We start from the raw sequence: 53,941 nt of genomic DNA on the forward strand, positions 1-53,941 counted from the left end.
CGTCGAGGATCTGCTGCATCGCCTCCTCGCTGATGTTGGGGGCCCGGGCCCTCACGACGGCAGCGAGCTCCTCGTTGGCCCTGTCGGCCTCTCTGGCGGCCTGCATGGCCTCGTAGTCCTCGAGGGTCATGCTGCCGTCGTAGACGTAGGGGTTGACCTCGTCCTCGGCGCCGTCGGCCAGCCGGTCGCTGAAGGGGAGTCCGGCCTCGGCGGCCCTGAGCCGGGCCTCCTCGATGCCGTCCACGATGTCGCTGATGACCTCGGTGGTGGCGAGCTGGTTGTAGCCGTTCTCGTAGTGCCATCTGATGCCGGCGGCGATCTGGTCGATGGTCATGTCCTCGGCGAAGTGGCCGCAGTAGTAGCCGTTCAGCAGCACGGCCTTCGGGTCGACCTTGAGCACGTCGAGGGCCTCGTTGATGTCGTCGGTCTCCCACTCGTCTGACGCCACGTCGCTCCAGACGGTGACGCCGTGCCACGAGCGGCCGGTGCGGTAGACGATGACCCAGCCGATGCCGTCGCGGATCTCGGCGGCGAAGCTGCGGGCGATGTCTCTCAGGGCTGCCATGTGTCTGCCTCCTCTCGGTTGATGTGGACGACGGTGACGATGTCGTCGACCTCGTGTCGGGTGATGTAGGTGTCGGCCGCGCTGGCGCCGAGGTGGTGCAGCACGCTCTCGGGGCCGTCGATGTCGTAGCAGGCGACGGCCGTGGCGTTGAGCCGGTAGACCGTGACCTCGACGATGGCGGGCTTGTCCCCCTCCAGCAGCCGGGCGGGGAAGGCCGCCCGGCAGAGGAGGGTCAGGTCGTAGGGTCTGAAGCTGTCAGGCATTGGGCCCGCCCCCTTTGCAGGGCGGCCGGCCAGTCTCCAGCCATGCCCGCCAGCAGTTTCGGCAGCTCACGTCGTCGCAGTTGACGGCCTCGCTGTACTGGTAGGGCGGGCAGCATCCTGACAGCAGGCCGGCGAGATCGTCGGCGGTGATGTCCGGCTGCTTGATGATCTGGATGCCGGGCGCCGTCTGGTGGATGTCCTCAGAGGGCCCGATGACCTCCTCGATGACGCGCTCCATCGCTCGGACGAAGGCTTTGCGCGGGATGGAGTTGCGGTAGCGGTCGAGCTCTGCGCTCATGATCCGCATGACGTCGTCGACCTTGCTCATGCCGTCGCCCCCTTTCCGCTGAGCCACGCCGCGAAGTCGCGGCGCAGCTCCCTCTTGTTGTAGTAGGTTCTCGGGTTGAAGTAGCCGCCGGAGAAGATCGTGACCGCGTAGTTGGTGTCCAGCAGGTCGAGGGCCTGCTCAGCCGCCTCGCGGATGCTGTTGCACTCGTAGTAGGCGACGAGGATGCTGCCGTAGGGGCCGCCGTGGAGATCCTCGTCGACCTTGCAGCCGTAGCCGGTGTGGATGCCGTTGTAGGTTTTCGCTGCCATGTTGCGCCCTCCTCTCAGCAGGCGTCCCCGTGGGGGCCGACCGTCATCACGCGCTTCTCGTTGCCGTCTTTGTCCGTCCAGATTTCCTCGACGCTGTTGTCTGCATAGTAGATCGTGTCCGTGTGGCGCCACTCGCGGGCCTCGTCCGCGGCCTTTTCTGCGGCCCGGGCCTGCTGCTGGAGCTCTCTGAGCCGGTTGAACTCTTTGCGCGTCAGGCTGGCGACGGGCTCGCTGAGGGCGTAGTCGCTGAGGTAGAAGTCGGTGAACTTCATGCGCCAGCCGGCGCTATACCAGCCGCTCGTCACTTTCTCGGCGAAGGCGAGGAGGTCAGCGTCGTCCTCGATGGGGCCGCGGCCCCTCTTGGCGAAGATGAACTCGTCGCGGCTGTATGTGGGCTTGCCGTTGACGTAGCCGTACACATTGGGATCGTGGGTCATGGTGATGCTCTCCTTTCATTTCTTGGCCCGGCAGGTGCCGGGGCTCTTGGTGGTGGGGCGGCCAGCGATCAGAACGAAAAACACGACCGACGACTCAGCAGGCCCGGGCGGGGATCCGCTCGGCCGTGTAGCTTGTCGTGGTCGTGTCGTGTCTGGTCATTGGTGCCGCCTCCTTTCTTGGGCCCGGCCTTGCCGGGTGTTCTTGGCTCGCTGGCTCAGCCGTCCAGCTTTTTGCCCCTGCGCTTGAAACTGGCCCGCAGCCGCCTCTCGGCGAGCTCGGCGCTATATCCCGGGCGCAGGTTGTGGTCTGTCTCGCCTGTCGCCCCCCGCTGAAGCTCGCGGTAGATGGTCGACCGATGGACGCCGAGCACCTCGGCGATCTGCGTGGCGTCGTTGTCGGCGAGGTAGAGGGCCTCGATGGTACGGCGGGCCGTCAGGTCGAGGTACTTGTAGGCCATTGGTGCCGCCTCCCTCTCTGTCTGTGCGATAAAAAAATAACTGCGAAGCACCTCTGAGGTGCTGTCGCAGTTAATCTTACTCTCAACGGAAAAAAACCAAATTTTTATTTTCCGTCTGCCGGGATGAGCTGTGAGAACCACCAAAGGATTTAGACTGCTGACAGTCAGGGAAAATTTTCATGGAAGCTGTCAGAAGCAGAGGCTTATCAAAGACGAAGCGGTCAAAATAAAAGGAAGGGAAAGTACGCCACTCATGAAACGAAGAGCCTACCGCAGAAGCGCTCCATTCCATGGCTGGCAAAAAACTGAGAAAAAACGAAGGATACATATTGACAATCAAAAAAGGACCTGCTATACTAATCAATGTTCTTGACTTGGGGGTATAGCTCAGCTGGGAGAGCGCTTGACTGGCAGTCAAGAGGTCAGCGGTTCGATCCCGCTTATCTCCACCATATCAAGGAAAAGTGCATTTCCTCGCTTCTGAAAAGAAGCGAGGTTTTGTTTTTTATGCGGCAATCGTCACAACGTCCAGCCCCATGCTGAACTGCACAAAGTCGATATTGAAATCAATGTGCAGCTTATAGTCCCGGTAGACCTCCACCCACTTGATCAGGCAGCCCACGATCATTTTCTTCGCTTCCATGCTGGCCGTGTCGTACATATCAGCCCACGAAATAATATCGTCATATTGTGCGTTCAGCGAAGCGAGAACAGCCTTTCCTTCGTCGCAGGCGGCCTGGGCCGCTTCAAATTGCTCTTGAAGTTCGAGACACTTTGTCTCAGACTCGGCTACCATAGCGCCCAAAAGGTCTTTGGGAAATGCGCTTTCGCCGCGCAGGGATTTGATGACTTCACTTTTCAGCATATCAAGATCAGCGGCAGCTTTCGCATAGTCCGCCCGGATGCCTTGTAGCAGGCTTTTCCGTTCCTCCATCTTTTCACGGTACCGTATGTTGACGATCTCACTCTTCGGGACAGATTTCATGCGTTCAAAAATCTGCCGTACCAGCTTGTCAATGATACCGTCGAGAATATGAGCTGTATACCCGGTCTGCCCGTCACATTCGGTCTGCTTGCGGGTCTTGCCATAACAGATATACCGCACCCGTTTGACAGTGCGATTGGAATCTTCCTTGCAGGGGTATGCCTTGCCGTTTGTGGTGAGGTTGAGCCGCGAACCGCAATGCCCGCAAAAGACATTGCCGGACAGGAGCGAATTGCCTGCTATGTTGCGGGGAACTGTGCGCTCCGCTTCGGCAGAATTGGCGCGGGAAGTGCGGATGTGCTGAGCGGCCTCGAATAGTTCCAGGGATATGATCTGCAAGTGGGGCAGCAGTTTAGATCGGCTTTCACCGCTCCGTAGAACGCCGGTATAGGTGAGGTTGCAAATGATCCCTCGGATCGTGGCGTGGTGCCACATCTTGCCGCTCCGGGTCCGATAGCCCAGCTTATTCAGGTGGGTAGCGATCCGCTGGGCCCCGTAGCCCTCCTGGACATACTTTTCAAAGATGATCCGTACCACAGCGGCCTCTGTTTCGTTTAAGGACAGCTCAAAGAGTTCATGCTTCTTTTTATTGAACCGCCCGCTTTTCACAAGGTCATATCCATACGGAGCCATGCCGCCCTTAAAGCCGCCTTCCTCGACGAGCTGTCCGAGGGCGGTTTTTGTGCGGATCGAGGTCTTTTCGCTTTCGCCGTCAGCTTGCCAAAACCGTATGTAGTTGGTGAGTTTGTCCGTGTGATTATCAAACCGCTGCTCTCCCTCCTGGGTACTCCAGACGCGGATGCCGTTCTTGACAAACCATTCAACAACAAAGGGAGTCTCGTCCGCGATGCGCCCGATCCGGTCAAACATGAATACCAAGAAAATATCGAACTTACCCTGCTTTGCGTGTTCCTGGATGATTTGCAGCTTGTCCCGGTTTTCGGCCCGTACCTTATGGCCGGAAACGCCATCCTCCTGCTCTTCGTGAATGATCGTCCAGCCTTTTTTGTCACAGAAACGGTGACAGGCTTTCCGCTGCATAGGGATGTCGGCCTGGCTCCTATCGTTATAGTCCACCTGCTTGTCGGTGGACACTCTGTACAAACAGTAAACTCGGTTTTCCATATATTGATACCGTCCTTTCAAACTGCTCGGGGTTGAAAGGACGCTTTCAATACACAGGAGATATGCAATTTTCAAGGTACATGAGGATTACCCCCACCATTATTATCCCTCTGTTCCGAGGATATTGCAAGGATGCCTTTGAAGCCGGAGGTACTGGCAACAAAAGCAGAAAGTAAGATCTATTTTGCGTGGCTGATAGCCGTTCGGTTTCCAGCGCCGGCAAAAGTGGCGGAAACCTCGTAGCCGTCAATAGAGAAGTTGGCGCTGTGTCTTTCGTGTGGCATGAGAAACCTCCTCACAAGTGATTGGATTGGCTTCTCCTCCCATAGTCCATTGGGGAGAAATGGTGGCCCACAGGCCACATTTTGTTCTTCCGTTTGCTTTGGGACAAAGTGTCTCAAAGTTGATTGCATGAGAAAAGGGAGCGCCGCGCTGTATGCTCGACCTGTCATAAGACAGAAAGTGATTGCGTGACGCCCCCGCAGGGGATGCAGCGGCTCAGAGGGACAGCTCGTCTGCCCATGCGGATCGTGGCCGCAGGGGTGGCGCCCCTTTTGCGGCTTGGCGCTATCAGCGCCCTCCGTTGGCTCCCCGCAACAGCTCGGAGCCGCTGCTATTTAGTTGTCGAGAAGATCAGAAAAGACCTCTCATATACCAAGGACAAAAAACGTTCAAATGGAGACGGCAATCAGGGATTTTTCTTCAAATATTTTTTCATCTGTGCGATACCGCTCAGGACGGAGCGCCGTACCGCGCTCTTATCTACACCTTCGGCCCTGGTAATCTCTCGATAGCTCATGCCAAGGATAAGATGAGCGTCTACCCACGGTCCTGCGTTTCGGGCAGAGAGTTGAGGGCGTTCCACAGGCGATGGAAAAGCTCCATACGCTCCAACAGTTCCTCCGGCGTGGGCTCGCATACAGGCCGAATATTCGATCCCATCGTCGCAGTCCAGAGAGCACTGCGCCTTGTTGCGGGTAAGCTGCCGCTGGTGGGCGGCCTCTGCCTTGCGGCTGGCCCGAAGCTCCTCCGCCACGGCGTCAGATACTTCGATAAATTGATCCTCTATGTACCACGGGTAAAAATCCTTCAGATTGATGGTTGTCATTTGTAATTCCTCCGTTTCGTTTTTTAGGGATAGGTCGAAACGGAGGACAAGGCGGCCCCCGGCACCGGGGATCGCCAGCTTCGGGACACTTTGTCTCGAAGCAATATAAAAAAGCGCCCGCACAGCATGAAGCTGTACGAGCGCAGGAAACAACATATTCGCTTGATTTTCGAGTTATTTCGCAATCGTTGTTATAACATTTCTGTCCGGTGCCCGGTCTTTTTTGATGAGTCAGGTGGCCGGACAGCGAATAAAAGCACTACAAGCTTCCTTTTCTGCCTGATAAATATATTGGATATTACTTTACCATATCCCGATAGAGGAAGGTAACAATCTGACCACGGGTGCAGGTGGTATCGGGGGAGAAGGTGGTCTGGCTGGTGCCGCTGGTGACGCCGTTCTTGACGGCCCAGGCCACGGCCTGGGCGTAGTCCGCCCCGGCGGGCACGTCGGTGAAGGCGCTGCCGGAGGCCGCGGGACGCCCCGCCAGCTTCCAGAGATAGGTGACCGTGGCGCTGCGGGTGCAGGGGGTGTCGCCGTTGAAGGTATCGCCCGATACTAACCCCTTCTCCTTGGCCCACAGCGCGGCCTTGTAGAAGTAATCGCTGGAGGAAATGTCGCTAAACGAGTCGCCGGCCTTGGGCTCGGGAGAGCCCTTGGCCCGCCAGAGGAAGGTCAGGATCTGGGCCGTGGTGCAGGTCCTGTCAGGGGAGAAGGTGGTGGCGCTGGTGCCGGCGGTGATGTTATTCTCCACCGCCCAGTCCACCGCCTCGGCATAGTAGGCGCTGGCGGGAACGTCGGTGAAACCCTCCGTGGGGGTGGGGGTAGTGGGCTGGATGTCAGGGGCGGTGAGGTCGGGGACGGAAGCGCCCACGGTGTACTGGAGCGGGCCCCCCAGGATGCCGCCGGTGTGGGGAAGGGCGTATTCGACGTCTCGGTACGTGGCGTATATGGTCCCGTCCTCGCCCTGGCGATAGTCGGACAGCATGGTGACCGTCTCCCCAGCCCTCATCTTCCGTGGGGAGGCGTAGGGCTTGCCCAGCGGGAAGCTGTCCGCCACCTCCTTTACGTAGTAGGTGGAGCCCTGGCTATCCTTCACATAATCATAGTCCGCCGGGGGCGTGCTGTAGGCTGTCATGGTGGCCGGCTGGTCATAATCTCCCCAGGTCCAGTAGTTTCCCTCCCTGTCCAGGGCGTAGATCGCGTCGCTGTCCCAGACCTCCTCCACGTTGTCCAGGATAGGGGTCATATCATTGACAACGAGGGTGTAGGGGAGGGGGATGTCTGTGGGTATAGATCCCCACCATTCAAACTGCTTGCTGTCAAAGCTGCCACCGTTTCCCACGGTCCCCCAGGTGTTATTCCCCCAGCCATAGAGCTTGCCGTTTGTATCGATGGCAAAGGCGGTGCGTATCCCGTAGGTGGCGGATCTCCGATCTCCTATCACTACAGTCTTGATCTTAGAGCTGCCCTTGATGGACTGGGAGCCGGAATGGATGGTGTTGTCCGCCGTCACGTAGCCCTCCGCACTGTTGAAGCTGATGACGTTGGAGGCGATCAGCTTTGTCTTGAAGCCGGCCTCCCGCTCTCTCCGGCTGCCCTCCTCCGTCATGATGTAGGCCCCGCCGGTGTCCCAGTAATACATGTACAGCTCGCCCTGTCCGGTGAGGTAGTAAGTCCCACGGACGGAGACCACCCCTGTGACGCCGGGATAGAACTTCTCCTCATCCCCAACGCGGTAAAAGACAAAGGTCCCATCGGTCTTCAGGATGCCGATGCCGTGCTCAGTTTCGCCGATCTGGGCCACATGGTCGGCCACCCAGGTTCTCTGGAATCCCGCGGAAGGGACGTCCAGGGCGTGTTTTTCGTTCCTATACTGCCAGAGGACCCCCTGCCGGTCGATGACAAAGAAGTAGTCGATATAGGTAAAAAGGGAAGCACCCGATGAGTCGGCCTCTGTCAAGGGTTGAGAGACGTGGGCCAGGGAGGTCTCCACCCTGGAGGCTGTGGGGAGAGCCTGGGCAGCCGACGCCGGGACAGCCAACCCCAGGCAGAGGACCAGGGCCAGTGCAAGGGATAAAAGCCGTTTTTTCATGTGATTCTTCCTCTCGTTTTGATTTTGGATGGAAAAGAGCGCCCGCACAGCGGTAAGCTGCGCGGGCGCAGGACGTAACCGCTTCGCTGAAATAACAGGTTATTTTTTCAAATCCCGATACAGGAAGGTGACGATCTGCCCCCGGGTGCAGGTGGTGTCGGGAGAGAATGTGGTCTGGCTGGTGCCGCTGGTGACGCCGTTCTTGACGGCCCAGGCTACGGCTTGGGCGTAGTCCGCCCCGGCGGGCACATCGGTGAAGGCGCTGCCGGAGGCCGCGGGGCTGCCCGCCAGCTTCCAGAGATAGGAAACAGCCATAGCGCGGGTACAGGGGATATCCGCTTCAAACTCATCGACAATTCCCTGTTCAACGGCCCATGCGGCGGCCTGTGCGTAGTACTGAGTGGAGGAAACAGGCTTGCCGGGTGCGGGGGAGCCCTTGGCTCGCCAGAGGAACGTCAATATCTGGGCCTCAGTGCAGGTTGCATTGGGGGAAAAGGTGGTGGCGCTGGTGCCTGCGGTAATGTTTTCCTCGATGGCCCACATCACGGCATCAGCGTAGTAGGCATCTGCTGGGACATCGGAAAAATGGGGCGTGGTTGTTGAAGGATCTGTAATATTGGGCTTGGGGGCGGGGGTGGGGTCTGCGCCGCCGTCCTGAACGATCAGGAGATAATTCCAGAAGCAATGCCCCTGATCCTCGGAGTCCACCATGACCTCAATCATATAGGTGCCGGGCTCCTTTACAGTATCCGTCTCTATCTGTCCGGTTATATTTCCCGCCGTTTGGAAATTGTCGATAGTGACCTCGTCGGGATTTTCATAGGTCATTACATACAGTCTGCTCTTGTCGTTTGCGGAGAGCCCACGGGCGCTGAAGGTCACAGGCACCACACAGGTGAAAGCAATATCGCCCTCTTTTTTTTCCACTTTTACCACATTGGTGATTGCGATGGATTCATCCTCATAGGTGTACGGCTCCGCCGCCATTACGGGGACGGTCAGCCCCAGGCAGAGGGCCAGGGCCAGCGCAAGGGATAAAAGCCTCTTCTTCATGTGATTCTTCCTCTCCTTTTGATTTTGGATGTAAAAAAGCGCGTTCTATCCTGCCTTTGGCAGGATAGAACGCGCCTGATCCCAAACAGTATCGGTTTTAGGGCATAACCAAACTACATAGCTATCGCTATGCTTGCTTGCTTTAGCGGTGGCACAAAACTTCATGTTTGTCAAGCCCTTTTCCAAAAAGTTTATTTCATTATAACAGATAAGGCTCCGCTTGACAAGGCTTTTGGTGTATGCTCCGCATTTTTTAGGGCCGTTTCAGGCCGCGCACGAAACGGCAAGCAGGGCAAGTGTGGACACACTTGCTATTTTTGCGCCCCGTTGGGGCCGCAAAAATGCTTGTTGGGGAGCCTCCCCAAACCCGGCACTTTGGGACTCGTCGGCACAAACTTCACTCCGCTCACTTCGGGACAAAATGTCCCAAAGTGAGCCCCGTTCCGTTGCGCCTCCTCGCCCCACAAAATCTACGATTTTGCGGGGGCCCCATCGCCCAAAGTATTGTCTGCGTCACAGGCCGCTAACGCGCCTGTTCCTTATCGTCCCGCCCAACCGTCACGCCGAGCAGGTGATCCACGTTCCCCTTGACGGTGACGAGCTCCCGCATATCCCGCTGAGCCTGCCGGTACTCGGCATGGACGGCCTTTTTCTTTTCCGCCAGTTCACGGCGGGAGCGTTTCAATTCCTCCATCCGGGGCAGCTTAGCGCCGTCCAAAAGTTCATTGATAGAAGCCTTCGCCGCCCGGTAGGTATCAAGCTCCTCCTCATGCGCCGCCAGATACTTTTTGCTGTACCGGGCGGCCTTATAGCCGTCGAACACGGGCCGGGTCTTGGCGTAGTCCACCACGGCCCCCATGAGCGCGGAAGTCCTGGCCAGCCGCTCCTCCACGTCCCGGAGCTCCCCAGCCAGCGTGTGCGCCCGGTCAACTGCCTCGCCGGTTTTCTCCGCCAGCGCGTCATAGTCGGTCAGGCCGTTCTCTTGAAGAAATTGCAGGGCGGCGGCCATCTGTTTCAGATTGTAGAGCTTGGCCCAATGCTCATAGCCTGGGCCCTTACCCTGGGCCATGCGCTGCTGAATGTCAATGACAAGGTTGATCTTCTGCCGTGGAGCCGGGCCGCCGCCTGCGGGCGCAGGCCGGGCCGGGGCCTTGCGGTCAATGACGGCCTCCACATCCTCCGGGCCATACCCGGCCCCCAGCGTGGAGCTCCGCCAGCGGGCGGGCCGATCATAGCCGGGGAGCTTGAATGAGAGGACGCCGCCCCGCCCGTGAAGTATCTGAACGCCAGCGGCCTCCAGCAACGAGAGAAAGGCGGGGAGATCGGCGGGCCGCTGGGCAAGAGCGGTATCTATGGCTGCCCGTAGCTGTTCCTTTTGGGAGGGCCGACGATCCGCCCCCAGCCATTGACCGTAATGCAGAAACTTTCCCTTGCTGTGCAGCCTGGGATTTTGAATGATAGACAGGTCGTGCTCCAGACACACCCTGTCGGAGAGCCGGCGCAGAGCGCGGGCAGAACCTATAAAATCCCGGTATTTACGGGTACAATCCAGCGTTGTGGAATTGTAGTAAATGTGGACGTGGGGATGGGGCCGGTCTGCGTGGGACACCACGAAAAAAGCGTGATTGCCCTTCGTCCAGCGCATAGCCAGCTCATAACCGATCTCCAGCGCCGCCTCCGGGTCAAGCTCCCCCGGCGGGAAGGACTGGCGGATCTGATAGCACAGCACATCCGCATCCCGTTTCTGTTCCCGGCCCGTGATAGCCTTGTACTTGGCCTTGCTCAAAAGAAACTCCGCGTCGGCTGTCATGGGATCGCACTCATAGGAGCGGATCAGAGCCCCATCCAACGTCTTTTCAGGATTTTTCCCATAGTCGAAACGGTCTTGCATGGACTCCAAAATGCTTTTGCCGCCGCTGATATGATGGGCTTTCAAATAAGTTGTGGCCGTGGGCCTCACCTCCTCCATACAGAAAGGGCCGGGCGGTAGCTGCCGCCCGGCCCGTCCACTTCGGGACAAAGTGTCCCAAAGCTCCAATACTTATTTCACGCCATGATGTAGCCCCACATGGAGCCGCACAGCCCACCCAGGCCGTCCAGCAGGAGCTCCGCCAGAAGCGGCAGGCCAACGGGGGAAATGCAGAACGCCGTCACAAGGCCCCGTATGCCCCATGCGGTATCACCCTGCACGAACAGGGAGAACAGAGCGCACAGCACGAACAGGCTGCACAGGATATTCAGGATTGTGCCCGCTATCCCGTTCAGAAATGACAGCACCGCCACAGCCAGCGAGAGCGCCGCCGCAACAGGAAAAGCAAGGATTTTTAGAATGATACGCATAGAAACACCTCCCAAAAGTATTGAAAACGCAGGACTTTCCCTACCTATATTATACCTCTGCCGGGAGGGACAGACAAGGATGCCTCCGGCCTTTGCCGCTTCGGGACTCGTCGGCACAAACTTCACTCCGCTCACTTCGGGACAAAATGTCCCAAAGCTCGCCCCGTTCCGTTGCGCCTCCTCGCCCCACAAAGTCTACCGACTTTGCGGGGGCCCCATGTCCCGAAGTCGCAAAGGCCGGGGAGCGGCGTACCGCTCCCCGGCAGGTCAGAGGGCCACGATCTCGGACAGCTTTTTCAGCAGGTCGGAGAGCGGCCCCCACAGGTCAGCATAATCTTTTTGCAGGGTCTTGATGTCATTGGGGTAAATCCCGCCGTAGGTGTTGGCCTGGATTGCCACCTGATTGAGATTGTTGGAGCACCGCCTTTGCAGGGAGACAAGCTCCCGGACGGGCGAGAGGTCAACGTGGAGCACATACCCATTGAGGGCCATTTTTCGCATATAGGCCCCCATGTTGCGGACGCCCGCCTCGGCCATGCGCTCCCGGATCAGGGCTTGCTCCTCCTCGGACACCATGACGTGCAGATGGATCGGGCGGCGGCGTTTCTTTCCGTCCATACCTATCTGTTGTCCTTGTCGGGAGCTTCCCTGCCGGGGGCAGCCCGGCCCTGGTGCTTCTGGGCCAGCCTTTGGGCCTCCTTCATCTGCTCGGAAATGGGAGCAGGCTTCACCCGGCCCCGCTGACGTTTGGCAGCTATGGACACTTCCACGCTTTCCGCAGCGGCGGCCAGCTTCTCCGGGGAAACATACTCTTTCAGCACATAACAACCAAAGTCAGGATAAAACCACGTCAACCGTTTTTGATCGGGAATGTGCCGGGCTTCCTCCCATTGACCTACGGTTTGCGTCTGCTCTTCCATGATCCGCCGCAGGTCGGGATTATCACGGGAGGGACGGAGCTCGTAATCCTGCATCTCCTTATCCGCTAAAGGCTTGGTGTAGGTGAGATGGCCCCACGCCAGCCTTGTTTCATTTTCCACAGGGATGCGTTTGTCATAGTTCACGATTTCGTCTGGGGCATTGTGCGGGAGCTTTGGGAACGTGCCGATGTCCACGGGCCGCTGGGTGGAGTAATACTTATAAAGGCCGGGGGCTTCGGTTTGCACCACCTGAGCCTTATAGGGAAAATCGTGCTGATACTCGTACACACGCTTGTCAAAATCCTTTTGGGCGGCGTCCCCATCGGGGCCATAATGCCCCCACTCATAATCCCGTCTGCCATCCTCGCGCTGGGTAAACATCCATGTCACATAGGGATCAGGGGCCGTGGGACTGTGGCCCAGCGCCACGCCCCGGCCATTATCGAACAGGACAGCCCTCTCGATGACGTATCCTTGATTTTTGTCCATATACCCTCCTTTATCTGTCGCCCTTGTCGGGGCCGGAACGTTCCTGTCGGCGGTTATACGGCTGGAGTGCGGAAATGCTCCCGCCGCCCTCCGGCCTGATAAAGCTGATCCGATCCGCCACATAGATGGCGTTTTTCGTAAGCTGCCGCTGCCACGCACCCTGGGACGGGGCCCAGCGGAAACCGCCGCTTTTCAGTTCCCGGCGCTGCTCCACGGTGGGCTTTTCGTCAAAGAACAGTTGCAGCCGGTTCTCTCCCTCGTTCACCTCGGCCCTGCCGCCCGGAAACTCCCAGCCCACAAACTCGGCCCGGTTTTTCAGGTCGGAAATGCGCTGCTCTATTCGGTGAATGTTGGCGTTGTTGTTGGAGAGCAGATAGGACGGATAGGGCACCGGGTCTTTCCGCCAGTCACGGGCCATAGACGCCTGGAGCTCCCCGACAGCATCCGGGGGCAGGCCGGGGAAGCCCTCCAGCGTCTTGTGCTTGCGGTAATAGGCGTTTACAGCCTTCATATGCTCTTGATCGGCCTTCAGCCCCGCCAGCTTTGCCTCCAGTTTCTCAACGGCGTGAATATCATCGGCGCTGATCCCGCCCATACCCACAGACTTGATCTTATCCAAAAGCCCCTGAATTTCCATATACTCGCCCATGTTGCGGTCACGGGCGGCGTTCTGCTTGTGCTTTTTCTGAACGGGGAAATTAGAGCCCCCGGCAATCAGGATAGAGGGTACGCGGGCGTCAATGACGTTGGCCTCGTTCAGATTGGCGGCCAGCTTGCGGGCATAGCGGTCAACCAGCGCGTCGATCTTCTCATGGTACATGGGATCGACACGGGCCTTCTGACGCTCGGCCAGAGCATACGCCTCGTCCACCATCGCCTGATACCCCGCCGTGGCGGAGCCGGGGGCGTAGTCGGAAAAGCTGTTCATATCCTTGGCCTGCTTCGCCGCCGCCTCGTCGATTTCATAATATTTCAGAATAATACCTCCTTGCAAAGATGGGCCGCCGCTTCGGGACACTTTGTCCCAAAGCGGCGGCCTAAAATGTGGAACGTATCAGGGCAAAAACCGGGCAGGACGATAAATCATACGGCACACCCGGTTTTGCGTCTTGAAAAACCTTGTAATATCAGGGGTTTCCGGGGCCTAATTTTCCACAGTCCAGCCCCGCTTTTTCCTCATGTGCGCCCGCTTCTGCTCCCGAAGCGCCGCCTTGCGACAGGCCGGGGAACAGTACCGCTGCCGCCCATTTCGAGGGACGGGCCGCCCGCAGACCGGGCAGGGCCGGGAAGATACCGGCCCCTGGGTAAGCAGGGCGGCCTCCAGCGCCGGATCAAGGGGCAGCACCGACTCCCGGAAATAGCGGCAATAAGCCCCCGTCCAGCATTTCCCCAGCATATAACACTCACAGTCCAGCGGCAGGCAGCCATACTCCCGGTCATAGTTGGCGCACCAGCGCGTCACCAGCGCCCGGATCGCCGCCCTTTCCTCACGGGTCAATTCACGGGACTCCTCCAAAGCGTCACCTCCCACGGGGAAAGTCTTTCAGCAGTTCCCGGTAACAGGACACACAGCGGATGCCCCGCCAGTAGGGACAGCCGGAGCAGCGGGAGCCCCTGGGGGCCCCCGTCTGCTCCGGCGCTTCTTTGCTGGGCGGTTTTTTCATTTCACGCTCATAAAGGCTGGCGGTAAAATTCATTCACCGTCCCCCTCGTCCCAAGGCGGGGTATCGTCGTACCCGTCCTCAAAGCTGGGCTCCGGCCCGTCGGGGTAATCATCCTCCTCCAGATCGGCGGCCCGCTGCTGCTTGGGCCGGTAAATCTTGAAGTACCAGCCAGCCCCGCCGCCGATCACCACCACAGCCAGCGCCAGCAGGAGCGTACCCATGCCGCCGTTGCTTTTTTCCGGCTCAGGCTCCGGCTCCACATCGGGGGTGGGGGCCGGTTCCGGCTCCGGCGTGACGGCAGGGGCCGGGGCCTCCTCCTTGCCGGGCTCGGCAAGAGCCATCAGGTCGTCCACGGTAACGGTATTGAGGAAATACACGTTTTCACCGCTTTTCTGGCGGTCAATGACGAGATAGAACACAGACTCGTCCGCCGTGGTAATGGTGAAAAACTCCTTGCCCTCTTCGCCGGTGGCATTGTCCAACAGCGTGCCCTGGCCATCCGGGGTCAGGGGATTAACCGGGGTCAGGCCCTCCCGCGTCGGCTCCACCGTGGGGGCCGGGGTGGGCTCGGTAGTCTGCACCGGCTCCTTCGTCACGGTTTCCACGTCCTCCCATGCCTCGCCGCCGCTGGCGTAGGCCGGGAACGTAAAGCCGCATAAAAGAACGACGGCGCACAGCGCCGCCGTCAGATACCGCAGTTTTCTCATTCAGGCATATCCTCCTTTTCCGGGGCCTCGGACTTCGGGACACTTTGTCCCAAAGCTCCGGCCTTCATGGTCTGGAGCAGGCCGGGGAGCTCGTCAAGGGAGATATTCATGCCCCGCACGATGTCAACGATCTCTTCATTTTGCGCCTCCCGGTGCTTTTGCTCCAATTCCTTCAGCTTGGTCTGCTGGTCGCTGATCTTGGCCTTGACCTTTTCCATCTCAGCCTGGATCTTCGCGCTTTTGCTGATTGCCATAGGTTGTCAGTCCTCCTTTACGGGAGCCGCCCAAAGGCGGCGAAATGTGCTTGCCAGTAGCTGGTGTTGATATTTGCGTACTGGATGGGATCGCCACAGTGGATCATCATACCGCCTCCGACGTAGATACCCACATGGCTCATGCCGTCCGTGTCATAGGGGCCCTGGAAGAAAATCAGATCGCCGGGCTTGGCGTTGGCGCTGGAAACAGGGGTGCAGATGTGATACAGTCCTGTTGCCCCCAGCCGTCCCACGTCCCAGCCCACGCCACAGTGATTAACTACCCACGACACAAAGCCGGAGCAGTCAAAGGACGTGGCCGGGCTGGAGCCGCCCCAAACGTAGGGGTAGCCCAGATACTTTTCCGCCTCGGTTATCATGGCGGCGAACTGTTCATCCTCCAGCGCCTCCGGGGGTATGTCGTAGGTGGTGACGGGGCCGCCGTATTTGCCGATGTAGGCGGAGCCGGGGAACAGGTCGGGCCGGTTTCCCAGCGCTACCATATAAAGGGCGTACCGGGATAGCTGATCCTCGCCCATGATATACACGGGCACATGGGACAGGTTGAAGTTTTCCAGCGTGACGGTGCAGATGTAGTAGTTGTAGGGCACCTCCACGTCATAGGTGTTGCCCTCGCTGTCCGTCCGGGTTTCTGTCCGATACCGCACTTCCACCTCCACGGACTCGGTGAGGATATACTGGCGGTCAAAGAGCGTTTGCAGGTCGGCCTCCACCTCTGCCAACGTCCAGCCCTCCGGGTGGAACGCGGACAGGATAGACAGCAGCACATAGGGGTCATGCTCGATGCCGTCCAAATCAAAGTGGTACTCGTCGTAGCTGTGGGTGGCCTCGTAGCCCGCCAGCATGGATCGTAGATCCGCCTCCAGCCCCGCATAGGCGGCCTCGGCCCCCAGCAGATCGGCGTCCTCCGCCGGATAGGTGGTCGCCGCCACGCTCCCGGTCAGGCCGTTCCCGATGGCGGCGAGGGACGAGCCGCACGACTGCATGACTACCACCAGCAGAATACAGAGCAGGGCGATGAGCACGCCTGCGGGGTGGCGCTTGACGAAGCCCGCCACGGCCCGTCCGATCCTTTCTGTTGCGGTGGCGGTTGCCTCCGTTGCCTTGGCCCCCTGCTTGGCGGCCTCCCGCGCCTGCTTCTGATACCGTTTGCGCTGCTGGCGCTTGCGCCACAGCCGGGAAAGGGCGTTTTTCTTTTCCATTTCCGGGTGCTCCAGCACCGTCTGCCGGAAATGATAATCCGCTGTAGCCTTGACCGATTTGCCCTCGGCCTTTTTTACCGCCCGCGCCGGATGGGTACGGATGCGCTGCCTGGTGAAGCGCACCGCCTTCCGGCCAGCGGCCTCGGCCACGAGCTCGGAGCGGTGGGCCCCCTCGGTTCCCACATTCTCATGCTCCACCTCGTAAACCTTGCCATGCGCGAAGCCGTGAACGCTCCGCCCGGCAAAGCCCGCCGCCCGTCTGACCGGGCCGGGGGACTTGTAGGGCTTCTGCCGGGCCAGCTTGTCCCTGGCCGTGTTCAGCTTGTCGCCCCGCTTCTCCATACGGAGCCGGGATTTTCGGAGCGTGTCAGGCTCCGGGGCGGCGGGGCCGGGATCGACACCAGCTTTGTCGCCGTCAGAGGGCCGAGGGCCAGCGCCGCCGTCCCGGTGGAGCTTATCGTCGTCGGCACAAAGTCCACTCTGCTCCGTTTCCACCTTGCGGCGAAAACTCCGCCCGTTCCCTTGTGCCTCCTCTCCCCACGCAACCCGCTGCGCTGGGCTTGCGCGGGGGCCCCTTTGGGCCTGCTTGCTGTCCCGCCGAAACTTCTCACTGGACGCGCCGGGCTCCCGTGTTTCCCACTTGCTGTGCTGGCGGTACTTTGGGACTCGTCGGCACAAACTGCGCTCGGCTCCTTCGGGACAAAGTGTCCCAAAGTTGCCCCGCTCCGTTGCGCCTCCTCTCCCCACAAAGTCTGCCGACTTTGCGGGGGCCCCATTTTCCGAAGTGGCGGGCCCCGCATCGTCGGCAGGCCCCTTCGGGGGATCGTCCTTCAGAGGAAGCTCCGGCCCCGTGGGGTCATAGGCCGCCCCGGTCTGCTCCGGCATGGGTGGATCGGTGGGCGGCCCCGGATCAAGGGGAGCAACAGGCTCCGCCTCCGGGGGCCGCTGCTCCCGGCTCATGCGGGCCGCCGCCTTTTTCCACGACTGGCTCCGGCCCCTGGCCTTGACCTCTTCCTTGCCCTTGGCCTCAAACCGCAGGGCGGGATCGGCCTTGTCCTGACGGGGGCCGCGCCCCGGTTCCTCACGCTCCGGCGTCATTTTTCAAGTCCTCCGGGCGGGTGGTGAGCAGGTCGTAAATCTCGCCCTTGGGAAAACGGTCAACGAATGGGATCGTCACCGCGCCGTAGAACAGCAGGCCCTCGCCGGAATTGCTGTGGGTAATATAGGAAAGCTGGTGTTCGCTGATCCCCAGCTTTTGAGCAAGGATGGCCCGGTCGCTTTGGGCCTGGGACAGCAGGATCAGAAAATCCGTGTTGTCCAGAATGGCCTCAATCTCCCGGCTGGCAAGCAGGTCTTTCACATTCTGCGTCAGGGCCGAGGGGACGCAGCCCTTTTTGCGGAGCATTTTCCACACGGCCACAAAGTAGCTGGCGGTCAGCGCGTCCCGCAGGAGAATGTGAAACTCGTCAAAGTAGCACCATGTAGAGATACCCGCCTCAAAGTTCGTGTTGACCGTGGCCGACACAAACTCATTGGTAACGTGCATCGCGATCTTGCGGAGATTTTCACCCATGCCCTTCAGGACGATGCACACCACACGGGCGTTGAGGTTGACGTTGGTATGGAAATTGAACAGGTTAAGGGAGCCGGTGCAGTAGAGCTCCAGCGCCGTTGCCACCCGCAGGGCCTCCGGCTCCGGCTGTTTCAGAAGCTCCTCGTACAAATCTTGAAGCAGGGGCATCTTTCCGTCCCCGATCCCCAGCGTGAGCTCCCGGTAGACCTGCCGCACACAGCGGTCAATCACCGTTTTCTCAATGGGCTGCAAGCCGTCCTTACCGCCCACCACAAGCTCACACAGGGACAAGAGGAAGTCCGCCTTCATGGAAAGCGGGCTCTCGCCGCCGTCCAGGTCAAGCTGGATGTCCATAGGATTGATATGATGTGGGCTGTCCGGGGCGATCTCGATGACCTGCCCGCCCAGCCGCCGCACCAGCGGGGCATATTCCCCCATAGGGTCTACCACAATGATCCGATCCTGGGTCGCCAGAAATACGTTAATCAGTTCCCGCTTGGCGGCGAAGCTCTTGCCTGAGCCGGTGGAGCCGAGGTAAAGGCCGTTGGCCGATTTCAGCTTTTTCCTGTCCGCCATAATGATATTGTGGGAAAGAGCGTTGGCCCCGTAGTAGAGGGCTTGACCGCCCATGCGGAGCTCCCTCGTGATAAAGGGCACAAAGATCGCCGTGCTGCTGGTGGTCATGCCCCGCTGGATCTCCACCTCGTTGTACCCCAGTGCCAGCGAGGACACATACGCCTGTTCCTGCTGCCAGTCCAGCCGTTTCAGGGCGCAGTTGTATTTCTGCGCGATGCCGGACACGGTGAACACGTCGTTTTCCAACCGCTCCAGCGTGGGGGCCAGATCGATGACCGTGAACGTCAGCAGGAGCATCCGCTCGTTGCGGGATTGCAGGTCGGCCAGCAGGTCGGCGGCGTCCTTGGAGAATGTGATCAGGTCGGGCGGGAGGATGTCGGGGTCGTACCCGGCCCGCATCGCCTTTTTCTGCTCCTCCACCTTCATGCGGTCAATGTCAGATACCTTGCCCTTGATGGTCTTGATGGCCTTGGTCTGATCCACCGTCTGAATGTGCATGGTGACGGTGAGCTCCATATCCAATTCCAAAATCTCACGCAGCAGCCGGTCAGAGAGCTCCGACGCCATGATCTGCAAATAGGACGCCGCACCCCAATACCGGCCTACCCGGAACGTCCGGGGACGGGAGAAGTCGAAGCCCCCAAAGGGGGCCACCGCCTCCTTGGTGCCCTGGCCGGTCTTTACCACGTCGGCCCATGAGAAATGAAACGCCTCCCGCTGGGGGCCGGGGTGGGTCTGGCCGTGGAGCACCGCCAGACGCTCCCGCCCGTCCAGGGGCTGGGCCTGTACCCCCAGCCGCTTGAAGTTTCCCAGCACATCGGCCTCCACGCGCTCCAGCCGGGGCCGGGCCGTGGCGAGATCGTCCGCCGGAACGCCAAAGGTGATGTACTTAGCCCGGTCAATCCCGTTGTTGCTTTTGGCTACCTGGCCTTTCAGCATCCCGGTAAACTCCCCGCGGATGCTGTCAAACTCGTCATGGGCCGGGGGAATGTTGATCTCATACCGCCCGCTGGAGTGGGAACGGCGGTTGATAAAGGAAAGCTGGAACGGGATCGAAGCGTCAAAATAGTTGAGGAACGCGCTCCAGCCGTTGAAGATAGCGGACTGATCCTCGGTGGACGCCACGGAATAGTTGATGTCCTCATAGGCCAGCGTCTTGGTGAACAGGCCGCCGGGGAGCTGGCACACGCCGTCCTTCAGCATCCGCACATAGGGGATCGTCTGCTGGGCCGAGAGCGTACCCCGGCCCCGGCTGGATCGGTCAGCCCTTCCGGGGCGCTGCTTTACGCTTTTTGTTTTTTGCAATAGGCTCCTCCTTCCTCGCAAATGGGGCATAGATATTTTCCGTCCGATAGGGCCGCCTGCCGGGACGCAGGTACTTGGCCCGGACAATGTTTCGCACTACCTTCTCCAGTGGCAGGCCGTCCCGCTCATACATCGCCAGCAGAAAGGCTGGTAGCATGACGGCCAGCATGAGGAACAGCGCCGCCGTGTTGCCGAGGGCCCCTCTGGTGAACAGGTACAGAGGGATGCCCACCGCCGCCGCGCCGCCGAAACAAATCAACTGCCGCTTCGTCAGGTTGAACGCCAGCTTGGTCTTGATTTTGGAGAGGTCGTTGGGGACGTTTACATAGGCCACTTTTCAGCCTCCTTTTCAGGAATATGACTTTGGGACAAAATGTCCCGAAGTCCCATCGTGGGCTCCACCTCGTTTCCCCACACGTCCCAGCCGGGCGGGGTCTGCCGGGCAAAGAGCTCCACACGGGGCACGTCCCCTATGAGGGCCACGATCTTGTCACGGGCCTCGTCCGGCTTTTTGCTGTGGGCCTCGATGGGTGAAATGATGAATTGGTGGATGTTGGCGGCCTGCCGCCTGGGGTGGCCCCGTGTCGCCAGCAGGCACACCTCCGCGTTACCCCGCGTCCAGAAGCCCAGCCCATAAAACCAGCTATCCGCCTTCCGGTTCTTTTTCAGCCAGAGGAACGCCACGCTTTTGTAGGTAAAGCCCCAGGCCCGGATCAGCCGCAGGGCCTCCGGGAGTTGGGGGAACGTGGCCCACAAAAAAAGCACGCTGTCCGGGGCCGCAAGCTCGGCCACCGGGAGCGCGCACAATTCCTCAATGCTCATGGTGGGATAGTGTTTTTCCGCTGCCCCCTGCAAGCCCTTTTGGGAATACCGCCACGGGGGATCTGCGTAAATCACCGCGTATTTTCCGATAATGTCACTCTCCTTTGCATAAGAAAAAGCCGTCTGCATTTCTGCAAACGGCTTCATAGCGTTATTTTTGATGATTTGTTGACCTCAACAAATCATTCGTCCAGCATGAGATTTTTGCGATCCTCCTTCAGCTTTTTAATTGGTTTCGTCATCCTGAAGTTTGTCAAATAGGATGCGCAGATAGTCACGGCGGCCATACAGAACACGATCCACATAGATGTCACTGCCATATACCCGATAAAAGGTGAGGTAGCTCCCAGTCACAAGAAAGCGGTAATCGCTGTCCACATCGGCAATCGAGGACAGGGGAGCACCGATCTCTGCGAAATCCGCAAGCCGATCCACATCATCCATAATGCGGTTGACCGTGCGTTCCGCTGAGGAAGTGTTTTGAAGCTCAGAGGAAATATAATCCCATATCTCATCCAAATCCCGGCGAGACTCTTTCGTATAATGGATCTTATACTTCATTCGCTCTTGCGCGGAAATGCGCCCTCATGTCCTCCGGGGTCAGCCAGCCTTCGGTTTCGCCGGACTTCCGCCCCTTGGCAAGCTCATTCATCAGTCGGATGGTTGCCTGGGTTTTCTCATAGTCCTGTATATCCACAATAGCGTATCTGCCGCGCCCGTTCTTCGTTAAAAAGACAGGAGCGCCCACAGCCACATCATGCAGCACCTCGCTGTAATTGCGCAGATCGGAGATCGGTTTAATATTCGGCATCGTATTCAGCCCCTTTCTGCTTATAGTATATCCCAATCTGCTGTAAAATTCAACGGCTAATTTGCTGCAATAAATCACACACCTTTTCCGCCTTCGGCCACAGCCTCCCGCGCCTTTGCGATTCGCTCCCGCGCGGGGGCATAGATAGCCGGGGCGGTTTCAAAACAGATGAAGCGGCGGCCCGTGTTCAGCGCAGCCACCGCCGTTGTGCCGCTCCCCGCGCAGATGTCCGCCACCACCTGCCCCTCGTCGGTGTAGGTACGGATAAGATACTCGCACAGGGCCACCGGCTTTTGGGTAGGGTGAACGGTATGGGCCACCGTGGGAAACGTCAGCACGTTGCCGGGATAGCACCGCCCGTCCTTGGACTCCGCCGCTGTCCGTTCAAACTTCCCGTAGTTGGGGCTCTGGCCGCTTTTGGGGTATGTCCGCTTATAGGGCTCGCCCTGTTCAAACTGCGGATTGTACCTGGGCAGCTTTTGATAGAACACCAAAATATTCTCCGTCTTTTTCAGCGGCGCACGGTTTGCGTTGAGAAAGCCTGTTGCCCGCGCCTTGTGCCATATCCACTCATAGCGGAGCATGGGGAGGTTGGACGCGCCCAGCACCTTGTCATAGGGGCATTGGGCGAAGAACAGGGCCGCGCCGTCTGGCTTCACCGCCCAGCGCACCGCCTCCCATAGCTCCGGGAGCGGCAGGGGCACATCCCAATAATTCCGGGTGGTGCCGTAGGGCGGATCAGTCAGAAGCATATCCACCGAATGACGGGGCAGGGCCAGCAGGCCCTTGATCCCGTCCATAAGATACAGGTTGTTCACCTCCAGCTTCGGGACACTTTGTCCCAAAGCAGATTTTTCTGCAATCAATACATTCCTCCTTCCAAAAGTAAGCTCTTGGCCGCCCATATCAGTGGGCTCCAAAGATACTCTTTGCGATGCCGCCCGTCTTGAACAGCATGAATGTAAGTAAGACCGTATATCCCACGGTGCCCCAAATGGCCCCGATGGGGTCTCCGCTGGCGGCGATACCCTGAATGAGCACCGCGTAGATCGCCACGCAGACGAGGATCAAAAGCCCCTGGAAGCCCACGGCGAACAGGGACTTCAGATAGTTTTGGCCCGTGGAGCCAAGCTCCCGGTTGGAGAGGGTCGCCACGGGGATGGGGGCAAGACTGGTGAGCATATAGATCTCCAGCATACGGCCATAGGCGATCACAAATATAACGATGCCGAGTATCTTCATCGTCAGGCCCACCACAAGGGACTGCATGAACAGCCCCAGCAGGGGGCCGATGTCCATACCCTCCAATGTCGTTTCCAGCGTTGCCAGCATATCCGGGGTAATGTCGGTGGAGCCCTGGATCAGCCCCGCCGCGTTGTTGATCACGCTCTGCGACACATCGAACACCGCCATAACGATATTGAACGTATTGGAGAGGATCAGGATCGCCGCCCCGGTCTTAAACATCCACTTGAAGAAAATCCAGTAATCTATGTCCAGTACGTTTTGTCAAGTAGGTTTTTCAAATAAATGCAAAAACAGGCCACAGTGAATCGTCACTGTGGCCTGTTGGGTGGAGTTATTCAGTTATGCGGCTCTGACCAAGTACAACATCTGGTTTTTCAAGTCAACACGGTCAACATCAAAGCCAGCGTTATAGATCACATTGGAAATCGGGCGGTTATCGCCAGGATACCAGTAGGAGTAGAATTTGAACGCCGATTTGCACAGGGGCTTTCCAATCAGCTTCTCAACCTCTGTAAAAGCCAAGGATACGCTGTCTGCCGTCTGCTGGGAAAGGTACTCGCCCAGCGGGGCAAAGCTGGTATTGGCCGCTACATACCGCTCCTTGGGGGCCTCTGCGATAGGGGGCTGTTCAACGTCCGGCGCGGCGGGCAGTTCTACCAGCCCGATGAAGTTGAAATACACATCGACACGCTGCTTACGCTTATACCGGCCAATACTCTCGCGCTCATGGACAACAACCTTTTCCACAAACTCATTGAGCATGGGAGTAGTCAGTTCGTCAAAGCTGGTGTAGCGGTCAACCAGGGCCATAAACTTGTCCACCCTGCCGCTCTGCTCCTGCATCGTTTCCATCTCTGCGGCCAGCCGCTTTAACTCGCCCTCTAACTGCTCCTGCTCCGCTTCATACTGCTGGGACAATTTCAAGAACCGCTTGTCCGTCAGCTTGCCAGCAACGTGATCCTCATAGGTGCGCTGAATCAGCACGTCCAATTCATCATACCGCCGCTGGCTGTCCGTCAGGGCTTTCCGGCTCTCCTTCATCTGCTGTGCCTGACGGTCGGAGGTTGTATCCATCACCAGACGTTCAAAGGCTTCTCGGTTGGCCTTGGCGTACTCTGAAATGGAGCGCAGCGCCGACAGAATCAGGTCCCGTACAACCTCGGTTCGGATAAAGTGCATCGTGCAATCGCTGGTATGCTTACGGTAGCTGGAACAGGCATAGGAATCCTTGAAATGGCCCTTGCCGTTGTCCCCACGCTCGTTATACAGTCTCGCGCCGCAGTCGGCACAGTAAAGAAGTCCGGTCAGCGGATTGGCCTCGCCTAAACTGGTAGGGCGGCGTCCGGTCTTGCGTAGCTTCTGCGCCGTCTGAAAGGTTTCCTCGTCAATGATCGGCTCCTGGGTGTTCTCGAAGATCACCCAGCTATCTTTCGGCGTGAGATGCCGCCGCTTATCCCGGAAACTGGTCTTTTCCGTCTTGAAATTGACGGTATGGCCCATGTACTCCATGCGGTTGAGAATGTAGGAAACGGTAGTCCCCCACCAGCGGCAGGGGTCGGCAAAATCGCTGTTGCGCCGGTTCCCTGCGCCATGCTCCGCAAGGTAGGCGGACGGGCTGAGAATATGTTCCTTTTCCAGAATTGCGGCAATTTCATAGGGGCCTTTGCCGTTGATGGTCATACGGAAGATACGGCGGACGACCTCGGCGGCTTCATCATCAATCAGCCACTTTTCCGGGTTGTCAGGGTCCTTCTTGTAACCGTAGAGTGGATGGACGGCGGTGTGCTTTCCTGCCATACCCTGGGCGCGTTTGATGGCTCGAACCTTCTTGCTGGTGTCTCTGGCGAACCACTCGTTCATGATATTCAAAAAAGGGGTAAAATCCGTTTCCTGCTGGTTCTCGCTGTCAATGCCGTTGTTGACGGCGATGAAGCGGACACCCTTCTGAGGGAAGAAAATTTCTGTATAAAATCCTACCTTCAGATAGTCGCGGCCCAGCCGTGACATATCCTTGACGATGACGGTTCCAATCTTCCCCTCTTCGATTTCCGACAGCATTTGCTGGAACGCTGGGCGCTGGAAATTCGTTCCAGAAAATCCATCGTCAACGAAAAAACGGGGGTTACGGAAACCATGGTCAGCAGCATACTTGGAAAGCAGTTCCTTTTGGTGAATGATCGAGTTACTATCGCCTTGGAGTTCATCGTCGCGCGACAATCTTGTGTAGATCGCGGTGTCTTTTTCTGGCTGTCTTGTCATAGCACATTCCCTTTCAAGACAGCCAGCTCATTTGCGGCAACTCCAATATATCACAAATTCTGCGTGATGCCAACTGCTTTTTCAAACTTTTACTGGCTATCCGCAATTTGATTCTTGATAAGACGGCAGATTTTATCATTCATGCTCTCCTTGCTCTGCTCACTAAAGCAGATATGCACCTCATAGGTGGTCTGGCCGATGCGCTTCTCCAAGGTTCGGTGGGGGCGTTTGGTCTGCTGAGTGCTGGGTCGGGTCGTTTGCGTTTTTGCCATAGGCGGCTCCTTTCAATCCATTAAATTTTTCAGTCGTGCCAGCTTGTCCTGCGCCGTGATTTTCCGAAAGTTCTCGCCGGAGAACCGAATGGGGGCGCACATTTCAAGCAGACGGTCATAGATACGAGCATGGGCGGTGTCCAGAGGATGTTGCAAATCATGGAGCGGTATGTTGGTGGTGACGATCAGCGGCTTGCGGCTCCGATAGCGGCTGTCAATCACGTTGTAGACCTGCTCTAAACCGTACTCGGTGCCGCGCTCCATGCCAAAATCGTCGATGATAAGTAGCATGGCGCGGCAAAGCTGGGCTATGTAGTCGTTGCGGCCCTCAAAGCTGGCGGTCAAATCGTTCAGTATCAACGCAAAGTTTGTCATGCGGACGGCGATCTCCTGCTCCATCAGCGCGTTTGCGACACATCCCGCAAAGTAGCTTTTCCCGGTGCCGACACCACCCCACAGCAGATAACCGATGTTCTCCGCCAGCATGGTGTCCCAATGCTCGACATAGAAGTGGGCGTGTTTCATCTGCGGACACCTGCCGTTGTCGTTGGCAAATGTCCACTCCCGCATAGCGGGGTCGGTGAAGCCCCGGCGCTTCAACTCCGCCACGGCATGGCGGTGGCGCTGGGCCTCCTGCTCCGCCGCTTCGCGGTCAAGGCGTTCCTGCTCACACCGGCAGGGACAGGGGAGCAGCCGCCCCTCCATGGGCGGCGTTTCCATGCGAAACTGCTTGGGGGTACGGCACTTCCCGCAGTACAACAGGCCGTCCTCTCCCATGTAGTCGCCCTGCTCCACCTGGGGCGCGGACAATCGCTTGACAATATTCTCAAAATCGTTCATAGGCTCTCACCCTCCATGTAGGAATAATCTGGTATGCCGCCTTTGCGCCGATCCTCCGCTGCCCAGCGGCGAATGGTGGCGGCGTGGTTCTTGTAGGTTTTGCCTGTGGAGGCCATGTACTCGGACAGCCTTTCAACGTACTGCTGCCAGAGGTTGGGCAACTCCGCCTGCAGTTCGGACAGTTCCGTATCCGTCAGTAAAACATTTTGATAGCGTCCCCTCGCGCGCGTGCGCGCACTCACTCCTTTTAGGTGATTCTTATTAGGATTACTCGTAAGGTTATTAGTGGACAATTTTCTGTCCATCTCAAGGACAGTTTTTTGTCCATCAGAAGGACAATTTTCTTTCCCTCTGACAGACAATTTTTTATCCGTCAGACGGACAATATCTTGTCCATCAGGTATCTTCACATAGATACGGTTTGGGAGAGACTGGCCGCGCCGCTGGCGCTCGATCAGGCCCGCCGCCTCCAACTCGTTCAGAGCGTTTTTGACGGTCATGGGGCTGCGGTCGATAGCATTAGCGATCTCAACGATGGGGAAAACAATGTAAATCTGGTTACTATTGTCAGCCCAGCCGTTGGCCTGGGAGAGCTGCGCCCTGTCCAGCAGAACGGCATAGACCATTTTGGTAGCTTGCGCTAAATCCGCCCCCAGCAGAAACCGTGGAAAAGGTAAATAGGGCGGCAGCTTGGTATCATTCGTCATGTAATCAGCAATCGTGTTCACCTCCTACGCCGCCCTTGCGGGCTGTCTGAGGGCCGTTTAAGGTGCTGGATGTAAAAAGTATCACGGCCCCTTTGAGCCGCCTTCGGAAAGCCTTGATTTACAAGGACTTTTTTGCCCCTAAATGCGTAGAATCGTAGTAGCGTTTCCGCTGGCGCTCTGCTTCTTTCTTCCGACGAGCCGCAGCAGCACAGGCGGGGCAGTATTTCGCCCGATTGGATTTTGGTACATAGTAGCCGCCGCAAATGGCACAAGGCTTCATACGGTCACGGTGGAGCAGGGCGGCGCACAGGCCAGCGTCCAGCGGCAGGACGGCAGCGCGGAACCACTTGCAGATCAGCGAGTAGGTGATGCTCTGCGGACAGACACATTCCTCGCCATCGTCCAGCAGGAGACAGTTCCCGCAATCATAGTTGCAGCAGCTATGTACCAACCTCCGGGCCGTCCAGTACTGCTGGTAGGTCATGTGAGGGATCACGGCTTGTCCTCCACGGTGGGCAGCTTGACATAGACGTGATAGGGAGCGTTCCGGGCAATCAGCTTCTTTTCCACCAGTCCGGCATCTTCCAACTCCCGCAGGGATTGGGCCACGGTGGTGGGGGTGCGGTCGATGACCTCCGCGATAGTCTTGTTGAAGAACGCCAGATAGCGCCGCCCCTGCTCGTCAGTGTGAATGTCGGCCTCGGAGTTCAGCGCCATATCCAGCAGGATGACATAGACCTCCTTGGCGGTGAAGCGAACATCTGCCGCCAGCAGGGAGCGGGGGAAGGCCAGGGACAGCGGCATTGTTGTACTGCTGGTGATGTAATCAGTTTTCATTGTCGTTTTCTCCTTCGTGTCGGATTGCGTTTACTTCCTGGAAAAATTCTTTGATTGCGTTTGTGACGGCATAGGCGCTGTCGCTCAACTCGTCAAATTGGAAAGTTGTCAATCCAGCAAAAATGTCCATCTGATTGTAAAGGGATTCTATGCCGGAAGTATAGCGGCGGCAGATGGCCTTAAACTCGGTCAAGGCGGCTTCACCGTCCATCATCGTCTGCTTCTTCTGCGGTGGCGGTGCTGCCGCCAGCACAGCGGCGGCCTCTTCCTGCTGGTCAGGGGGAAGTCTGGAAATTTTCAGAGCATCACCCTTGGTAATCTTTTTGTCAGTATCACGAATGATTTTCTTGGCCTCCGGGGTCAGGTCACGCGCCGTCTGGACAAGCCGCGCAACGCTCCGCTTGCTCATGTTCAATTTCTCGGATGTATCCTCGTTAAAAGATTTCGTTTCTAAAGATGCCAAATTGACATCTTTAGCGGTCTGCCCGTTCCTCATGCCGTGGCGGGTTTCCGGATGGAGCGTTTCATAAATCTCTTTGCGGCGTAAAAGCTGTTCACCCAATTCGTACCGGGACAGTCTGGCGCGGACAATGTTCTCGTCAATCTCGGCCAGCTCTGCTTGTATCCCTTCGGCGTCGCTGACAGTACACTCGATTTTCGTCCAGCCCAGCAGCTTTGCCGCTTCTACACGGTGCAGGCCAGCAATCAAGGTGTTATCCTGGGTGACAGTGATAGGATTCATCAGACCCACGGCCTTGATGCTCTTGACCAGTTCTTCCACATTCTGCTGGTCGGTAGACCGCCGCCCGGAATTGATTTTGATGTTGCTGATTTTAATTTTCATGGCAGCAGCCCTCAATGCGAAAACAGGGTGATGATGCGATTCAGCTTTTCCCGGTCGGGGCCGTCCAAGCGCTCCCCCAGCCTACGGAGGAACGTAATCTCGTCCGAGTTCAGCGAACGGCGGTCCAGATGAAACCACTCCGCCACCCGGATACCGCCGTGACCACCCTGTACCGTTTCAACCGGATAGGAGCAGGAAATGATCGTAATATCCCGGCAGATCGTTTCCCTGCTGACATGAAATTCATGCGCCAGATTCCCGGCTGTGTCATGCCGCCGGAGACACAAAACTTCCAAGATTTTCTGGCGGCGTTCCCACGGGTTCATATCCATTTTCGTAACCTCCTGATGGTAAAAATTGATGTATTATCGCTCTTCTTCCTTCTGCTGGTGTTGCCCCTCACGGGCCAGACGGTCAGCAACCTTGCGCAGATTTTCCACCGCTTTGATTTCGTCACGCATGGCCCGCATTTTCTGATAATCCATATCTTTCTGAGCGGTCAGCTTTGCGGCTTCGCCCCTCCACGCTTTGGGCGTGATCGCCTCGCCGGATGCTTTCAAATCTTTCAGAAATTGAGCGGCAGTATCAAAGGCCGCTAACTCCGCTCTATGCTCCTGCTGGTACTTCTCCCGCTTGCTGGGTTTCACCTTGTCCAACTTCTGGCGGATGGGCTTGTACTTGTCGTACTGCGCTGCCATTTCCAGACGTTCATTCAGAACAGCGATACGGCGCTCTGCGCTCACGATTTTGCCCCGGAGGTCGTAGTAATCGCTGTTCATGGCAGAGACTTTTTCGTAAAGTTCCTGCATGGAATTGATGCCGTTGGTTTGCAAAAAGGCGAGCAGCTTCGCATTCTCTTGGAGGGCCTTGATTTTGCCGGAACGGGACCGGGCTTTGTTGGTGTTGACCTGTGCCTGGGCTTCGTAAAGCCGCGCCATGAGACTGCCGCCGTCCTGGAGCGGCTCAACCTCCGACTGCTCCTTTGACCAGTTGTAAATCCGGGTGATGCGGGCCTTGATCTCCTTCAGCAGTTTGTTATCTTCGGTGATCTGGCGGTTGATGTCGCCTTTCTCTGTGCGGATACCCTTCCGCTCCATCTGGCTGGCGGCGACGCCCATGTGGATGGTAGGGATTTTTTCAACACCCTGCCGCTTGTAACTGCGGTGGTCAATGCGCTCCGGTCTGCCAGCGGCCTCTAACGCACGATTGGCGTAAGCGGCCCATGCCGCCCGCCATTTCTCGGCGTTCCCCCGCTTGTTCCAGTCGGTGGTATCCTCCCGGTGATTTTTCCAGCCACCCCTGCCGTCCGGGATGCGGTTGCCCTGGCTGTCCAAGTCGTAAACCTTGTGGCACTTCGGCCCCCATTTTCCATCCGGCTTTAGCGGCCTGATTGTCAGCAGGATATGAGCGTGAGGATTGCCGTCACCCTTGTCATGGAGCGCAAAATCGGCGCACATCCCCTCCGCTACAAAGTTGTCTTTGATAAAGGAGCGGACAAGTGCCAACTGCTCCGCTCTGGACAGTTCCACGGGTAGGGCAACTTCGATTTCGCGGGCAAGCTGGGCGTCGCTGGATTTCTCGGAAAACTCGACGCTGTTCCAGAGCGTTGCCCGGTCTGAAAACTCCGGCGGGGCGTGGGCGGGCAGCATGATTTCCGCATGAACGACACCGGGCTTATGCGTGTAATCGTGGGTCTTTCCGTCCCATTCGTTTACCAGCTTCTCGCCGCTCCGGTAGGCGGCAGCGGCAACAGCCGAACGGCCCACACTCCGCTTTATGATTTGAATGGGACAGTGAAAGATTGCTATGTGATCGTCCTCCTTTCATCAGGGGGATATAGGCCAGCAGGAACGGAACAGACGCAGAGCGGATGTTTCGTTTTTACTGGCACGCAAGGGGTTTGGGGAAGGCACTTCCCCATCGCGTCCGCAGGACGCAACGGCCCCCGGCAGGGCGCACGACACCGGAACGGTGTATAAGTGCGCCATTCTCCGAATGGACTTATCCCTCGTCCCTCGTTTCCTGTACTTTTGGGGTTATCTCCGCCGCTCCCGGCAGACGGGAAAGGGCGATTAGGAATGCTTTGACAGCTTCGTTTTCCATGCTGACGGTGAAGGGGAAAACACCCTCCACAGCCAAGCCGCGCAGAATCAGGCGGTGGTTCCGGGCGGTACGCTCCGCGTCCCTCTGCTTGTTCAGTAAAATCTTTACTTGGTTTTCATACTGGGCCGCTTTCTTTTGAGCCTTGGCGCGTTCTTCCAACAGCACCGCTTTTTTGTCCATAGACATCCTCCTTATAAATGCGAGAGGGACGAGCAGCCGAAGCTGCTTGTCCCTCTCCGTGATGGAGCGCATTGCCCCTCACCTTATAGCCCACTTAGGGGATCAATCGTCAAGGTAGTTCTTGAAAAATTTCAAAAACTTTTTGCGGACAGCTTCGATGCTCAACTGTACGGCCTGTTTTGAACATCCGCACAGCATTGCGACTTCCGCATAGCTGAGATCGTACAGAGCATGGAGCAGAAACCGCTCCCGCTGCGTATCGGTGCAGACGGCCAGCACAGCCATGATCTCATCCAGCGTTTCCCACTGGCAGACCAGTTCCTCTGGGGTGGCGCAATAGGGCAGACGGCCCTCGGTGGCGATTATGTATTCGTCGCATTCCCGGCCATCCCAATAACGCTGCCGTTCCCGGTAAAGTTTCCGGTTGTCTCGCTTGCCCTGTTCCCAAAACTCTCCAACCTCGGTGGAGACTTCAACGGACACCATACGTCCGTCGATCTTGATGGTAATTTCCATCTCACATTGTCCTCTCGTTCAGATTTTTTGCTGAGGGTCTGAACGAGGGGGCGGTGAGCGGCACCGGGGAAAACGACTGGACTTATTATGCAGGATGAACCGCAGTTCACCATCAGAAGTATGGTCACCCTTTACCGGGCATAGAAACTCGAATATTCCATACTGATAGGCTTATTGCGGCTCAAATCGAAGCTCCTTCCATCAGTTTAGTGAATTGAGATACATATAGAAGTCGAATTGTGGTGAATTCAATCGAAAGGTCATGTATTGTAGAATGTCCTTGAGGTGAATTACAATGGATTTTGTCCGTATTTTGGGTGACACTGTAAAAAAGGCCCGCAAGCGGCTTGGCCTTACCCAACAAAAAGCTGCCGAAGTTTCCTCCATTGATTCGCGCACTATTCTGAACATTGAGAACTATCGCGGAAATCCCAAAATGGAAGTCCTCTTTCCGCTGGTTCGCGGGCTTCAGATAGATGCGCGAGAAATCTTCTATCCGGAATTGGAGCAGGAAAGCCCGTCTATCAGCCAGCTCCGCATCATGATTGGAGACTGTACCGAGCAGGAGGCCGCTGCCCTGATTCCGGTCGTTCAATCTTTCTTGTCGGCAGTCAGATCAAGGGATGCCGTTGAGATTCATTAGGCCCCCAAATAAAGCGAGAGCCTGCATCCTCACATCAGTAGGAAGCAGGCTCTGCGCTTTAAGCGCCCGGCTCGTCGCTCAATACCATTTTCAGTTGTGCTACGGTCACTCGAATTTCCTTTTTGCACTTGGGACAGTACAGCGGGAATTTCACCAGAACGGTATCGGCGTACACCTTGGTTCTCGTTTTACTGCCGCAGATTGGGCAGCAAATCCAGTGAGAAGTGTTTTCCTTGTTGTTCACCTCAATCACACTTTCTAATTCTAACTACAGTCATGGCTCTGCATCCGGCGTCTGGCTCTTTAAGACCATAGCTATCTCTTATGCGTACACGCTCGAAATGTTATTGTCCTTGGGTGGATGCGGAAATTCTGGCTTCTGCTATTCTCAACTCTTTGTGGAGACGGATTGCCATAAGTGCGGTAATGATTGCTGAAAGGACATCTGCAATCGGCTGCGCGTAAAGAACACCGCTCAGTCCCCAAATTGACGGGAGTATCAGGATAACCGGGACAAAGCAAATTCCCTGGCGGCAGGCACCGAGGATACACCCTTCAGCAGCTTTACCCATCACAAGAAACAGAAATGAATAGACCGTGTAGAAGCCAAACAGGATAAAGGAAATACCGTTTGCCCTTAGAGCAATAGCGCCGATGCGTACCATCTCTATATCATTTTTTGTGAACATGGATACAATCGGCGTGGAGAATATGGCGGCAATCAGGCCAAACAGCAGACAAAATCCCGTAGACCAAAGAACAGAAATTTTAATAGCCTCCCGCAGCCGGTCAAACTTTCTGGCACCATAGCTGAATCCGGCAATCGGTTGAAATCCTTTCAAAAAGCCAAAAACAATCAGGGTTCCCATGGACATAATCTTGGTAACCGGACCCATTGCGGCAAGCGCGGAGCCGCCATATTCTTTTGCGGCATTATTTATCATTCCAATCGAAAGACTGGTCAATACCTGGAAAAGCAGAGTGGGGATTCCTATTTTCAAAATCTCCGACATAATATCCTTGCTGAAGCAGCATTCCTTAATGCTGAAAGTAAAAACGCTCTTTCTCCGAAGGATATAGGAGAGATACACCAACGTGGAAACGATTTGCGAAATAGCTGTGGCGATGGCCGCGCCTGCTACTCCAAAATCAAGCGCATAGATGAAGATCGGGTCCAATACCACATTGAGAATCGCACCTGCCATCAGCGCACACATGGCGGTTTTTGCGGAACCCTCGCTGGATACAATGTTATTCATCGTAACATTGAATACGTTGAAAATCGAAAACACGATATAGATGCGGGTGTAGACCAAGGCATAGGGCATAACGCTGTCAATTGCGCCGATCCGTTTTAAGATTGGCTGTAGAAAAATGACAGAGCAGAGAATCGCAATGGCCCCAATCGTCACGCTGCTGTATATTGCCGTGCTTGCTACCTTATTCGCCGTATCTCTGTCACCACGTCCAAGCAATCTGGAAAGGTAGGCGGCAGCGCCATTTCCGAACAGCAGCCCCAGACCCACGACAATCTGTCCAAGGGGAAAAGCCACCGTGACAGCACCCATTTGGTCAGTTCCTAATCCGCCCACAAAGTAGGTGTCAGCCAAATTGTAGAGGGCGTTAATCAGCATACCGACCATCGTTGGGATGCCCAGGGACAGGAGAGCTTTGGGGACGGGCGCACTTCCCAGCAGCTCCATTTTTTTGTTTCCGTTCATAAGATACTCCTTTCTCTTGACAGCCTTTGTAATGTGTAGTAGTATATTTTATAGTAGCTGTCGCGAAGCACATACTACTATAATTTATAGTAGTTGTCAAGAGTGAAAGGGGATTTTTTATGGCGACAATAGACTTGATTGTCTTGGGAATGCTAAAGAAAGAATCGTTGAGCGCCTATGATATACAAAAGCTGGTAGAGTACCGCAATATTTCCAAGTGGGTAAAAATCAGCACACCTTCCATCTACAAAAAGGTCATTCAACTGGAAGATAAGGGCTTTCTCCAAAGCGTCACTGTGCGGGAAAATAATATGCCGGAAAAGGCTGTGTACTCGCTGACCGAAAGCGGCGAACAGGAATTTGAACGTCTGATGCAGGAACTCTCGGCCCAGCCCATCCGCATTTTCCTGGATTTCAATGCCGTGATCGTCAACCTGGATAGTCTTACTCCCGAAAAACAAGCCTCTTGCATTGCTGACATCGAAAAGCAGATAGGGGAATTGAGATCTTATTTGGAAGAAAATCTCCGGGAAAAGGAAAATGCGCCGGAAGTTCCCGAAACCGGTATGGCTGTTTTGCGGCAGCAGATTATTCTGGCAGAAGCAATAGATAATTGGATTGTATCGCTGAAAGAAAAGTTATTATAACTGCTTAGAAAATCAAAACAGCGGCCTGGAACATCATGGGGTGTTCACAGGCCGCTGCTCATTTTAGGCTAATTTTTCTAAAAGCCTTTGCCGCTGTTCGGTAATTCTTATCTGTTCATCTTCAGACACTTCACCATTTGCAACAATCGCTTTATACTCCAAATAGCCGGTAAAGTTGTCGAGAAGGACATCCCGCATAATCTCTGGTGTAGCGCACAATTCCTCGCCTACCCAAGTGTTTGCCCTGGAATCCCATTCCAGTACAGTATAGCCGTGAGAGGTCATGACGATCTCATACCGGGTATCTTCGACAAGATAGTCCTTGAAAACTTCCAAAACCTTTTCAAAGGTCAACATCGCTCCACCCCTTATACATAGATCAGGTCGGCCAGAATGATTTCTTCGGCGCGGGCGATGCAGTTATTCATCAGTCCCACCCACGCCATCTGGTCATGGGCTTTCAGCTCCTCGGTCACGCCAGCGGCCTTCATCATCTGCGGCAGGAGAATATCCATGCGCCGCTCTGCTGCCCGTTCAATGCCCTTCAAATGTTCGACCGCCGTACCATTGTTCACCAGCACCGTCCACAGCCTGGGCTTATGCTCCTGAAGATAGCTGCGGCGGAGGTCGCCGTACTTGCCATAGAATACATCCTGTTCCGGTTCCTCGTCAAGTATCAGATCGGGTATATAGTAGTCGCCAACTTTCTTATAGGTCAATTCTGCCATTTTAGCCCATCCTTTCGCCAGTCATTTCATTTTGCCGCAAATGAGCTGACTGTATGTTGTATTTGACGTACTTGAAATACATCGCTTACAGCATACATCGTCGTGCAGGTTGTTGCGGTCAATGAGCATCTGGATCAGTTCATAGGTCGCAACAAAGGTCAGGATCAGCCCGGCTATGGGCAGTATTACCGTTTCGGAAAGCTGCCGGATCAGGGAGAACACCCCGGCGTTCCACGCCGCCGGGGTAGTTCCCACCTGTACCGCGATCTCCCCGACTTGGGTATTGACGGTATCGAAAAGCCCCTCAAGGTTTCCCATGATCCCGTCAATGAGCAGCCCTTTCAGCCAGTCTGTGATCCAGTCGGTGAGAAAATCCATAGGCGCTGGCCCTTAAAACAGGCTGGACAGCAGCGGGATCAGGGTGGTGCCGATCACGATGATACCGCCCCCGGCCATGAGCTGCTTCATGCCCTGGCTTTTGGAGCCGGGGTTGTCCGAGCCGTAGCCCTCCAGCAAGTTCACGACGCCCCACACGCCCAAACCGGCGCCCAGGGCCACAACGAGGGTCTGCAAAGTGGTGATGGCAGAAGCGAAAAACTGCATATTACCTCCATTTCTCCGGGAATATTCCCGGCCATGAAAAAAGCCGCCCACATGGGCGGCAGCTTATCACTTCGGGACACTTTGTCCCAAAGTCACGCAAAGGCTTCTGGGTCGTCGATGTCGTCATAGCTCAGGATGTCCTCGTCCTCGGCTGTGAGCGGATCAACCGGCCCGTCCACCTCGTACACGGCGTACTCCTCCTGGGGGTCTAACCGATCCATGCGGCGTTGAATGAGCCTGGAAAGGTCAAATGCGTTGCGCTTTTTATCCGCCTCCGCCGTGTACTTGTAATTGGGATGCTGCTTGATGTCGTACTTCGGGGAATAGAACGGGGGCAGGCCCCGCAACTGCAAAATGCACCGATCCCCCGGCATGGTGGCAAGCTCGGCGGGGGTCATAAGCTCCCGGCCCAGCCGCTGGGTGTTCAGGTTATAGCTCTCGGACTGGCCCTTGGAGCGGCCCTCGGTCTGCATGGAGATCGTGGCCTTTCCCAGCCAGTTTTCGGATATTTCCTTGATTGTGCTGGACTCCCGGCCTCCCAAAAATACCACGCTGTCCATGTTGCCGAGTATCGTCTCGGCGTTTTTGTCATAGATGGCCTTGCATTGAGCCATCTGCTGGTAGAACAGGCACAGGCTAACCTCTCTTGATCGGATCACGGCAACCAGCTTCTCAAGGTTCGGCACCTGGCCCGTGTTGGCCGCCTCGTCCCAAAGTACCCGCACATGATGGGGCAGGCGGCCTCCGTGTACGTTGTCCGCCCGCTCACAAAGCAGATTGAACATCTGCGAAAAGGCCAGCGCCACAAGAAAGTTATAGGTCGGCGTGGTGTCCGAAATCAGGAAGAACAGCGCCGTTTTCCTGTCCCCAACACGGTCAAGCCCCAATTCGTCATAGCTCATAATTTCCCGAAGCTGGGGGATGTCAAAGGGGGCCAGACGAGCGCCGCAGGAAATCAGGATGCTTTTCGCCGTCTTGCCAGAGACAAATTGTCAAGGACTTTTTTATCAAATTCACAAAAAATCCACAAAAAAGGTGCCAGAAGCACCGTATGGCTCCTGACACCTCGTTTGATAGATTACATTTTTCCGTTCAGCAGGTCTTTGCAGAGATACGCATAGTCTGGCAGCTGGTTGATATATGGCTCCCAGCGCCGCTTGATTTCGGCCAATTCCAGCGGGTCGGCTGCTTCCAGTGCATGATCGTTGCCCGTCATATACAAAACATCCATAGCAACATCATCCAAACACCTGCCGCAGAGATCGGCGGCAGATTCTATCCTGATACCGGTATCCACATAGACTGGATTTACGCCAATCGCCAGCCAAACATAGCCTACCTTGTCCGACCAGAGCAGTTCAAAATCAGGGCTTTGCCGCAGATGTTCCGCAAAGACTTCCTTTACTCGCTCAATTTCATGTTTCTCTTTTTCTGTGTAAAGCATTTTCGTGTCCTCCTTGACAAAAATTTTGGTGCGTACCATCATCAGTTTAGCACAAGGCGGCTTCGTTTATCAGTCTGTCACATCTGCTGAATTTCATTTTTGAGCATACGCTTGATTTTATCGCTCATGGTTTCTGTGCTGGTATTGCTGAAATGGACATGAACCTTGTAGGTTGTCTTGCCGATTTTCTTTACCATCGCTGGCGTGTTTTCCGGCGCTCTGGACGCAGTAACGGCGTCTGCCACCTGCATAGTACGGGATTCTCTGTTCATGGCGCTCCTTTCTCCGAACGGGTCTGTGCCGCCCGGTAAAAAATCAGTCTTGCTTACTGTTTACAATGTCTTTTGCTGTCTGTCGGGTAGCACCGGCATTTTCTTCCCGGAAATTCTTCCCGTCAAAGAGAATCGGCGCACACCGTTCCAAAATACGGTCATAGATACGGGCGTGGGCCAGATCAGGCGGGTTTTTCAGCTCGGACAGTTTCAAGTTTGTTGTGATAATCATGGGCCTACGGCTGCGGTAGCGGCTGTCGATGACGAAAAACATCTGCTCCATAGCATATTCGGTACTGCGCTCTACACCCAGATCGTCAATGATAAGCAGGTCGTACTCGTCAAAGCTGGCGATAAAGTCGGCCTTGTCCTCGGAAAACATCCCGGTCAGGCGGTTCAGAATGGTGGGGAAGTTCGTCATCAGCACAGGCACATCCCGGTCAAGCAGGGCGTTGGCAATACAACCGGCGAAAAAAGACTTGCCGGTTCCCACATCCCCGAATAACAGCAGGCCGGTGTTGTTTTTATATGCCTCCTTCCAGTTCTCCACATAGGCGCGGGCCTTGTCCATCAATGGGTTTTTGCCGTTGTCGTTGGCAAAGGTGTAGTCATAGAGATAGCGGTCTTGCAAGCCCTGTGCCTTTCGGCGTTTGATACGCTCCATGCGGCGCTGCCGTTCTTCAGCAGTCTTGCGCTGTTCCTCGGCCTCCCGCTGGCACTGGCAGATACAGCGGGGCATGAAGTAGCCTGGTTTTCCAAAGCATGGCACAACAGTCTGCCTCTGGCCGCCGCATTTCTTACAGTGAATGAGGCCGTCTGCCGGGTCTATGTACTCGTCCCCGGCCAGTTCCACACCGGCGGCTGCCTTGTCGATCAGCGCCCGGATTTCTGCGGTAATCTCCATCATACGGTTTCATCCTCCCTTACGCTGTAATCACGGTTGCGGGTGGGCGGGGCCGCCTTTTTCGCGTCCTCACCGGCCCAGCGCCGGATGGTGGCGGTATGGCTCTGATACCGCTTGCCAGTAGAAGCCATGTACTCGGACAGCTTTTCGATGTACTGGCCCCATACGGTGGGAAAGCTGGCCTGCAAGTCTGCCAGTTCCTCGTCCGTCAGGAAAACATTCTGGTAACGGCCATAGGCGCGGACGGGGTGTCCCTTCTCTATCTCTCTCTTTATCTCTATCTCTTTCTCTAACTCTATCTCTATCTCTGGTGGACGAATGTCGGACAAATGTCCGCCGTTTGTCCGGGGCGTGGAAAGAGCCTTGTTTTGGAGCCTCGCCGCCCGCTTTCGCTCGGCCTCGGTGGAGGACTGGCCGATCAGCAGTTCGATATTGCTCATGTAGAAGGTGCCGCTGTCCAGCACTTCCACAAGGCCCAGCTTCAGGAAGATTTGCAAGGCCCTCTCCACAGTGCCGATCTGCTGGCGGGTTATGGTGGCGATCATCTGCGCCGTGTAGGGGATATTCTCGTCAAGCTGGAGCCTCCCGCCGTGTTTCAGCGATTTCAGATACAGCTTGAGTAGAATGTTGGAGTACAGCACACCGTCCTGCATACTTTCCAGCAGCACGATGGAGTCATCGTCAAAATAGTTTTCTTTGAGTTTCAGGTAGTAATATTTTCGATTGTCTGACATGGGTTCCTCCTTGGGGTTCGTTTTGGGCTTCTGTACGCATTTAGAGGGCCGTTTTGGGGGCCAGAGGATAAATCTATCAGGCCCCCGCCGACACCCTCGAAAAAAGCCTTGATTTACAAGGGGTTTTTGCCCTCTAATTGTCCACGCTGTACCCTTCTCCGGCGCTCGCACTCGGCCTTTTGCCGCCGGTGGACTTTCGGCGCACATTCCGGGCAGTATTTGGCCCGGTTGGAGCCGGGGGTGAACAGCGCCCCGCAGACGGCGCAACGCTTGGCGTCCAGGCGGTGGAACAGGGCCGTTTCCAGTTCCCTATCCAGCGGTAGCACCGCCGCCCGGAACCACCGGCATAACAGGGAGTAGGAAATGGACTGGACACAGACACATTTCTCCCCATAATCCAGCGCGATACAGTTGCCGCCATCATAGTTGCAGCACTCATGTACCAGCCGCCGCGCCCTGCGGTACTGGCGGTAGTCCATGACGGGGACGGGTTCAGGCTTGCTTTTCTTCATGCTGGCATTTCCCGCATCCGCCGCAGTTGCCGCAGCCTTGGCAGGCATGGGTCTCCGGCTCTGGGCCGGTGGGCGCGTCTTCCGGTTCCGGCTGCAAGAAGGCAAGGGGGCATGTTGATATTCAGATGGACGGTCACAAGATAGTGAGCGGTAGTCATAGGCGGTTCCTCCTTAATTTTTTGTGAATTTCAAGGCTATTGAGTTGATTTTGCGTTGCAAATGACATATACTATAAGTGCAATAAACTTGAAAGGGGCTGATACAATGGCTAACACGACAAATTTCAGCGTCCGTATGGACAGCGACATCAAAAAGCAGTGTGAAACGCTTTACAACGAATTAGGCGTGAACCTTACCACAGCGATCAATGTCTTTCTGCGTCAGTCGCTCCGCGCCGGTGGCTTTCCCTTTGAAGTCAGGCTGGAACAGCCCAACAAGGAAACCATTGCCGCCATGTTGGAGGCAGAGCGGATTGCGCGTGATCCCAGCGTGAAGCACTACTCCGATGTGGAAGAAGCCCTCCGGGAGCTGAAAAAATGAAGCGCGACATTGTTTGGACGACAAAGTTCAAAAAGGACTACAAGCTGGCGATGAAGCGTCACATGGACATCGGCCTGCTGGATGACATCATCCGGGCCTTGTCACGGGGCGAAAAACTGCCAGAGAAAAACAAAGACCATGAGCTGACCGGCGATTGGGTGGGGCATCGGGAATGCCACATTCAGCCAGACTGGCTGCTCATCTACCGCATAGAGGACGATGTGCTGGTGCTGACGCTGGCCCGCACCGGGACGCACAGCGACCTGTTCGATAAATGAGAGTGCTGCCGCCGTATAGGGAAACCTGTACGGCGGTTTTTCTGTGTGCAAAGGGGGTCACGAAACATGACACCCCCGTGAGGGGTCGGCAAAGCGCCGTACCCTTTACCGATCCGGCTCCCGGTCGTGAGGCTTGTCCCGTTCCTGTCGGGACAGCTGCTCGGCGGTTTTGCGGAGCCGTTCCACTGCTTTCAAATCCTTCCGCATGGATTTCATGGCAAGCGTGTCCGCCTGCTTTCCGGCGGCCAGCTGGTCGATTTCCCGCTGCCATGCCTTCGGGGTGATTGCCTCACCGCTGTCTTTCAGTTCTTTCAGATACCGGTCTGCTGCGTCATAGAGGATCAGTTCCCGGCTGTGGCGCTGTTCAAACAGTTCCCGCTTCTCCGGCTTCACCTTGGCAAACTGCTTATGGACAGTCTTGTACTTGTTGTACTGCGCCCACATCTCCCTGCGCTCGGTAAGGGTGGCGATCCGGCGCTCGGCCTTGACGATCTTTCCCCGCAGGTCATAGTAACAGCTGTTCATATCAGCGATTTTTTCATGAAGCTGCTGCATAGACTGGATGCCGTTTGCCTGCAAAAAGCTGAATAGTGCAGCGCTTTCCTGCAAAGCCCGGATTTTGCCGGTGCGGGTGCGGGGAGCGTTCAACTGCTGCTGGGCCTCCCACAAAGCAGTCAAGCTGCTTTGCTGTGTTTGTGGTTTTTCCGCTTCATCTTTCGACCAGCGATAAAGACGGGTAATGCGGGCTTTAATTTCTTTCAGCAGTTTGTTGTCGGCGGCGATCTGTCGGTTTACTTCCCCCTTGTCGGTGCGGATACCGCGCTTTTCCATTTGGCTGGCAGCTGGCCCCAGATGGACAGAGGGGATTTTATCAATGCCCTGCCGCTTGTAGCTGCGGTGGTCAATGCGCTCCGGCCTTCCGGCTGCTTCCAATGCCCGGTTGGTGTAGTCCGCCCACGCCGCCCGCCAGACTTCAGCCTTTCCTTTATCGTTCCAGTCGGTCGTATCCTCTCTGTGATTTTTCCAACCGCCTTTCCCATCCGGGATACGCTGTCCATTCTCGTCCAGATCGTATGCCTTGCGGCACTTTGCGCCCCACTGTCCATTTTCTTTCAAAGGCCGGAGCGTCAGCATGATATGGACATGAGGGTTGCCGGTTCCCTTGTCATGGATAGCAAAGTCAGCACACATTCCTTTGTCTACAAAGTTGTCCTTCACATAGGCGCGCACAAGGGCAAGCTGCTGTTCACCGGACAGTTCACGGGGCAGAGCTGCCTCGATCTCGCGGGCAAGCTGGCTGTCCCTTGCTTTCTCGATTTGCTCCACGCTGTTCCAGAGGATAGAGCGGTCTGCAAATTCCGGCGGGGCGTGGGCGGGCAGCATGATCTCCGCATGGACAACGCCGCCCTTCCGGGTGTAATCGTGGGTCAGGCCGTCCCATTCATTCGTCAGCTTGGTTCCGCTGCGGTAGGCGGCTGCGGCAACAGCGGAACGACCTTCGCTGCGCTTGATGATACTGACGGGAATATGACAAAAATCTATGGGTGGCACCTCCTTTCGGTGAGGGGTATTCAGGCTCCGTGGAGCCGGACAGACGCGAAGCGGGTGTCTGGCTGCGCGGGGCGCACAAGGGGTTTGGGGAGTGTAGCGCCCCATCGCGCTCGGAGAGCGCAACAGCCCCCGGCAGGGCGCACGACACCGGCAACGGTGTATAAGTGCGCCCTTGTAAACAAGGGACTTATGGCGTGTCCCCGGATTTTGGCAGTTTTGCGGCCAGTTCCGCCGCCCCCGGAAGATGGGACAGGGCAATCAGGAACGCCTTGACCTCCACGCCGGAAAGGTCGGCGGCCAGAGGGAAAATGCCCTCCAAAATGGCCCCACGCTCAATCAGGCGGCGGGTGCGGGCCTTGCGTTCCTCGTTGCGCAGTTTGTTCTCCAAAATCTTCTGGCGGTTCTCAAGCTGCCGGATCTCCTTCAGGACTTCTTCGCGCTCGTCTTTTTTCGGTTTCGCTTGGGTGGTGTGGTCTTTGTGCATATCGCTTTCTCCTTTGGCGGCTCCATCCAGCCGCGCTTGATATAATATTTCTGCAACTTGATGATGGCGTTGCGTACCGTGACAATGGCCGCCGATGTGGTAAATCCCTCGGCCTCGGCAATTTCCTTGAAGGGCTTTCCCTCCCAAAACCGGGCATGAAGGCAGCTCGCCTGCCGGGGCGTCAGGGTGGCAAGGGCCTCCCGGAGCCGTTCCATCATCAGGGCGCGGGCGGCCTCCTGTTCCCGTTCCGTTTCCTTCTCCATCAGAATATCCTCCGGGGAAACGGCCTGCTCCGGAAAATGGTTTTCCATGCCGGGGGATGCGTCCAGAGAGTAACAGTGATAGTGCTGCTTGGCGTCATTGGCGTCCTCTGCGCGGCTTTCCTCCACAATGGCGTCTGCCACCTCGTCCGGTACTTCCACAAAGGTGTCCTTCTTGCAAATCGGGTAGTAGTATTTTTTCAGGTTGATGGTTTTCATAGGTCGCTTGTCCATTTCCGGCGCTCAAAGTACCGGCGCAGCCGCCGGAGCGCCGCATGGATGGACTTCCCCGCCTGGGATGGGGTAATACCTTCCATCGCGGCAATGTCCTTCACTTTCATCCCCAGCATATACCGGGCATGGACGCGCCGGGCCTGCGTTGGGGGCAGAGAGGAAATGGCCTCATAGAGCCGCCGGAGCAGTTCGGCGTGTTCGGCCTGTTCCTCCTTCTGCACGATGTAGTCCTCTGGTGATGGCTGTGCCCAGCCAATGGCGGTGTTCTCAATCCCATCATTGCAGTCAAGGGAGTAAAACGCCTTGTAGCGATACATCTTGCGCTCCCTGGCGGCCTCGGCCCGCTTGTCCATCAGGAACGCTTCAACGATTTCATCCGACACCTCCACAAAGGTATCCTCGGTGCAGAACGGATAATACTGTTTCAGGTTGATGGTCTGCATAGGCCCGCCCTCACTCTGCCGGGAAAAGGCAATCATAGCAGCGGCGCATATTCCGCAGGCCCCGCCGGATGGCAACGCTGACCTTGCTGCTGTCTACGCCCTCCCTCCGGGAGATTTCCGGCTGGTTAATACCGGCGATGTAGTAGGCGTGAACACGGCGGGCCTGTGTCGGAGTGGCATGAGCCAGAGCCGCAGGCAGAGCTGCAATCAGGTGCAGGCGGGTGGTCATTTCTTCTCGTTCCAGCAAAATATCTTCCGGCGATCTGCTGTGTTCCAGTGCGTAATTTTCCAGCCAGCTGTATGCGTCCAGAGAGTAGTAGGCGCTGTGGTAGACTTTCCGACGCTCATAGTTCTCCATCTCCCGCTGGGCCTGATACATCGCTGCCCATACCTTGTCCGTAACATCCACAAACTCGTCATGCCGGTAGTGGGGATACATCCACCGCAGATTGATTGTTTTCATAGGCTTACCTCCTGAAAATTGGAGAGGCGGGCAGCTCGTCCGCTGTCCGCCCCTCGCTGGGATAAGGGAAAATCCCTTTCACTTGGTAGCCAGAAAACAGGTCATTCGTTAAGCCTGTTCTCAAAGAAATTTATAAATTTTTTTCTGACCGCCTCCACACTTTGATAAACAGCCACTTTGGAGCAGCCGCACAGCACACCGATCTCTGCAAGGCTCAGCCCGTCAAGCGCATAGAGCAGGAACCGGCGGCGCTGGGCCTCGGTACAGGTGTCCAGAACAGCCATCAGCTCATGCAGCGTTTCCATGCGGCAAAGGTATTCCTCCGGCGTTTCGCCGTAGACCCCTACACCCTCGGTGGTAATGATGTACTCGTCAAACTCCCGGCCATCCCAATGCCGCCGCTGTTCATGGAACAGGTTCTCCGTTTTATGATCGGCCCGGTCAAGAAATTCATAGACTTCCAGCGTAACCTCCACGGCCACAGCTTGTCCGTTATAATTGATGGTAACTTCCATCTGCCTTTCCTCCATTCAGATTTTTTTGGTAAATCTGAATGGGGCGGCGGAGAACGGCACTGGGGCCAGGGTTCGGGCCATGCTGGCCCGATGTTACGGCCCCACAGGTATGAAAAAACGCCCGGACAGCAGAAAGCTATTCGAGCGCAAAAACTCCAATATTCACTTACAGAATGACAATTTTCGCACCGGCTGCCAGACGGGGCCTGCTCGTTGACTGGGCTTTTTTTGACGGTAGTGAAATATCGTCTGAATTTGTCGGCGGTCAATGTGCTTCATGGCGGTTCCCTCCTAAAGCCGCCGTGTCAGCGTATAGGCGTCACTCCTTTGTTGAGGGCATAAGGAACGGCGGCCTTGATGTACTCAAAACCGCCGCAGTCTTTGAAAATCTATTATGAGCGCACGAAGCTACCTGCCCTGCAACGGTTTTTTTCTTTCCCCGTCTGGCGGGGCAGGATAGCTTGGCTTATTCGGTTTATTCTTGCTCTTGTGCGGCTGCCTCTTTCAGCCGGTCAAAACTCTCATCGCTGATGATGTGTTCAATACGACAGGCATCGGCCTCCGCAGTTTTGGGGTCAACGCCTGTGGTGATAAGCTGCTCGGTAAAGAAGCAGTGACGCTCGTAGATTTTTTCGGCTACCTCGCGGCCCACATCGGTCAGATGGAGAAAGTGATCTTCGTCCATAGTGAGAAAGCCGCCGTCCCGCAAGGTTGCCACTGCATGGCACACACTGGGCTTTGATACCTCCATGTGCCGGGCCACATCTACGGAGCGTACCATACCCGTTTTCTTATGGAGAACAAGGATGGTTTCCAGATAGTCCTCCCCGGACGCATGAAGTTTCATGGAACATCTCCCTTCTAAAACAATTTACACAGCCCAACCAAGACTCTCCTGTTGGATATGGAACAGTTTATGGTACAATCCGTTCTTTTTCATCAATTCATCATGTGTACCGTGTTCCACCAGTCTGCCGTTATCAAGAACGAGAATTTGGTCAGCATCCACAACGGTACGAAGCCGGTGAGCAATCATAATGACCGTCTTACCCTCCACCAGCTTTGCAATGGCCCGCTGGATCAAAACCTCGTTCTCCGGGTCAAGGGATGCGGTTGCCTCGTCCAGAAGAATGATCTGGGCATCTTTCAGCAGCGCGCGGGCAATGGAAATCCGCTGACGCTCACCACCAGAAAGAGTGCTGCCGTTTTCTCCAAGGACAGTCTGATAACCGTCCGGCAATCTCTGGATAAATTCGTCACAGTATGCCGCCTTTGCCGCCGCCATGACCTGCTCCTCGGTAGCGTTCATGTTGCCTACACGGATATTGTTAAAAACAGTATCGTTGAACAGGGTCACATCCTGGAACACAAAGGACATACAGCGCATCAGGTGTTCCGGTTCAATGGTGCTGACATCCATACCACCAATGGTGATCTGGCCTTTTCTTATATCCCAAAAGCGGGCGATCAGTTTGGAAATCGTGCTTTTGCCGCTGCCGGAAGGCCCTACCAGGGCCGTTACGCTGCCAGCAGGAATAGAAAAAGACACATCCTTGATAACATCGTCCTGGTTATATCCGAAAGTGACATTTTTCAGTTCAATGTCATACTTGGATACATCCTTATCCTCGCCCTCCATAGCGGGCGTGGTCAGCAGGGTACGCATACGGTTGGTGACAGTCTCCAAATGAAACAGAGAAGTCAACTGTGAGAGAATGGCAAGGATCGGGCCGTAAATCTGCGTGGAGAACATGAGCAGTACCAGCAGAGGGAGCAATTCGATTTTGCCGCCGGTTATCAGCACCGTTCCAATGAAAATAGTAATGCCAAGCCCTGCTTGCAGGATCAGGCTGGCTCCCTGAACCAGAATACCGGAGGCCAGTTCCACTTTAATGGCGATTTTTTTCATGGCCTGGAGTGCTTTATCCAACGCATCAAAGCGGGAACCGCCAAGACCACAAGATTTGATGATCTTAATACCTTCCAGGTATTCCTGAATCTGGCTGGACGCCTCCAGTTTCACATCCACCTGTTTGTCAAACAGATGAAGTTGCAGCTTGCGCCCGCCCAAGATGATAAGGAATGTAACCGGCATCGTGCAGAAAATCGCAAGGGCCATGCGCCAATCAAAAAACGCCAGACAAATACAAGTCAGAGTAACAGAGATTATATTCGCAATCAGCGGCGGGATGGTACTGCTGAGCATGGATTCCATGCTGCTGCAATCCGCCATCATGTTTGTGGTAATGTCGGACAAATCCTTTGTGTTAAAGAAGCTCATGGGGAGCTTGCGAAGATGCTCCGCGATCCGAAGTCTGGTCGTGCTGGCCTCCTTATAGGAAGCAATATAGGTTTTCCTATAATCGTTTTTCGCGGCCAGAAACACCAGAATAGCCGCCACCAGCCCCAAGCCGAGCAATTTCCACAATGCGGCCCACGAAATTGTTTCTCCAGTAAATGGCTTTAACAACTCCCAAAAGAGCAGGCAGGCTACCATAGACGGAAGCAACAGCGCAATATTAGTTATCGTGCAGGCCGTAATCGCTTTTTTCAGGTCGGAGTAGCCTTTCTCCGACAGCATTAACTTTTCTTTCAGCTTACTCATAGATCACACCGCCTTTCCTGTGCCAATTTTCCAGTTGATCGACTCCGTATAGCTGCTCCACATCTGCGCGTATTTTCCGTCCTTCTTCAACAGCTCGTCATGGGTGCCGGATTCAATCAGACAGCCCTTTTCCATGACAAGGATCTGGTCAGCATTACGAATCGTAGACAGGCGATGGGCGATCATTACAACCGTTTTATTCTGAATCAGCTTTTCAAAGGCTTTTTGAATCAGGTACTCGTTCTCCGGGTCGCTGAACGCAGTTGCCTCGTCCAGAACGATAATGGGCGCGTCTTTTACGATAGCCCTTGCAATGGCAATCCGCTGGCGCTCACCACCGGAAAGATGGACGCCGGTACTGCCGATTACAGTCTGATACCCGTTCGGAAGCTGCTCAATAAATTCATGGCATCTTGCAGCCTTTGCCGCCGCAATCACCTGTTCTTCCGTAGCATCTGGATTTCCCATACGGATGTTATCCAGGATGCTCTGCTTGAACAGGAACGTATCCTGAAATACGAAGCTGACCTTATCCATCAGCGCATCCAGCGGAATGTCCCGAATGTCAACGCCGCCGATCTGAATACTTCCGTCCGTCACATCATAAAGCCGGGAGATCAGGCTGGCGATGGTACTCTTACCGCCACCGGAGGGGCCGACAATGGCTGTCACCTTGCCCTGATCCGCAAAGAAAGAAACATGAGACAGGGCCTTGACCTGGGAATCGGCTTCGTAGGAAAAGCTGACATCCCGGAAAGCAATCCCATAGTTTTCGATTGTTGCCGCCGTACTCTTTTCGGGCAGGACCGGGATACGCAGGATTTCATCCATACGCTCCACGCTGCCGTCAATCTGCGTAAAGGACTCCGAGATATACATGATCTTATTCAGAACACCGGAAATCGCATGGACAATAATCAGGTAGAAAATGAATGTCAGCGAATACTCCCTGAAATCCGTAGTATGCATCCCGATCAGAACACCCACCGGAATCAAAAGCAGATAAATATTGTTGATGATCGTGGTAAAAGCAGGCATACAGTTCTGCCAGCCCAATGCGTATTCCAACACGAAAGAGGTATAGTCTGTAATGGATTTGCTCAACCGCTTAAAGGAATCGGCGGTCTGATTAAATGCTTTGATCTCCGACATACCGCGCACATATTCCACGGAGGCGCTGTTCATGTTTTCCTGAGCGGTCTGGAAACGGTGCATTTTTTCCTTTGCTTCTCCGTTGAAGCCTGCAAACTGCACAATAAAGGCCAGAACAATACCGACCAGGCAAACCACTCCATACCGCCAGTCAATTCCGAGAAGAATGATGACCAGAACAAGCGGTGCGACCAGCGAGGCCACAAAGTCCGGGAGCTGGTGAGCGATGAATTTCTCAACGCTTTCAATGTTTTCGTCCATGATCTTTCTCATTTTGCCGCTGCCCAGGGTCAGATGATACCCAAGGGGAATCTGCATGATGTGGTCGGCAAAGGCCACCTTCAATTCATAAAGCGTTCCAAACGCCGCAACGTGGGAACACAACAGGGCAAAAAAGTAAAATACGATGTTCCCCAAAATTCCAGCCAGGGCCAGCCATCCCCAGGTCGAAATCGTGGAAACATTCAAGAGCGACATATCCGGGTAAACAAACAGGATTTCCCGAATGATGTAGTAGATTGATAAGTACGGTACAAAAGAACAGATCGCAGCCAGCGCCGCCAAAAAACCTGCCAGGAACACCAGCCCTTTATGGCCGGAAGCCAGCTCCAGGCAGCGTGCCAGTCCGGTTTTCGCTTTCGGCTGCTTCTCGTTTTGCTGTGCCATTTCTAACCCTCCTTTTTGTCATATCCAATTTTGTCTAAAAGAGGCTCTGCGCCTCTGATTTGAAAATCATCGGTAATGCAGCCGTTCTCCAGGCGTATTGCCCGCTCACAGCAGGCAAGCGCACACTCCGCGTCATGGGTAATGACGATAATGGTGCGCCCCATCTTTGCCAGCTTGCGGATCATCCGGCTGACATTCCGCATATTCATGCCATCCAGCCCGCTTGTAGGTTCGTCAAGTATGATGATAGGCGCTTCGTGCATCAGAGCTACGCCAAGAGCCAGCCTCTGTTTTTGCCCTCCTGACAGCGTAGAGGGATGCTGTTTGACAAACGGCATCAGCTCCAGGGCCTCCAGAATTTCCTCCGCCGCTTTTTTCCGCTCTGGGCTGACCTCTGCGCCGGTAGTCAGTTCATCCAGCAGGTCCTCACCGAAAAGCTGGCTGTCTAAATCCTGGGGAATGTACCAGACCTTTCCCAAGCGGCCTTTCGATCTACAATGCTTTCCGAACAAAACGACTTCGCCGGATTTCTCTTTCAATAGCCCTGCTAGGATTCGTCCTATGGTGCTTTTGCCCGTCCCGTTAGGGCCGATCAGGGCTACCACTTCTCCCTTGCGGCATTGAAAGTTAACATCCTTTGCCACAATCGTCTCACCAAAAGAGTGGTTCAGCTTTTTCACTTCCAGAACAACCTCGCTGGTTGCCGCAGACGGGATTTCTGCCTGCTCGATCTGGTGCAGGTCAGGAGTGCGAAGCCCCAGCACCCGGATTTCCTCATTGGACAGGGCCTTCATCTGCTGCGCGGTAAATTCCCGTACAATTTTCCCTTTCTGCACACACAGGAAGCGGTCTGCCAGATCCATCAGATAGTAAAGCCGGTGTTCCGCTATAATGATGGTTTTTCCCTGCTGCTTCAAAGCGCGGATAATGTCTGCAAAGCGGTAGGTAGATGCAATATCCAGATTGGCGGACGGTTCATCCATGACATAGATTTCCGGGTCAATCGCCTCCGCAGACGCAATCGCAACTTTCTGGCGCATCCCATAAGACAGGCTGCGCAGACTGTGATCCAGAATGTCCTGAATTTTGATGTCTGCCGCTGCCCGGTGAACATGGTTCTGAATGTCCTCATGGGAATACCCATAGTTCTCACAGCCGAAAGCAATCTCACCAGCTACCTCATTGGCAAAAAACTGGCTCCTGGGGTCTTGAAATACATTCCCTGCGATTTTGCCGCGCTCCCAGGACGGAATCTCTTTCAGCGGTTTTCCGTCCACAAAAACCTCTCCGCTTAATTCCCCCTCGTAAAAGTAGGGGATCAGGCCGTTAATCACTCTTGTCAAAGAGCTTTTCCCGCTCCCTGATGGGCCGGTCATAACAATGACCTCCCCAGCGGCAATGTCTAACGATATGTGTTCCAGTTGATTTCCGTTCCCGCCATAGGAAAAGGTCAGGTCACGGATCATAATTTCTTTTCCCATTCCATTCCTCCTATAAAAGACAGCAGCACACGGCAGCTCCCACGCTGACAACAATCAAAAAGTAATCCAGCGCAGCGATCCGGCTGACATAGTAGCTTTCTTTCTTGTAGGGGCTTTCAATTCCCCTGACAATGGCAGAAGCGGCTAACTCGTCCGCCATCTTTAAGGAGCGGAACACCATCGGAACAATGGCGTATTCCAATGTGTCCATTGGATGCCTCAAAACATTGCCAACCGATTTTAAGAAGCCACGGATTTTCATGGCTTCCCTGACTTCTCCAAATTCATGCAGCACAGTCGGAGCAAAGCGGAGCATGACGATCAAAACAAGCATGATACGGGTGGGGATCGGCATTTTCCTCAAGCTGGCTGTCAGCTTCCCGGACGGGATTTTCGCCAGAAGATAGGCTGGCATAGCGGGCAGTAACAGCTTGTAAATCATGCTGAGTAACAGCGGAGAGGGGATGCTGATTTGATACTTTGTCTCGATCATCAGCCATACAATCGCCACCAGATAGACCACAAAGCATCCAAGAGCCTGTTTATACAGGCCGAACCAGCACAGGATCAGAAAAATCCAAAAGGTAAAAATCCCGTGTCCCCAAAAACTCGTTGTAATAAAGGTCACGATGCAGGCGCACAGTGTCAGGAGAAGAACTGTGCGCCCGTCAATCCGGTCAATCCGCCTTTGCTTTTTTTCTCCGGTCATCATCCTACAATGCCAGCTTTTTGGAAATGTTTTCTGAGCAGGCGCTGGCCGAACAATGTACCGAGGATGGCAAGAACCGCAGTAATAGCAATACCTAGCAGCATCAGTGCTGGAGAAGTTACCATAGAAAACTGCATATTCAGGGTATTGGCATCAAAACCGCTGCTCGCGGCCATTTCCTGATAGCTGTCCCAAGACCACCACAGCGGTACGGCACAGCCTACAAAATTTCCGATTGAGTTGACCATCCAGCCAATTCGGTTGCGAACTGCACTTCGGTATGTATTCTTGCCAACCATGCATAACTCGGCAATGAGGGCTACAATCAAGAAATAGGGAACCAAGAACATATAACCCATAACACCTTGGATTAGTCCATAAACCGTAGCCCAAGCAAACAACAATCCGTGTTTGTTAATGCGATTTGCCGCAACCAAATAAAATGTTGCTCCAATAAAGGCATCAATACCAGCAGAGCCGTATAGATATACTGCTGGGAAAGGCAATGTAACCGTACCAATCACCATTGCAATTGCGAAATTGATGACCATCATTGCGGCAATCGTCATAATATCGCGAACGCCAATTTTTTTCTTTACCGTTTGTTCCATTCCAGAACCCTCCTTAAATATAATAGCGTTGTGGTTAGCCAAAACTAACCACAACGCTATTATACAGTAGTTCGCATCCGCTAACTACTCCAAATGAAAAGACAGTCGGCCCAAACAGCCCAAAAGTTAAATCACTTTTTTGCTTTACGGTAATCCTTTGGAAGCATTCCAAACACTTCTTGAAAGGCTCGCGCAAATTTACTAATATTTGAATATCCAAGTTCACCGGCTATTTGCGTGATTGATTGATCTGTTTCCTGCAAATAAACAGCCGCAAGATTCATTTTATACTTTTTGATATGTGCATAGGGCGTATCGCCATAAATCTGTTTGAAAATAGCTTGAAATGTGACCTTGCTCATTGGCTCCTTTCGCAAAAGTTCTTCTATGGATATTTTTTTGTCGAGGTTTTCTATGAGCTGTTGGCGGATGCGTTTGATGATTTCAATTTGTTCTTTGGCATAATACGTTGCCTCATACTGATCTTCAATCCGCAGCTGTTTGATATGGTAAAATAGTTCCAATAATTTGATACGGAAATAATCTCGCTCTTCAACACCTTTTGCAGCATACAATTCTTCAAAGATATGTAACAACCGCTGTGGTGTCCGACATAAAAACCACTTTTTTTCTAATTCCAATTCTCGTCCGAGATTTAGAACATCAATGTTGTAGTACGAAAAAATCTGTTGTGTTTCCACATCGACAGAATCCTTATCAATCACACAGCTTAGTCCTACACTATATCCAAAGGGAAAGGAATAGGCCGCAGGAATATTAGCAAGGGCATTGATGCAAAATTCTCCCTCTTTCATGTGGAAAACTTTATTATTTCTTAGCTCAAACTCAACGCGTCCTTTTTGGTAATGACGGATTTCGATGATATTCTTATTAGGAATAGGCTCATGGAATGTATCTGAGCAGTTAAAATCCATAAAAATTAAGTCAATACCAGGGAAAAGAGTGTAGTCATAGAGACGACCTGTTCCATTACATTTATATTCGATTTGAACATAATCATTATGTTCATCAGTTAGCGTAGCATATTCACCGTACCATTCTGTTCCATGTAACTCTTTCACTCATATCTTCCTCCTTTTTGGTTAGCGGTAACTAATTATATGTTAAATTGTTTTTTTGCTCTCGTCAACCTCTGACGACATATTCTTTATATTTCATTTAGGATAAAAGTTCAAGGAAAAGATATGGCGGAATTGCAAAACAAACAGAGGCCGCAAGTAGCAGCCTCCGCTTGCAAAATTATTGATAAATCAGCTCTGTCAGCACAATTTCCTCCGCCTGCGCTTTCAGCGTGTTCATCAGGCCCACCCAGCGCATGGGGTTGCGGGCTTTCAGTTCCTCCGTGGCACCCGCAACTTCCATCATGTGAGGCAACATGGTGTCCACACGCTCCTGCGCTGTCCGGTCAATCTCTATCAGGTGTGGATACAGCTTCTCGCTCATCAGTAGTTGGTTGTAGAGAATGGGGCGATGTTCCTTCAGGTAGGATTTTCGCATCCTGCCGTACTTGCCAATAGAAGTTTCCGGCTGTTCAGAAAGTTTTAGGTTGGGTATATCATAATCTCCACAACGAATGTAAGTCAACTTACTCATATTCATTCTCCTTTGCTCCGTGATGATTAGACTGCTGCGCTGGCTGCTATGCCGCCTTTGCGCGGTTCTTCTTTTGGTAGCTGCCCGACAGTAGAAAAAACACCTTTTTTCATATCCTCAGCCCGAATCAGGGCTTTCTTAGCGTCCATTTCCGCTTTTTTCTTCGCCTTGATTTTGTCCTCATACCGTTTCTGTGCGCCGTTGGCTTTTCGTTTCAAATAGTTCTGATGGAGCCCGTCCTTGCGTTCTTCTTTTTTTCGCAATTCTTCCTGTTCCTCCGGTGTTAAAGGAACCGGCTGTAAGGATGGTGGGATATAGCGCCCTAAAAAATTGAAGTAGATTTCAATTTCCTGCGTGGTGTCCTGACTACCTTTTCGGGCGCGTTCATGGACAAGGATTTTCTCTACAAACTCGTTGAGCATGGTGTTTGTCATAGTGTCAAAATTCTCGTACTTATCAATCAGGGCTATAAATTTCTCCGCTGATTTCTGGCTTTGCTCGTAGCCGGTAACAGCCTTTTCCAGCTCCGCAATTTCAATCTCAAGTGCGCCCTGCTCTTTGGCATACTGTGCATCAAGCGCCCTATATCGTGCGTCCGGCAGCTTGCCGAGGGCATTGTCCTCATAGATTTTGCAAATCAGTTTTTCCAGTTCTCCGGCTCTCTTTTGAGCAGCAGCCAGACGCCTGCGCTTTTTCGATATATCGGCACTCTGTTGAGCAACCTGCGTCTCCTGAACAGTGTGAATAAATTCCGTCCGGTCATTTCTGGAATATTCAGCAATAGCCCGGAGCGTGTCGGAAACCAATGTCAGAACAGCACTCTCATTGATACGGTGTTGTGTAGGGCATAGTGTCCCACACGGAACTTTGGTATAATTGGAACAGGTATATTGAGAAATCCGCTTGCCATTGTTGGTGCGGTGGACATACATCTTGCCGCCGCAATCGGCA

The 53,941-nt window shown here is 55.1% G+C and carries 65 protein-coding genes, 1 tRNA gene and 5 pseudogenes (1 of these 71 cut by a window edge); 5 read left to right on the forward strand and 66 right to left on the reverse strand.

The window, feature by feature from the left end:
- The 7 genes from Q0Z69_RS10460 to Q0Z69_RS10490 all read right to left on the reverse strand — a co-directional run.
- Positions 1-565 (reverse strand): hypothetical protein (locus Q0Z69_RS10460; protein WP_298033071.1); only part of this gene is annotated, 565 nt, incomplete at its 3' end.
- Complete coding sequence (locus tag Q0Z69_RS10465; protein WP_298033073.1) at positions 553-828, reverse strand: hypothetical protein; 276 nt, start codon at positions 826-828, stop codon at positions 553-555. The genes Q0Z69_RS10465 and Q0Z69_RS10460, both read right to left, overlap by 13 nt.
- Positions 821-1,156, reverse strand: a complete 336-nt coding sequence (locus Q0Z69_RS10470) for a hypothetical protein (RefSeq protein ID WP_298033075.1) — start codon at positions 1,154-1,156, stop codon at positions 821-823. The genes Q0Z69_RS10465 and Q0Z69_RS10470 overlap by 8 nt, the downstream gene beginning before the upstream one ends.
- A complete protein-coding gene (locus Q0Z69_RS10475) occupies positions 1,153-1,425 on the reverse strand; it encodes a hypothetical protein (protein ID WP_298033077.1) in 273 nt (90 codons plus the stop codon). The genes Q0Z69_RS10470 and Q0Z69_RS10475 overlap by 4 nt, the downstream gene beginning before the upstream one ends.
- A 14-nt stretch (positions 1,426-1,439) precedes the next feature.
- Positions 1,440-1,862 carry a hypothetical protein gene (locus Q0Z69_RS10480; protein WP_298033080.1) on the reverse strand — a complete coding sequence of 141 codons (423 nt, stop codon included), beginning with the start codon at positions 1,860-1,862 and terminating at the stop codon, positions 1,440-1,442.
- Between the two features lie 215 nt (positions 1,863-2,077).
- Positions 2,078-2,320 carry a helix-turn-helix domain-containing protein gene (locus Q0Z69_RS10485; protein ID WP_298033082.1) on the reverse strand — a complete coding sequence of 81 codons (243 nt, stop codon included), beginning with the start codon at positions 2,318-2,320 and terminating at the stop codon, positions 2,078-2,080.
- Positions 2,321-2,402: 82 nt separating this feature from the next.
- Positions 2,403-2,660, reverse strand: a complete 258-nt coding sequence (locus Q0Z69_RS10490) for a hypothetical protein (RefSeq protein ID WP_298033085.1) — start codon at positions 2,658-2,660, stop codon at positions 2,403-2,405.
- A 36-nt stretch (positions 2,661-2,696) separates the two neighbouring features.
- Between Q0Z69_RS10490 and Q0Z69_RS10495 the strand changes: the two genes are divergently transcribed.
- A tRNA-Ala gene (locus tag Q0Z69_RS10495) sits at positions 2,697-2,772 on the forward strand.
- A gap of 53 nt (positions 2,773-2,825) precedes the next feature.
- On the opposite strand, the gene Q0Z69_RS10500 is transcribed toward Q0Z69_RS10495, so the two are convergent.
- From Q0Z69_RS10500 to Q0Z69_RS10655, 32 genes and pseudogenes are all read right to left on the reverse strand, one after another.
- On the reverse strand, positions 2,826-4,430 hold the full coding sequence (locus tag Q0Z69_RS10500; RefSeq protein ID WP_298033089.1) for a recombinase family protein: 1,605 nt from the start codon (positions 4,428-4,430) through the stop codon (positions 2,826-2,828).
- Positions 4,431-5,118: 688 nt separating this feature from the next.
- Positions 5,119-5,538 (reverse strand): annotated as a pseudogene (locus Q0Z69_RS10505) (sigma-70 family RNA polymerase sigma factor).
- Between the two features lie 298 nt (positions 5,539-5,836).
- Positions 5,837-7,633 carry an S-layer homology domain-containing protein gene (locus Q0Z69_RS10510; protein WP_298033092.1) on the reverse strand — a complete coding sequence of 599 codons (1,797 nt, stop codon included), beginning with the start codon at positions 7,631-7,633 and terminating at the stop codon, positions 5,837-5,839.
- 99 nt (positions 7,634-7,732) lie between these two features.
- The gene (locus Q0Z69_RS10515; RefSeq protein ID WP_298033095.1) at positions 7,733-8,686 is read right to left on the reverse strand and encodes an S-layer homology domain-containing protein; all 954 of its coding nucleotides are present in this window, start codon (positions 8,684-8,686) and stop codon (positions 7,733-7,735) included.
- A gap of 523 nt (positions 8,687-9,209) precedes the next feature.
- The gene (locus Q0Z69_RS10520) at positions 9,210-10,577 is read right to left on the reverse strand and encodes a relaxase/mobilization nuclease domain-containing protein (RefSeq protein WP_298033227.1); all 1,368 of its coding nucleotides are present in this window, start codon (positions 10,575-10,577) and stop codon (positions 9,210-9,212) included.
- A 155-nt stretch (positions 10,578-10,732) separates the two neighbouring features.
- Entirely contained in the window at positions 10,733-11,026 is a 294-nt protein-coding gene (locus tag Q0Z69_RS10525; RefSeq protein WP_298033098.1) for a CD1845 family protein, read from the reverse strand.
- Between the two features lie 267 nt (positions 11,027-11,293).
- Positions 11,294-11,644, reverse strand: a complete 351-nt coding sequence (locus tag Q0Z69_RS10530) for a plasmid mobilization protein (RefSeq protein ID WP_298033101.1) — start codon at positions 11,642-11,644, stop codon at positions 11,294-11,296.
- A 2-nt stretch (positions 11,645-11,646) separates the two neighbouring features.
- Positions 11,647-12,435 carry a hypothetical protein gene (locus Q0Z69_RS10535; RefSeq protein ID WP_298033104.1) on the reverse strand — a complete coding sequence of 263 codons (789 nt, stop codon included), beginning with the start codon at positions 12,433-12,435 and terminating at the stop codon, positions 11,647-11,649.
- 10 nt (positions 12,436-12,445) lie between these two features.
- Positions 12,446-13,414, reverse strand: coding sequence for a hypothetical protein (locus tag Q0Z69_RS10540; RefSeq protein WP_367272298.1), 969 nt, complete (start codon positions 13,412-13,414; stop codon positions 12,446-12,448).
- Positions 13,415-13,579: 165 nt separating this feature from the next.
- Complete coding sequence (locus tag Q0Z69_RS10545) at positions 13,580-13,951, reverse strand: cysteine-rich VLP protein (RefSeq protein WP_298033108.1); 372 nt, start codon at positions 13,949-13,951, stop codon at positions 13,580-13,582.
- 4 nt (positions 13,952-13,955) lie between these two features.
- Positions 13,956-14,132: a hypothetical protein gene (locus Q0Z69_RS10550; protein ID WP_298033110.1), complete on the reverse strand. Its 177-nt coding sequence runs from the start codon at positions 14,130-14,132 to the stop codon at positions 13,956-13,958.
- Entirely contained in the window at positions 14,129-14,806 is a 678-nt protein-coding gene (locus Q0Z69_RS10555) for a DUF4366 domain-containing protein (protein ID WP_298033113.1), read from the reverse strand. Before Q0Z69_RS10555 ends, Q0Z69_RS10550 begins: the two co-directional genes overlap by 4 nt.
- A complete protein-coding gene (locus Q0Z69_RS10560) occupies positions 14,803-15,060 on the reverse strand; it encodes a DUF4315 family protein (RefSeq protein WP_298033116.1) in 258 nt (85 codons plus the stop codon). Before Q0Z69_RS10560 ends, Q0Z69_RS10555 begins: the two co-directional genes overlap by 4 nt.
- A 17-nt stretch (positions 15,061-15,077) precedes the next feature.
- Positions 15,078-16,637 (reverse strand): annotated as a pseudogene (locus Q0Z69_RS10565) (C40 family peptidase); the annotation flags it as partial.
- Between the two features lie 727 nt (positions 16,638-17,364).
- A complete protein-coding gene (locus Q0Z69_RS10570; protein ID WP_298033119.1) occupies positions 17,365-19,737 on the reverse strand; it encodes a VirB4-like conjugal transfer ATPase, CD1110 family in 2,373 nt (790 codons plus the stop codon).
- Positions 19,694-20,071 (reverse strand): PrgI family protein, encoded by a 378-nt coding sequence (locus tag Q0Z69_RS10575; protein ID WP_298033122.1) that lies wholly within the window; start codon positions 20,069-20,071, stop codon positions 19,694-19,696. Before Q0Z69_RS10575 ends, Q0Z69_RS10570 begins: the two co-directional genes overlap by 44 nt.
- Complete coding sequence (locus Q0Z69_RS10580; RefSeq protein ID WP_367272300.1) at positions 20,059-20,688, reverse strand: MT-A70 family methyltransferase; 630 nt, start codon at positions 20,686-20,688, stop codon at positions 20,059-20,061. The genes Q0Z69_RS10575 and Q0Z69_RS10580 overlap by 13 nt, the downstream gene beginning before the upstream one ends.
- A gap of 96 nt (positions 20,689-20,784) precedes the next feature.
- On the reverse strand, positions 20,785-21,120 hold the full coding sequence (locus Q0Z69_RS10585) for a type II toxin-antitoxin system RelE/ParE family toxin (protein ID WP_298033128.1): 336 nt from the start codon (positions 21,118-21,120) through the stop codon (positions 20,785-20,787).
- On the reverse strand, positions 21,110-21,370 hold the full coding sequence (locus Q0Z69_RS10590) for a type II toxin-antitoxin system prevent-host-death family antitoxin (protein ID WP_298033130.1): 261 nt from the start codon (positions 21,368-21,370) through the stop codon (positions 21,110-21,112). The genes Q0Z69_RS10585 and Q0Z69_RS10590 overlap by 11 nt, the downstream gene beginning before the upstream one ends.
- Before the next feature lie 74 nt (positions 21,371-21,444).
- On the reverse strand, positions 21,445-22,170 hold the full coding sequence (locus Q0Z69_RS10595; RefSeq protein ID WP_367272301.1) for a site-specific DNA-methyltransferase: 726 nt from the start codon (positions 22,168-22,170) through the stop codon (positions 21,445-21,447).
- A gap of 106 nt (positions 22,171-22,276) precedes the next feature.
- Positions 22,277-22,876, reverse strand: a pseudogene (locus Q0Z69_RS10600) (VirB6/TrbL-like conjugal transfer protein, CD1112 family); the annotation flags it as partial.
- Between the two features lie 81 nt (positions 22,877-22,957).
- Complete coding sequence (locus Q0Z69_RS10605; RefSeq protein ID WP_298033133.1) at positions 22,958-24,877, reverse strand: recombinase family protein; 1,920 nt, start codon at positions 24,875-24,877, stop codon at positions 22,958-22,960.
- 89 nt (positions 24,878-24,966) lie between these two features.
- Positions 24,967-25,149 carry a transposon-encoded TnpW family protein gene (locus Q0Z69_RS10610; protein WP_298033136.1) on the reverse strand — a complete coding sequence of 61 codons (183 nt, stop codon included), beginning with the start codon at positions 25,147-25,149 and terminating at the stop codon, positions 24,967-24,969.
- A 12-nt stretch (positions 25,150-25,161) separates the two neighbouring features.
- Positions 25,162-25,989 (reverse strand): ATP-binding protein, encoded by an 828-nt coding sequence (locus tag Q0Z69_RS10615; protein WP_298033137.1) that lies wholly within the window; start codon positions 25,987-25,989, stop codon positions 25,162-25,164.
- Positions 25,986-26,717, reverse strand: a complete 732-nt coding sequence (locus tag Q0Z69_RS10620) for a replication initiator protein A (protein WP_367272296.1) — start codon at positions 26,715-26,717, stop codon at positions 25,986-25,988. The genes Q0Z69_RS10615 and Q0Z69_RS10620 overlap by 4 nt, the downstream gene beginning before the upstream one ends.
- Before the next feature lie 97 nt (positions 26,718-26,814).
- The gene (locus tag Q0Z69_RS10625; protein ID WP_298033237.1) at positions 26,815-27,180 is read right to left on the reverse strand and encodes a cysteine-rich VLP domain-containing protein; all 366 of its coding nucleotides are present in this window, start codon (positions 27,178-27,180) and stop codon (positions 26,815-26,817) included.
- An 8-nt stretch (positions 27,181-27,188) separates the two neighbouring features.
- On the reverse strand, positions 27,189-27,533 hold the full coding sequence (locus Q0Z69_RS10630) for a hypothetical protein (protein ID WP_298033140.1): 345 nt from the start codon (positions 27,531-27,533) through the stop codon (positions 27,189-27,191).
- The gene (locus Q0Z69_RS10635) at positions 27,523-28,377 is read right to left on the reverse strand and encodes a ParB N-terminal domain-containing protein (RefSeq protein ID WP_298033142.1); all 855 of its coding nucleotides are present in this window, start codon (positions 28,375-28,377) and stop codon (positions 27,523-27,525) included. The genes Q0Z69_RS10630 and Q0Z69_RS10635 overlap by 11 nt, the downstream gene beginning before the upstream one ends.
- An 11-nt stretch (positions 28,378-28,388) precedes the next feature.
- Positions 28,389-28,709 (reverse strand): HTH domain-containing protein, encoded by a 321-nt coding sequence (locus Q0Z69_RS10640; protein ID WP_298033145.1) that lies wholly within the window; start codon positions 28,707-28,709, stop codon positions 28,389-28,391.
- A 33-nt stretch (positions 28,710-28,742) separates the two neighbouring features.
- Positions 28,743-30,143, reverse strand: coding sequence for a MobQ family relaxase (mobQ, locus tag Q0Z69_RS10645; protein ID WP_298033147.1), 1,401 nt, complete (start codon positions 30,141-30,143; stop codon positions 28,743-28,745).
- Positions 30,144-30,378: 235 nt separating this feature from the next.
- Positions 30,379-30,660 (reverse strand): DUF3847 domain-containing protein, encoded by a 282-nt coding sequence (locus Q0Z69_RS10650; RefSeq protein ID WP_298033149.1) that lies wholly within the window; start codon positions 30,658-30,660, stop codon positions 30,379-30,381.
- Between the two features lie 102 nt (positions 30,661-30,762).
- Positions 30,763-31,176: an RNA polymerase sigma factor gene (locus tag Q0Z69_RS10655; protein ID WP_298033152.1), complete on the reverse strand. Its 414-nt coding sequence runs from the start codon at positions 31,174-31,176 to the stop codon at positions 30,763-30,765.
- Positions 31,177-31,471: 295 nt separating this feature from the next.
- Between Q0Z69_RS10655 and Q0Z69_RS10660 the strand changes: the two genes are divergently transcribed.
- Positions 31,472-31,819 carry a helix-turn-helix transcriptional regulator gene (locus Q0Z69_RS10660; RefSeq protein ID WP_298033154.1) on the forward strand — a complete coding sequence of 116 codons (348 nt, stop codon included), beginning with the start codon at positions 31,472-31,474 and terminating at the stop codon, positions 31,817-31,819.
- A gap of 58 nt (positions 31,820-31,877) precedes the next feature.
- On the opposite strand, the gene Q0Z69_RS10665 is transcribed toward Q0Z69_RS10660, so the two are convergent.
- Together Q0Z69_RS10665 and Q0Z69_RS10670 are read right to left on the reverse strand one after the other, a co-directional pair.
- Entirely contained in the window at positions 31,878-32,063 is a 186-nt protein-coding gene (locus Q0Z69_RS10665; protein ID WP_298033155.1) for a cysteine-rich KTR domain-containing protein, read from the reverse strand.
- 100 nt (positions 32,064-32,163) lie between these two features.
- Complete coding sequence (locus Q0Z69_RS10670; protein WP_298033158.1) at positions 32,164-33,540, reverse strand: MATE family efflux transporter; 1,377 nt, start codon at positions 33,538-33,540, stop codon at positions 32,164-32,166.
- Positions 33,541-33,659: 119 nt separating this feature from the next.
- On the opposite strand from Q0Z69_RS10670, the gene Q0Z69_RS10675 reads away from it, so the two are divergent.
- On the forward strand, positions 33,660-34,187 hold the full coding sequence (locus Q0Z69_RS10675; protein WP_298033161.1) for a PadR family transcriptional regulator: 528 nt from the start codon (positions 33,660-33,662) through the stop codon (positions 34,185-34,187).
- A gap of 63 nt (positions 34,188-34,250) precedes the next feature.
- On the opposite strand, the gene Q0Z69_RS10680 is transcribed toward Q0Z69_RS10675, so the two are convergent.
- The 10 genes and pseudogenes from Q0Z69_RS10680 to Q0Z69_RS10725 form a co-directional block, all read right to left on the reverse strand.
- Positions 34,251-34,544: a hypothetical protein gene (locus Q0Z69_RS10680; protein ID WP_298033164.1), complete on the reverse strand. Its 294-nt coding sequence runs from the start codon at positions 34,542-34,544 to the stop codon at positions 34,251-34,253.
- Between the two features lie 11 nt (positions 34,545-34,555).
- Positions 34,556-34,915: a TnpV protein gene (locus Q0Z69_RS10685; protein ID WP_298033167.1), complete on the reverse strand. Its 360-nt coding sequence runs from the start codon at positions 34,913-34,915 to the stop codon at positions 34,556-34,558.
- A 99-nt stretch (positions 34,916-35,014) separates the two neighbouring features.
- Positions 35,015-35,293: pseudogene (locus tag Q0Z69_RS10690) on the reverse strand (VirB6/TrbL-like conjugal transfer protein, CD1112 family); the annotation flags it as partial.
- A gap of 12 nt (positions 35,294-35,305) precedes the next feature.
- Complete coding sequence (locus Q0Z69_RS10695; protein ID WP_298033169.1) at positions 35,306-35,518, reverse strand: Maff2 family mobile element protein; 213 nt, start codon at positions 35,516-35,518, stop codon at positions 35,306-35,308.
- Between the two features lie 92 nt (positions 35,519-35,610).
- A pseudogene (locus tag Q0Z69_RS10700) lies at positions 35,611-36,501 on the reverse strand (VirD4-like conjugal transfer protein, CD1115 family); the annotation flags it as partial.
- A 95-nt stretch (positions 36,502-36,596) separates the two neighbouring features.
- A complete protein-coding gene (locus Q0Z69_RS10705; RefSeq protein ID WP_173821703.1) occupies positions 36,597-36,962 on the reverse strand; it encodes a hypothetical protein in 366 nt (121 codons plus the stop codon).
- A 77-nt stretch (positions 36,963-37,039) separates the two neighbouring features.
- Positions 37,040-37,234, reverse strand: a complete 195-nt coding sequence (locus Q0Z69_RS10710) for a transposon-encoded TnpW family protein (RefSeq protein ID WP_298033172.1) — start codon at positions 37,232-37,234, stop codon at positions 37,040-37,042.
- A gap of 43 nt (positions 37,235-37,277) precedes the next feature.
- Positions 37,278-38,141 (reverse strand): ATP-binding protein, encoded by an 864-nt coding sequence (locus tag Q0Z69_RS10715; protein WP_298033174.1) that lies wholly within the window; start codon positions 38,139-38,141, stop codon positions 37,278-37,280.
- The gene (locus tag Q0Z69_RS10720) at positions 38,138-38,872 is read right to left on the reverse strand and encodes a phage replisome organizer N-terminal domain-containing protein (protein WP_298033176.1); all 735 of its coding nucleotides are present in this window, start codon (positions 38,870-38,872) and stop codon (positions 38,138-38,140) included. Before Q0Z69_RS10720 ends, Q0Z69_RS10715 begins: the two co-directional genes overlap by 4 nt.
- Before the next feature lie 113 nt (positions 38,873-38,985).
- Entirely contained in the window at positions 38,986-39,384 is a 399-nt protein-coding gene (locus Q0Z69_RS10725) for a cysteine-rich VLP domain-containing protein (protein WP_191232835.1), read from the reverse strand.
- Positions 39,385-39,648: 264 nt separating this feature from the next.
- Between Q0Z69_RS10725 and Q0Z69_RS10730 the strand changes: the two genes are divergently transcribed.
- A complete protein-coding gene (locus Q0Z69_RS10730; protein ID WP_191232836.1) occupies positions 39,649-39,924 on the forward strand; it encodes a type II toxin-antitoxin system RelB/DinJ family antitoxin in 276 nt (91 codons plus the stop codon).
- A complete protein-coding gene (locus Q0Z69_RS10735; protein WP_050616854.1) occupies positions 39,921-40,202 on the forward strand; it encodes a type II toxin-antitoxin system YafQ family toxin in 282 nt (93 codons plus the stop codon). Before Q0Z69_RS10730 ends, Q0Z69_RS10735 begins: the two co-directional genes overlap by 4 nt.
- A gap of 105 nt (positions 40,203-40,307) precedes the next feature.
- Here the strand turns inward: Q0Z69_RS10735 and mobQ (Q0Z69_RS10740) are convergent, their stop codons facing one another.
- The 15 genes from mobQ (Q0Z69_RS10740) to Q0Z69_RS10810 all read right to left on the reverse strand — a co-directional run.
- Positions 40,308-41,753 carry a MobQ family relaxase gene (gene mobQ, locus Q0Z69_RS10740; protein WP_298033190.1) on the reverse strand — a complete coding sequence of 482 codons (1,446 nt, stop codon included), beginning with the start codon at positions 41,751-41,753 and terminating at the stop codon, positions 40,308-40,310.
- Between the two features lie 187 nt (positions 41,754-41,940).
- Positions 41,941-42,237, reverse strand: coding sequence for a DUF3847 domain-containing protein (locus Q0Z69_RS10745; RefSeq protein ID WP_298033192.1), 297 nt, complete (start codon positions 42,235-42,237; stop codon positions 41,941-41,943).
- Entirely contained in the window at positions 42,177-42,716 is a 540-nt protein-coding gene (locus Q0Z69_RS10750) for an RNA polymerase sigma factor (RefSeq protein ID WP_298033195.1), read from the reverse strand. The genes Q0Z69_RS10745 and Q0Z69_RS10750 overlap by 61 nt, the downstream gene beginning before the upstream one ends.
- Positions 42,713-43,174 (reverse strand): RNA polymerase sigma factor, encoded by a 462-nt coding sequence (locus tag Q0Z69_RS10755; RefSeq protein WP_298033197.1) that lies wholly within the window; start codon positions 43,172-43,174, stop codon positions 42,713-42,715. The genes Q0Z69_RS10750 and Q0Z69_RS10755 overlap by 4 nt, the downstream gene beginning before the upstream one ends.
- Positions 43,175-43,184: 10 nt before the next feature.
- Positions 43,185-43,637 carry an RNA polymerase subunit sigma-24 gene (locus Q0Z69_RS10760; RefSeq protein WP_298033199.1) on the reverse strand — a complete coding sequence of 151 codons (453 nt, stop codon included), beginning with the start codon at positions 43,635-43,637 and terminating at the stop codon, positions 43,185-43,187.
- A 101-nt stretch (positions 43,638-43,738) separates the two neighbouring features.
- Complete coding sequence (locus Q0Z69_RS10765; protein ID WP_007860240.1) at positions 43,739-44,152, reverse strand: RNA polymerase sigma factor; 414 nt, start codon at positions 44,150-44,152, stop codon at positions 43,739-43,741.
- 475 nt (positions 44,153-44,627) lie between these two features.
- Positions 44,628-44,999, reverse strand: a complete 372-nt coding sequence (locus tag Q0Z69_RS10770; protein ID WP_298033206.1) for a metal-dependent transcriptional regulator — start codon at positions 44,997-44,999, stop codon at positions 44,628-44,630.
- 24 nt (positions 45,000-45,023) lie between these two features.
- On the reverse strand, positions 45,024-46,757 hold the full coding sequence (locus Q0Z69_RS10775; RefSeq protein WP_298033208.1) for an ABC transporter ATP-binding protein: 1,734 nt from the start codon (positions 46,755-46,757) through the stop codon (positions 45,024-45,026).
- A gap of 3 nt (positions 46,758-46,760) precedes the next feature.
- On the reverse strand, positions 46,761-48,575 hold the full coding sequence (locus tag Q0Z69_RS10780; protein ID WP_298033210.1) for an ABC transporter ATP-binding protein: 1,815 nt from the start codon (positions 48,573-48,575) through the stop codon (positions 46,761-46,763).
- 2 nt (positions 48,576-48,577) lie between these two features.
- Entirely contained in the window at positions 48,578-50,056 is a 1,479-nt protein-coding gene (locus Q0Z69_RS10785; RefSeq protein ID WP_298033213.1) for an ABC transporter ATP-binding protein, read from the reverse strand.
- A 10-nt stretch (positions 50,057-50,066) separates the two neighbouring features.
- Positions 50,067-50,768, reverse strand: a complete 702-nt coding sequence (locus tag Q0Z69_RS10790) for an energy-coupling factor transporter transmembrane protein EcfT (protein WP_298033215.1) — start codon at positions 50,766-50,768, stop codon at positions 50,067-50,069.
- Positions 50,765-51,376, reverse strand: a complete 612-nt coding sequence (locus tag Q0Z69_RS10795; protein WP_298033217.1) for an MptD family putative ECF transporter S component — start codon at positions 51,374-51,376, stop codon at positions 50,765-50,767. The genes Q0Z69_RS10790 and Q0Z69_RS10795 overlap by 4 nt, the downstream gene beginning before the upstream one ends.
- A gap of 131 nt (positions 51,377-51,507) precedes the next feature.
- Positions 51,508-52,458: an AraC family transcriptional regulator gene (locus tag Q0Z69_RS10800; RefSeq protein WP_298033219.1), complete on the reverse strand. Its 951-nt coding sequence runs from the start codon at positions 52,456-52,458 to the stop codon at positions 51,508-51,510.
- A 178-nt stretch (positions 52,459-52,636) separates the two neighbouring features.
- On the reverse strand, positions 52,637-52,990 hold the full coding sequence (locus tag Q0Z69_RS10805; protein ID WP_298033222.1) for a TnpV protein: 354 nt from the start codon (positions 52,988-52,990) through the stop codon (positions 52,637-52,639).
- A 26-nt stretch (positions 52,991-53,016) separates the two neighbouring features.
- Positions 53,017-53,941, reverse strand: the final stretch of a protein-coding gene (locus tag Q0Z69_RS10810; protein WP_298033224.1) for a recombinase family protein. The gene runs 956 nt beyond the window's last position; 925 of the gene's 1,881 nt are visible here — the last part of the coding sequence; its start codon lies off the right edge, out of view; it ends in the stop codon at positions 53,017-53,019.

The sequence above is a fragment of the uncultured Dysosmobacter sp. genome (genome assembly GCF_947631165.1).
In the GTDB taxonomy this organism is placed as follows: Bacteria; Bacillota; Clostridia; order Oscillospirales; family Oscillospiraceae; genus Oscillibacter.

What these genes read in the sequence shown, in the direction of transcription:
- Q0Z69_RS10465 (WP_298033073.1), bottom strand. Translation starts at nt 828, where the DNA reads ATGCCTGACAGCTTCAGACCCTACGACCTGACCCTCCTCTGCCGGGCG.
- Q0Z69_RS10470 (WP_298033075.1), bottom strand. Translation starts at nt 1,156, where the DNA reads ATGAGCAAGGTCGACGACGTCATGCGGATCATGAGCGCAGAGCTCGAC.
- Q0Z69_RS10475 (WP_298033077.1), bottom strand. Translation starts at nt 1,425, where the DNA reads ATGGCAGCGAAAACCTACAACGGCATCCACACCGGCTACGGCTGCAAG.
- Q0Z69_RS10480 (WP_298033080.1), bottom strand. Translation starts at nt 1,862, where the DNA reads ATGACCCACGATCCCAATGTGTACGGCTACGTCAACGGCAAGCCCACA.
- Q0Z69_RS10485 (WP_298033082.1), bottom strand. Translation starts at nt 2,320, where the DNA reads ATGGCCTACAAGTACCTCGACCTGACGGCCCGCCGTACCATCGAGGCC.
- Q0Z69_RS10500 (WP_298033089.1), bottom strand. Translation starts at nt 4,430, where the DNA reads ATGGAAAACCGAGTTTACTGTTTGTACAGAGTGTCCACCGACAAGCAG.
- Q0Z69_RS10510 (WP_298033092.1), bottom strand. Translation starts at nt 7,633, where the DNA reads ATGAAAAAACGGCTTTTATCCCTTGCACTGGCCCTGGTCCTCTGCCTG.
- Q0Z69_RS10515 (WP_298033095.1), bottom strand. Translation starts at nt 8,686, where the DNA reads ATGAAGAAGAGGCTTTTATCCCTTGCGCTGGCCCTGGCCCTCTGCCTG.
- Q0Z69_RS10520 (WP_298033227.1), bottom strand. Translation starts at nt 10,577, where the DNA reads ATGCAAGACCGTTTCGACTATGGGAAAAATCCTGAAAAGACGTTGGAT.
- Q0Z69_RS10525 (WP_298033098.1), bottom strand. Translation starts at nt 11,026, where the DNA reads ATGCGTATCATTCTAAAAATCCTTGCTTTTCCTGTTGCGGCGGCGCTC.
- Q0Z69_RS10530 (WP_298033101.1), bottom strand. Translation starts at nt 11,644, where the DNA reads ATGGACGGAAAGAAACGCCGCCGCCCGATCCATCTGCACGTCATGGTG.
- Q0Z69_RS10535 (WP_298033104.1), bottom strand. Translation starts at nt 12,435, where the DNA reads ATGGACAAAAATCAAGGATACGTCATCGAGAGGGCTGTCCTGTTCGAT.
- Q0Z69_RS10550 (WP_298033110.1), bottom strand. Translation starts at nt 14,132, where the DNA reads ATGAATTTTACCGCCAGCCTTTATGAGCGTGAAATGAAAAAACCGCCC.
- Q0Z69_RS10555 (WP_298033113.1), bottom strand. Translation starts at nt 14,806, where the DNA reads ATGAGAAAACTGCGGTATCTGACGGCGGCGCTGTGCGCCGTCGTTCTT.
- Q0Z69_RS10560 (WP_298033116.1), bottom strand. Translation starts at nt 15,060, where the DNA reads ATGGCAATCAGCAAAAGCGCGAAGATCCAGGCTGAGATGGAAAAGGTC.
- Q0Z69_RS10580 (WP_367272300.1), bottom strand. Translation starts at nt 20,688, where the DNA reads ATGCAGACGGCTTTTTCTTATGCAAAGGAGAGTGACATTATCGGAAAA.
- Q0Z69_RS10585 (WP_298033128.1), bottom strand. Translation starts at nt 21,120, where the DNA reads ATGAAGTATAAGATCCATTATACGAAAGAGTCTCGCCGGGATTTGGAT.
- Q0Z69_RS10590 (WP_298033130.1), bottom strand. Translation starts at nt 21,370, where the DNA reads ATGCCGAATATTAAACCGATCTCCGATCTGCGCAATTACAGCGAGGTG.
- Q0Z69_RS10595 (WP_367272301.1), bottom strand. Translation starts at nt 22,170, where the DNA reads ATGGACGGGATCAAGGGCCTGCTGGCCCTGCCCCGTCATTCGGTGGAT.
- Q0Z69_RS10605 (WP_298033133.1), bottom strand. Translation starts at nt 24,877, where the DNA reads ATGACAAGACAGCCAGAAAAAGACACCGCGATCTACACAAGATTGTCG.
- Q0Z69_RS10610 (WP_298033136.1), bottom strand. Translation starts at nt 25,149, where the DNA reads ATGGCAAAAACGCAAACGACCCGACCCAGCACTCAGCAGACCAAACGC.
- Q0Z69_RS10615 (WP_298033137.1), bottom strand. Translation starts at nt 25,989, where the DNA reads ATGAACGATTTTGAGAATATTGTCAAGCGATTGTCCGCGCCCCAGGTG.
- Q0Z69_RS10625 (WP_298033237.1), bottom strand. Translation starts at nt 27,180, where the DNA reads ATGACCTACCAGCAGTACTGGACGGCCCGGAGGTTGGTACATAGCTGC.
- Q0Z69_RS10630 (WP_298033140.1), bottom strand. Translation starts at nt 27,533, where the DNA reads ATGAAAACTGATTACATCACCAGCAGTACAACAATGCCGCTGTCCCTG.
- Q0Z69_RS10635 (WP_298033142.1), bottom strand. Translation starts at nt 28,377, where the DNA reads ATGAAAATTAAAATCAGCAACATCAAAATCAATTCCGGGCGGCGGTCT.
- Q0Z69_RS10640 (WP_298033145.1), bottom strand. Translation starts at nt 28,709, where the DNA reads ATGGATATGAACCCGTGGGAACGCCGCCAGAAAATCTTGGAAGTTTTG.
- Q0Z69_RS10650 (WP_298033149.1), bottom strand. Translation starts at nt 30,660, where the DNA reads ATGGACAAAAAAGCGGTGCTGTTGGAAGAACGCGCCAAGGCTCAAAAG.
- Q0Z69_RS10655 (WP_298033152.1), bottom strand. Translation starts at nt 31,176, where the DNA reads ATGGAAATTACCATCAAGATCGACGGACGTATGGTGTCCGTTGAAGTC.
- Q0Z69_RS10660 (WP_298033154.1), top strand. Translation starts at nt 31,472, where the DNA reads ATGGATTTTGTCCGTATTTTGGGTGACACTGTAAAAAAGGCCCGCAAG.
- Q0Z69_RS10670 (WP_298033158.1), bottom strand. Translation starts at nt 33,540, where the DNA reads ATGAACGGAAACAAAAAAATGGAGCTGCTGGGAAGTGCGCCCGTCCCC.
- Q0Z69_RS10675 (WP_298033161.1), top strand. Translation starts at nt 33,660, where the DNA reads ATGGCGACAATAGACTTGATTGTCTTGGGAATGCTAAAGAAAGAATCG.
- Q0Z69_RS10680 (WP_298033164.1), bottom strand. Translation starts at nt 34,544, where the DNA reads ATGTTGACCTTTGAAAAGGTTTTGGAAGTTTTCAAGGACTATCTTGTC.
- Q0Z69_RS10685 (WP_298033167.1), bottom strand. Translation starts at nt 34,915, where the DNA reads ATGGCAGAATTGACCTATAAGAAAGTTGGCGACTACTATATACCCGAT.
- Q0Z69_RS10695 (WP_298033169.1), bottom strand. Translation starts at nt 35,518, where the DNA reads ATGCAGTTTTTCGCTTCTGCCATCACCACTTTGCAGACCCTCGTTGTG.
- Q0Z69_RS10705 (WP_173821703.1), bottom strand. Translation starts at nt 36,962, where the DNA reads ATGCTTTACACAGAAAAAGAGAAACATGAAATTGAGCGAGTAAAGGAA.
- Q0Z69_RS10710 (WP_298033172.1), bottom strand. Translation starts at nt 37,234, where the DNA reads ATGAACAGAGAATCCCGTACTATGCAGGTGGCAGACGCCGTTACTGCG.
- Q0Z69_RS10715 (WP_298033174.1), bottom strand. Translation starts at nt 38,141, where the DNA reads ATGATGGAGATTACCGCAGAAATCCGGGCGCTGATCGACAAGGCAGCC.
- Q0Z69_RS10720 (WP_298033176.1), bottom strand. Translation starts at nt 38,872, where the DNA reads ATGTCAGACAATCGAAAATATTACTACCTGAAACTCAAAGAAAACTAT.
- Q0Z69_RS10725 (WP_191232835.1), bottom strand. Translation starts at nt 39,384, where the DNA reads ATGAAGAAAAGCAAGCCTGAACCCGTCCCCGTCATGGACTACCGCCAG.
- Q0Z69_RS10730 (WP_191232836.1), top strand. Translation starts at nt 39,649, where the DNA reads ATGGCTAACACGACAAATTTCAGCGTCCGTATGGACAGCGACATCAAA.
- Q0Z69_RS10735 (WP_050616854.1), top strand. Translation starts at nt 39,921, where the DNA reads ATGAAGCGCGACATTGTTTGGACGACAAAGTTCAAAAAGGACTACAAG.
- Q0Z69_RS10745 (WP_298033192.1), bottom strand. Translation starts at nt 42,237, where the DNA reads ATGCACAAAGACCACACCACCCAAGCGAAACCGAAAAAAGACGAGCGC.
- Q0Z69_RS10750 (WP_298033195.1), bottom strand. Translation starts at nt 42,716, where the DNA reads ATGAAAACCATCAACCTGAAAAAATACTACTACCCGATTTGCAAGAAG.
- Q0Z69_RS10755 (WP_298033197.1), bottom strand. Translation starts at nt 43,174, where the DNA reads ATGCAGACCATCAACCTGAAACAGTATTATCCGTTCTGCACCGAGGAT.
- Q0Z69_RS10760 (WP_298033199.1), bottom strand. Translation starts at nt 43,637, where the DNA reads ATGAAAACAATCAATCTGCGGTGGATGTATCCCCACTACCGGCATGAC.
- Q0Z69_RS10765 (WP_007860240.1), bottom strand. Translation starts at nt 44,152, where the DNA reads ATGGAAGTTACCATCAATTATAACGGACAAGCTGTGGCCGTGGAGGTT.
- Q0Z69_RS10770 (WP_298033206.1), bottom strand. Translation starts at nt 44,999, where the DNA reads ATGAAACTTCATGCGTCCGGGGAGGACTATCTGGAAACCATCCTTGTT.
- Q0Z69_RS10775 (WP_298033208.1), bottom strand. Translation starts at nt 46,757, where the DNA reads ATGAGTAAGCTGAAAGAAAAGTTAATGCTGTCGGAGAAAGGCTACTCC.
- Q0Z69_RS10780 (WP_298033210.1), bottom strand. Translation starts at nt 48,575, where the DNA reads ATGGCACAGCAAAACGAGAAGCAGCCGAAAGCGAAAACCGGACTGGCA.
- Q0Z69_RS10785 (WP_298033213.1), bottom strand. Translation starts at nt 50,056, where the DNA reads ATGGGAAAAGAAATTATGATCCGTGACCTGACCTTTTCCTATGGCGGG.
- Q0Z69_RS10790 (WP_298033215.1), bottom strand. Translation starts at nt 50,768, where the DNA reads ATGATGACCGGAGAAAAAAAGCAAAGGCGGATTGACCGGATTGACGGG.
- Q0Z69_RS10795 (WP_298033217.1), bottom strand. Translation starts at nt 51,376, where the DNA reads ATGGAACAAACGGTAAAGAAAAAAATTGGCGTTCGCGATATTATGACG.
- Q0Z69_RS10805 (WP_298033222.1), bottom strand. Translation starts at nt 52,990, where the DNA reads ATGAGTAAGTTGACTTACATTCGTTGTGGAGATTATGATATACCCAAC.